This window comes from Gottfriedia sp. NPDC057991 (genome assembly GCF_042886615.1).
In the GTDB taxonomy this organism is placed as follows: domain Bacteria; phylum Bacillota; class Bacilli; order Bacillales; family Bacillaceae_G; genus Gottfriedia.
In genome coordinates, this window is record NZ_JBHVQN010000012.1 from 1 (window position 1) to 51625 (window position 51625).

Consider the following 51625-nt stretch of genomic DNA (forward strand, 5'->3'; position numbering starts at 1 on the left):
CACACCCGTTCCCATACCGAACACGGCAGTTAAGCTCTTCAGCGTCGATGGTAGTTGGGGGTTTCCCCCTGTGAGAGTAGAACGTCGCTTGGTTTTAAGATTATTCCGCAGTAGCTCAGTGGTAGAGCACTCGGCTGTTAACCGAGTGGTCGTAGGTTCGAACCCTACCTGCGGAGCCATTTTTAACTTAATGCTTCCATAGCTCAGCAGGCAGAGTACTTCCATGGTAAGGAAGAGGTCACCGGTTCGAGCCCGGTTGGAAGCTTAGGAAAAGTTGTACTGGCCCGTTGGTCAAGCGGTTAAGACACCGCCCTTTCACGGCGGTAACACGGGTTCGAGTCCCGTACGGGTCACCATTTATATTACGGAGGATTAGCTCAGCTGGGAGAGCACCTGCCTTACAAGCAGGGGGTCGGCGGTTCGAGCCCGTCATCCTCCACCATCTAATTTAATAAATACCGGAGGGGTAGCGAAGTGGCTAAACGCGGCGGACTGTAAATCCGCTCCCTGTGGGTTCGGCGGTTCGAATCCGTCCCCCTCCACCATTTATTGTTGGGCTATAGCCAAGCGGTAAGGCAACGGATTTTGATTCCGTCATGCCCTGGTTCGAATCCAGGTAGCCCAGCCATTTTTTATTTAATCGTAATTTATTACGAGCCATTAGCTCAGTAGGTAGAGCATCTGACTTTTAATCAGAGGGTCGAAGGTTCGAATCCTTCATGGCTCACTCTTTTTTTTTATGTGCGGAAGTAGTTCAGTGGTAGAATACAACCTTGCCAAGGTTGGGGTCGCGGGTTCGAGCCCCGTCTTCCGCTCCATTCGCATATATTTAAATAGTGGGGCCTTAGCTCAGCTGGGAGAGCGCCTGCCTTGCACGCAGGAGGTCAGCGGTTCGATCCCGCTAGGCTCCACCAATATACATAAAGTTAAACCTTAGTCATTTGACTAAGGTTTTTTGTTATATATAATCATATGATATAGCATTTAATAAGCTCAAAATGCATATGTATACAAAAAAATGTCGAGTTGACCCATTTGTTTCAAAAGATTTAAACTATTAATATAATTAATAACTTTAACAGTCAAAAAATTATATTTTTTCAAAAACAAGTAAGCGTTTTCTTTTATGAATTCAGTCGATGGGGGAAATAAAAATGTTAAAAGATATTTCAATTATTGGAGTACCATTAGATTTAGGACAAACTAGACGTGGGGTAGATATGGGGCCAAGTGCAATTAGATATGCACAGTTGCACGAACGTATTGAAAGAATGTCTTATCAAGTAGAAGACTTAGGCGATATTTTAGTAGAACGTACACCAGTTAAAGAAGATGATTCAGAACATAATTTAAAGAACTTAAAATCTGTAAAAGAAACATGTGAAAAGCTTGCTGCTGAAGTTGATGAAGTTATTAAAAGAAACAGAATGCCACTAGTACTTGGCGGTGATCATAGTATTGCAATCGGTACATTAGCAGGTGTATCAAAACATTATAATAATCTTGGATTAATTTGGTTTGATGCACATGGAGATTTAAATACTGCTGAAACATCTCCTTCTGGTAACATTCATGGTATGTCTTTAGCTGTGTCATTAGGTCATGGTCACGACTTATTAACGAAAATAGGTGGTTACTTCCCTAAAGTAAAACCAGAGAACGTAATCATTATTGGCGCACGTGATCTTGATGAAGGCGAAAGAGCAATTATTAAAGAATTAGGAATTAAAGTTTATACAATGCATGAAATTGACAAATTAGGAATGACAAAAGTAATGGAAGAAAGCATTGACCACTTGAAAGGGTGTGACGGTGTACACTTATCATTAGATCTTGATGGCCTAGATCCAATTCACGTTCCTGGTGTTGGTACACCTGTTCCTGGAGGAATCACTTATAGAGAAGGTCACTTAGCGATGGAAATGTTATCTGATGCTGATATTATTACTTCAATTGAATTCGTAGAAGTTAATCCAATATTAGATGAAAGAAATCGAACAGCAATCGTAGCCGTTGCATTAATAGGCTCATTATTAGGTGAGAAGTTACTATAATTATTTCAACAACAAAAAGCTAGCATTCGCTAGCTTTTTTTGTTTTTATCAAAAAAAGGTGGGGAACTGTCCTTCAAAAAGAATTAATTGTTGGTTATTCTTCTACGAAATTAGAGAACCAATATATATAATTCATAACTCACAAATTTTGTGTATTGCAAAAATATGGTATAATACTCAAGATACAGTTTTATTCTATAGAATTTGGAGGGTAAAAGATGCCTTCTTTACATATAAATTTTTTACAGTACTTACAGAATGGATTAGACATACTAATAGTTTGGTTTGTTATTTATAGATTAATTATCATTATTCAAGGGACGAAGGCAGTCCAACTCTTAAAGGGTGTAACAATCATTATTGTCGTAAAAGTATTAAGCAGCCTATTTGGCTTGCATACTTTACAATTTTTAATGGATCAAGCATTAACATGGGGATTCTTGGCGGTTATTATTATCTTCCAACCAGAATTAAGGAGAGCACTAGAACAGCTTGGACGTGGTCGTTTCTTCTCTAGGACGACAGGTAGTGGGATTAATGACCGAAATGATATTGTTGAGAACATTGCGAAAGCCACTGAATACATGGCTAAACGAAGAATAGGTGCACTTATATCATTTGAGAGACAAACAGGTATGGGTGACTATATAGAGTCCGGTATTCGAATGAATGCTAATTTATCATCAGAGTTATTGATTAATATCTTTATACCAAATACACCTCTACATGACGGAGCGGTAATTATACAAGGTGAAAAGATTACAGCGGCAGCCTGTTACTTACCTTTATCTGAAAGTGCATTTATATCAAAGGAATTAGGAACGAGACATCGAGCTGCAGTTGGGATTAGTGAAGTTACTGACAGTATTACGATTGTAGTTTCCGAGGAAACAGGTGCAGTTTCAGTAGCAAGGAACGGAAATCTCTACAGAGAATTATCAAAAGACGAGCTTATAAATTTATTGAATACTGAACTAAAATCACCAGAAGAGTCCACTACATCTAAATGGAATTGGAAGGTGAAACGTAATGGATAATTTTATGGATAATCGTTGGATATTAAGAGGAATCGCCTTATTAGTAACATTATTACTTTTTATGTCTGTCAATCTAGTCCCACAATCAAGTACATCGGGCTTAGGAGACATACCGTTTGTTAATAATAAAGAATTAGTACGAAATGTACCAGTAACGCCTATTTATGATCAGCACAATCTAATTGTAACTGGAATTCCAAAGAATGTTTCAGTGCAATTAGATGGACCTAATAGCATTGTAAAAACAGCTGAAATGAAGAAGGATTTTGAAGTATATTTGGATTTAACTTCTTATGCTTTAGGTACATATGAGGTTCCTTTAAAAATTAGAAATATTTCAGATAAAATAAAAGCAACTATTAAACCAAGAACAGTTAGAGTAACAATTAATGAAAAAATTGAAAAGAAAGTTTCAGTTAAAGTTGATTATCTAAATGAAAAAAAGATTAAACATGGCTATAAGGCAGAAAATGCAATTGTTAAACCAGGTTTAGTTACAATAGTAGGATCAAGATATGAAGTGTCACAAGTGGCATATGCAAGTGTTGGTGTAGATGTTACTGATGCGAATCAGACATTTAGTCAGGTGTTACCTGTTAAATTATACAATAAAAAAGGTGTTCAACTTCCGTTCATTACAAGTCCAAGAAGAGTTGAAGTAACTGTCCCTATTGTTTCTGAAAGTGCTAGCTACCCGATCAAGTTAGTGCAAACAGGAACACTTAAGGATGGTTTAAAACTAAGTAGTCTTGCTAGTGATGTTAATGCAGTAAGAATTTATGCGTCTAAAGACTGGTTGGACAAGTTTAATGGACCAATAGAAGTGCCAGTAGACATATCTTCATTTGATCAAAGTGGTACATATGAAGTTAATGTACCTACTCCAAATGGAGCATTTAGAGTTGACTCAAGCACAATTAATGTAGACGTTAATTTTGATCAAGAAATGGAAAAGAAATTTAGCAATATCCCTATTAATTTAGTGGGTGAAAATAATCAATTTGAATATAAGTTTACTAAGCCTCCTTTAGGAAAAGTAGTAGTTACTGCTAAGGGATTTAAGGAAGACTTGGATGCGATTAATCCAAGCGATTTAAATATTACAGCAAAAGTTAATGGACTAGAACCAGGAACTAGAGATGTAGCGCTTACTATTACCGGCCCAAAAGGAGCTATATATAGTTTAGAGTTTGATACAATAACGATTGAAATTACTGATAAAAAATCTGCTCAAACTGATGAAAATGAGAATTCAGGCGATGTAGGACAGTCATCGAATTAGAAGGAGAGTTAAAATGGGTAAATATTTTGGTACTGATGGTGTACGAGGAGTTGCAAATAAAGAGTTAACTCCAGAATTAGCATATAAAATTGGACGCTGTGGCGGTTATGTATTAACAAAAAATAATGTCAAACCTAAAATTATTGTTGGGCGTGACACACGTGTATCAGGACATATGCTTGAAGGAGCACTAGTTGCAGGTTTATTATCAATTGGTGCTGAAGTTATGAGATTAGGGGTTATTTCTACTCCAGGTGTTGCCTATTTAACAAAGGCACTTGGTGCACAAGCTGGTGTTATGATTTCAGCTTCGCATAATCCTGTTGCAGATAATGGGATTAAGTTTTTTGGTCCAGACGGTTTTAAATTGTTGGATGAGCAAGAAGATGAAATTGAAGAACTAATGGATGCAGAAGTTGACCGTTTACCAAGACCAACTGGAAATGATTTATGTCAAGTTAGTGATTACTTTGAAGGTGGTCAAAAATACCTACATTTCCTTAAAAACACAATTGATGAAGATTTCTCAGGCCTATTAGTTGCTCTAGATTGTGCACACGGTGCTACTTCTTCATTAGCGCCATATTTATTCGCAGATTTAGAAGCAGATATTGTTACAATGGGAACGAATCCTAATGGATTTAATATAAATGATGGCGTAGGTTCTACACATCCTGAAGCTTTAGCATCTCTTGTAAAGGAAAAAGGTGCTGACATCGGTTTATCATTTGATGGAGATGGAGATCGTCTAATTGCAATCGATGAAAATGGTGAAATCGTTGATGGTGACCAAATAATGTATATTTGTGCAAAATATTTAAATGAAAAAGGTCGTCTAAAACAAAACACAATCGTATCAACTGTTATGAGTAACTTAGGCTTCTACAAAGCAGTAGAAACGAATGGCATGAAAAGTGCAGTTACAGGTGTTGGAGACCGTTATGTAATGGAAGAGATGAGAAAGAATGGCTTCAATCTTGGCGGTGAGCAATCTGGACACATCATCTTTTTAGATCATATTACGACTGGTGATGGTATGTTAAGTGCGATTCAGCTCGTAAGTATTGTTAAAGAAACAGGTAAAACTTTATCACAATTAGCTGGAGAAATGAAAAAGTATCCACAATTATTAATTAATGTTCGTGTTACAGATAAAAATGAAGCACTTAATAATGAGCGCATTAAAGCAATCATTTCAGAAGTAGAAGAAGAAATGAACGGCAATGGTCGTATTTTAGTTCGTCCTTCTGGTACTGAACCACTTATTCGTGTAATGGCTGAGGCTCCTTCTGAGGCAGAATGTAAACAATATGTAGAACGTATTGTTGCTGTTGTAAAAGAGGAAGTTGGAGAATAATATAAATTTAAAAAATATGCATTGATGAGCACTTTTGTGTAAGTCTATGCATATTTTTATTATATACAGCTATTCTATAATTTTTTTCAACATATTTTTGTTGACCACTTTTAATACAGTATAGTATAGTTGTTTTATTGTTTTCCTAACGGGGAAGGAGTATAGAAATAATAAAGTATTAAAAAAGCGCCAGAACTACACTAGACGAGAATGTGTAGTTGACGAGGTGGAGTTTTATCGAAGTTTCGGCGGATGACTCCCGGTTGCTGTATCACAACCGAAATTATTTATGTAAAACACATAGGTGACTGTGTGCACAAACGTAAATAATCTGATACACCGTTTAAAACAAAAAAATGAACTCGCTAATGAGCGGAATATGAAAGGTAGGTGGATATTGCTTGTAAGTCCTCTACCATTATTAAACATGACGAGGGAATAGAAAATTAAATAGTTAAACGGTTAGGAAAACAGTGTTCCATTCCTATACATTTTTGTATGTCTTGTTTTAGGACTTACTAAGCAATAGTTATTATGTGTGGAATCGTTGGATATATTGGAAATGATAATGCGAAAGAAATTTTATTAAAAGGTTTAGAGAAATTAGAGTATCGTGGTTACGATTCTGCTGGGATTTCTCTTTTAACTGACAATGGTGTAGAAGTTTATAAAGAAAAAGGTAGAATTGCAGTTTTACGTAAATCAATCCCTACAAAAACGGACGGAAACGTTGGAATTGGTCACACAAGATGGGCAACACATGGTGCTCCAAGTAAACGTAATGCGCATCCTCACCAAAGCTCTACTGAACGTTTTACACTTGTTCATAACGGCGTTATCGAGAACGATGTACAATTAAAAAACGATTATTTAAATGATATTGAATTTACAAGTGATACAGATACTGAAGTAATTGTTCAGTTAGTTGAACTTCATATTAAAAAAGGTTTATCTGTTCTTGATGCTTTTAGAGAAACACTTAAGCTTCTAAAAGGTTCTTATGCAATTGCATTATTAGATAAACAAAACGATGACGTAATTTATGTAGCAAAAAACAAAAGTCCATTACTAGTTGGTGTTGGTGAAGAATTTAATGTTATTGCATCTGATGCGATGGCAATGTTACAAATTACTGATCGATTTATTGAATTAATGGATAAAGAGGTTATTACAGTTACTAAAGATCACGTTCAATTAATGGATCTTAACGGAAATGTTAAAGAACGTTCTCCATATACTGCAGAAATTGATGCTAGCGATATCGAAAAAGGTACTTACCCTCACTTCATGTTAAAAGAAACAGATGAGCAACCTTTAGTAATCCGTAATATTATCCAAAAGTACCAAGATGAAAATGGCGAGCTTGTAATCAACTCAGAAATTAAAGCAGCTTTAGCAGAAGCTGATAGATTATATATTGTTGCTTGTGGAACTAGTTATCATGCTGGACTTGTTGGAAAACAATTTATTGAAAAAATGGCGGGAGTACCTGTAGAAGTACATGTTGCAAGTGAATTCTCTTACAATATGCCACTGCTTTCAGAAAAACCATTATTCATTTACATTTCACAAAGCGGTGAAACTGCTGATAGTAGAGCATGTCTAGTACAAACAAATAAATTAGGTCATAAAGCAATTACACTTACAAACGTTCCAGGATCAACATTATCACGTGAGGCTGATTTCACTCTTCCTTTACACGCAGGTCCTGAAATCGCTGTTGCATCAACGAAAGCTTACACTGCACAATTAGCAGTACTTGCAGTTGTTGCAAATGCTCTTGCAAAAGAAAAAGGAAAAACGGTTAACTTTAACCTAGTTAAAGAACTTGGAATTGTAGCAAATGCAATGGAATCAATTACAAACCAAAAAGAAGAGTTTGAAAAAATTGCTACAGAATATTTAGCTACAACTCGTAATGCATTCTTCATTGGTCGAAACGTAGATTACTTCGTTTGCTTAGAAGGCGCATTAAAACTAAAAGAAATTTCTTACATCCAAGCAGAAGGATTTGCTGGTGGAGAGTTAAAACACGGAACAATTGCTCTAATCGAAGAAGGGACTCCAATCTTCGCATTAGCAACACAAGAATCAGTAAACTTAAACATTCGTGGAAATGTAAAAGAGGTTGTTGCTCGTGGAGCTAACCCTTGTATCATTTCAATGGAAGGATTAAATATGGAAGGCGATCGCTTCATTTTACCTAAAGTACAAGAAGAATTATCACCAATCCTTTCAGTCGTACCATTACAATTAATCTCTTACTATGCTGCTTTACATCGTGGTTGTGATGTTGATAAACCACGTAATCTAGCAAAATCAGTTACAGTTGAATAATCAAATTAGTAATCTTAAAGTTTATTAAAACCAGATTTGAAAATAAAAACTGAGCAGGGAGTGGAAAATGATGATCAAGTTTAATGATGAAAATATCATTCCTACAAAAGACGATTTTCACGTTAGTGAAGTTGATGAGCGTGTTGTAATAAGAAAACCAATTAAATAACTTTATATATAAAATACTCAGGACTAGTGGTGATGACCATTAGTCCTTTTTTATTTGAACATGACGACACATCCAAGCTTCTCCACTTCTGAAGTTTGATAATAGCAAAAATTTTAAAAAACTAAGAATAAACCTATACCAATCAATCCATCTTAAGGATATGGAAAAATTCACTATTAAATAATGAGCAGGAGTGAAAAATGATGATAAAAATTTACGATGAAAACTTCATTCCAACAAAAGATGATTTTCATGTTAGTGAAGTTGATGAGCGAGTTGTAATAAGAAAACCGGATCTGGTTGAATTTTAATATCAAAAGAGGCTACTCAAAATTTACAGTAGCCTCTTTTTTATTGCTTCCTTAATCGCTTCATCCATCATCTAAAATATGACTTTCAGATGCTAATCATAATTCCGTTACCTGACCAAATGATGATATTTATAAATTTGATTTTCATACATAGTTTTACTTAATGCCAATTATTTACGAATATCCACATGATATTCGTACAAATTAGTAAAGAGGTGATGTATATGAAGTTTAAATCAATTCAAAATAATATTGATTTTCAAAAACGTAGCCTAAAAAAATATAATAAAACGATCACTCTTTTCTATTTAAATTCAGTATGTGATGGGAATAAAATTACTGAACTTCTAATTACACCTTTTTATGAATTTGAATCATTTGTTTTATATAAAAACTACCTTAAAACATTGAATGATTGGGAGATCGTTTCCGAAGAATCAGTCATGATTGAAAAGATTCTAAACGGAAATATTATTATAAATTTAGATGAAATAAACTACTCAATTACGATTAGCGAATTTAGTGCAAGTTCCGTTGGAGTATCAACTGAAGAAAATGTGTTGCAGGGTCCAAAGGACGGTTTAAATGAAAAAATTGATGTATCTTTAAACTTGATTCGCAATCGATATAGAAAGAGCACTTTAAAGGTTGAAAACTACATTGTAGGAAATCTATCAAAAACAAAAGTACTTGTATTATATGATGAGAACTTAATAGATAGTAATGTATACAAACATCTCATAGAAAAAGTTAAAGGCATAAATATTGATGTATTGCAATCTTGCGGTCAACTTCAAAAATTACTAATGAATAATAAGTGGAGTTTATTTCCTCTTTTTCTAACTACAGAGCGGCCAGACCGAGTCGTATTTAATCTATCGACAGGAAAAATAATTTTACTTGTTGAGGGAACGCCATGGGCGCTAATTGGACCTGCGACTTTCTCCGACTTTTTTAAATCGATGGATGATACAGTGGAACTAACTGTTGTGTCGAAGTTTTTTATTTCAATCCGTTATATAGCTTTAATGATTACGGTGTTTTTGCCAGCTATTTATGTCGCAGTTATTTCTTATTCTCCAGAAGTTTTACAAGTCCAATTCGCTTTACTCGTTGCCGGAAGTAGAATGTCAGAAGAGATAGGAAAGCAGATGAAAATCTGTTACCTATCTTTTTTTGATGAACAAAATTAATTTTTCGTTTTCACCATAATTTCACCATACACTATTAGAATTCAATTTATTAAGAAATGAGAGGAGGGAAATAACATGAATAAAAGAGTAAAGAGAATATTTACATGGGTCTCTATAACGGCAGTTTTTGTTTTAGGGGTACAGTTTTTTCTTAGATTACTAGGTGGTTTTCATGAAAAACGTTTTTCTGATTATCAACATTCCATGTTCATGGATAGAGGCGGTCGAGACGAATTTAGATCACATCAGATGATGCATGGTCCACACCATTTTCATGATTTTTCTTGGATTGGTTTAGTATTATTCCTTTTAATCGCATTTGCGGTTGTGGCTTTTATCTTTAAAAAGTTAGTTAAAAGGGGACAAGCTAGACCTGTTAATCAAATTTCATTAGATACAACTAGTTTTAACACACCTGTAAACAGAACAAACGCAGATTTATTGGATAAATGGGAAAAAAATCTATTATCAAAAAAGGAGCATAAATAAAATGGGCATTTTTAAAAGAATGAAATCAATATCGTTGGCTAAAGTGAATGGAGCATTGGATGGTTTAGAAGATCCAATCTCAATGTTGAATCAATATATTAGAGAAATGGAAGAAGATCTGTTGAAAGGTCAAGAAGCACTCTCTCGTCAAATCTATCTCGAGAATAAGCAAAAAGCATTGATTTTGGAGACAGAAGGGCTGGTAAACAAAAGAAGTGGACAAGCTAAGCTAGCAGTTGAAAATGGAGAAGATTCCATTGCAAAACTGGCAATACAGGAAAAACTTGTTCATGAAAAACAATTAAGCCTCTATACAGAGCAGCTAAATACAATTCAAAATCAAACTCAGTCACTTTATGAAAAATTAGATGAACTGAAAGGTAAATATGATGAATATCTGCATAAGAGACTATTACTAGTTTCTAGAGCAAATATTGCAAAATCAATAAAACAAATTCAACAAACATCCGTTTCATTTAATTCAGAAACTATCGCAAATGGAATCTCGCGTGCAGAGGATCGAATACTTATGATGGAGGCAGACGTACAAGCTCAAAATAAATTTGCATATCATAATAACCTATCTAATGGATATACAGATAACGTAATGAGCGAAGAAATAGAAAAAGAGCTACAAAAGCTAAAACAGCACGCTGTTGAAACTGCCTAAGGTCATGATCTAAAAGAAATATCGGGGAGCACCGTATTAATTAACGGGTGCTTCCTTTTATTTTATAATTGATTTGAAAATGGAAAAGATGAAGAAGACAAGGGAAAAATATAGAGATACTTATATAAAACGAGGGAGTATTTTTCATGATGAATATACTAGTAGCTGAAGATGATTTGAAACTTGGTGAGCTAATCAGTTATATGCTTAAGAAAAAAGCAGGTTATAAAGTGGAGTGGGTTACAGAAGGAGAAGAAGCTTACTATTACGCTACGAACACCCATTATGATGTCTTAATATTAGATTGGATGATGCCAGGAGGAACAGGAATAGAAGTGTGTCATAGGTTACGAAAAGAGGGATATTCAGGAGCGATTCTAATCCTTACAGCTAAAGACGCCTTAGAGGATCGCATTGTAGGACTGGATTCAGGAGCTGATGATTATTTAGTTAAACCTTTCGAAATTGATGAGCTACTAGCTCGATTAAGAGCACTTTCTAGGCGTAATTATGCTCCTATATTAGAGGAAGAAATTCTTATTAGTGATATGATTCTAAATCGTACAAGCCAATCAATCAGAGGTGGAGATACTGAAATACAATTAAGCCCACGAGAATTTCAATTAGTTGATTTTTTAATACAGAATAAAGGTCAAGTATTACCTCGTGAAATTATTTTGGAGCGTGTATGGGGATTTGATTCAGATGTTGCAATGAAAACGATTGATGCCACTGTTAAACTTCTTCGAAAGAAACTAGATTTGCTTGGTAAACAAGATTTGCTACAAAGCATTAGAGGGGTAGGATATAAATTTGATCACTAATCTTATATCTTATTTACGTGATTTTCGAAATCGCGGAGGAAGGGATGTTTTTAAGCGTACGCAAAATCGCTTAACAGTTCTATATAGCGGACTTGTCATGCTTTTTCTAATTATATTCATCTTCATAGTCTTTGCAGTGTTATATGTAGTCATAATGAATGATCAAAGACGTACAGTGGAATCATTGGCTAGCCAAGAAGCAAAAATTATCGAAAATTATATGACTCAAAATCAACAAGGAAACCTAAGCGACGATAACCAAGAAGTAGTTTTAGCAGGTGTGGACCAATTTTTTTATTATGTAGTTAATCCAAATGGCGAATTAATAATGGGACAGGAAGATATCCCGCAAATAAGGACTAGGCTGTTTGGGCAAATAAAAAGTTGGATTCCTAAAGGGAATGAAACCCGAAAGGTAAAAATTAAAATAGAGCATGAAGAGTTTGAAAAGGACATGAGAAAATTCCATGATCATGAAATACATGTTCCTTCAGATCGAAAAGAGATTAGTTTGATGGTTTCAGGTAAACCACTATTTTATAAAGGTGATTTCATCGGTACAATCTATGTTGGAAAAGATATTTCGGATGTTTATCATTTATTCAAATTTGTGGCCATCATACTAGTTGGCTTAACAATCGTATTTTCTGGAGTTGCACTATATATCAGTTTTTTTATGTCAAAAAAAGCGATGATCCCTATCTTTAAATCATTTAATCGACAGCGCGAATTTGTTGCAGATGCTTCTCATGAATTAAGGACACCATTAAGCGTTTTGTTATCGTCGATTGATGCAATGGAAATGACGATCGATACAGAGAAAGATGATTTTTCTCGAAAGCTTTTATTTAATATGAAAGACGAAGTAAAAAGGATGACAAACTTAGTAAGCGGATTATTAACTTTAGCTCGTTCAGATTCGGATCAAGTTGAGATTAAATTAGAAAAGTTCGAGTTTCGCGCCATTGCAGAAAAGGCGATTGTCTCTTTACAACCGTTAGCAGCATCGAAACAAATCAATTTAAACTTAACTGCTCCAGAGAATGTAATTGCTAGGGGAGACTCTGAAAAATTATCACAGCTCTTATATATATTAATAGATAATGGGATTAAGTATACACCTATTGGGGGAGAGGTCCGGTTAGTTCTTTCGGATAAAGAAAATGAACTATGCATACAAGTAATAGATACTGGTATTGGGATTAAACCGGAAGACCATGCTCGAATATTTGACCGTTTTTATCGATCTGATAAATCAAGATCTAGACAAATTGGAAGCCATGGTTTAGGCTTGGCAATTGCAAAATGGATCGTGGAAATTCATAATGGAACTATTCAAGTAAATAGTGAAGTTGGAAAAGGAAGTACGTTTACTATTCGGATTCCATCTTCTAATATGAATAGTAAAAAGGCATAAGCCGGATTTTATCAAACTAAATTGCAAGAGCAGAATAACCGATACAAAGAAGTAAAAAAATATAAAAGGTTAAATTTGAATGGAGTCGTTTCAAATTGTTTAATACGAAACAATTGCTGAAATTGGAAATCCATTTTTTCTAAAAGAGAGGAATGTTGACGTTGAAAATTGCTTTCATTGCACACGATCAAAAGAAAAAAGAATTAGTAAATTTTGCAATGGCATATGAGTCTATTTTATCTAAACATGAATTATATTCAACAGGAACAACTGGAACAAAAATAATGGAAAATACAAATTTAAAAATACATCGATTTAACTCTGGACCACTTGGGGGAGATCAAGAAATCGGTGCTTTAATAGCTAAGAATTTGATGGATATTGTTATCTTCTTTCGCGATCCACTTACAGCGCAACCGCATGAACCAGATATTTTGGCATTAATACGTTTATGCGATGTATACTCAATTCCTTTAGCAACGAACATGGGTACTGCAGAAATTTTAATACATGGTCTAGAACGAGGTGACTTAAAGTGGAGAAACATCGTACATGATAAACAAATTCGTGAAAGATAAGCAAAAATCTTAAAAAAGATGAAGGAATCGAATAATTAACTTTGATGAAGGAAAAAGTAATTCTAGTTCAGTTGAAAAGGAGGTTTATGATGGATAATCAAGGATTTGGACATACACATGATACAGGTGAAACAGTAAAGATCTCGGGCTATTATACTGATAAAGACGGGGAACATATTGAATTACAAGCAGGACAAAAGTTCCCTAACTGCCCTTCATCAGGAAAGCCAACTAAATGGAGACACGGAAGTTAAAACTAGATACTAAAGTAAAAAAGATTGTAATAAAATACATAGTTCAATCTTTTTTTAGAGTGTTGAAATATAAAACTTCAATAGAGAAAACGGACATTAAATGAACATTTATTAATGATGAAATGAATTTTTTGGATGATTTATCTATTAATGGTTTTAAATTTTATTATGTATGAGCAATTTTATGATTCAAATAACACCAGTAATTGTTTTTTTCAGAAGTAAAAAATATTATGAGCTAATTTTTTTGATTAGTTTATTAATTAATTCGATATTAATTGACCTACAAACTGATCAATAAACAACTGTTAGGTTTTTCTAAGTAAGGCTATTTGATTTGGATTTATTGCATACTTTTTTTTGATGAATAAGTTGATTGGAACGGAGGGGTGCTCGACTCCTATGGGATAAGCGGGAAGGCTGAGACCCCGCAGGCTTGCCGAGGAGGCTCAGGTCTCGCCCCATGGAAAGCGAGCATCCTGTAGTGGAAATCAACATCACTCTACTCCTTTTACGAAAATTTGGTCATTTAATTGACAAGGTTGTTTTTCAACAGCGTGAAAAAAGATTGTACATAGTACAATCTTTTTTACTGTATAGATACGCTAAACATTAGACCAAGATACATTGTAATCACAAAGCAAAGACTAAATGCAATTGGTAGCATGATTGTTGTTTTTTTAATAAAGCTGATGACTAATAACACTAGGAAAATGATCGACATACTCATTAACATTGTACCTTCTACCGTAAAAGTAAAAGCTATTCTAATAGGTAAGGTAATATCAATCCCCATAATCCATTCAATCCATTTAGACGGACCCTCATTTTGTAAAGTCAAACTAATATTATGTGGCGGTGATTTAGTACCCATTACAGCCGTAAAAAAGAACACAAGTGTAATGGTAATATACTCTGCCTTTAACCAGCTACGAATGCCATTTGAAGAATCTTCAACGGATTTTCTCATTAGTACGCCATTAAAAAGAGCAAAAAACAATACAGGAATGATACTAATGTGCTTCAATATTAACATTTGTCCATATGGCAGTAACCAAGCATTCGTATAATCTTTTAAATTAACCACTTCTAGCATTAAAACTACACCACTAATAAAAATAATTAACACGCAGATGATGGCTAAAGGTGTAAACCATTTTAAGAATTTACCATAATTATTTGTATCTTTAGCTAGCCAAGTGACATTAAATAGAATTCCACTCCAAATAGAAACCATTAGAAAATGACTACTTTGAAAAATAAAACCCGTCCAAAAATTCATAGAGGTAATATGACCTGCATAACCGATACTTAAAATCATCATGAATAACCAAAAGAAATTAAAAAACTTTTTCCCATCGCTAAAAATATTAATGACAAGCATAATGGCAAACATACTCGAGTAGATCCATGCATTCCCCACAGCTGTTTTTATGAAAACAGAATAAATGGCTGATTTAAGTTGAACATCATCTAGGAAAAAAGTAATAATTCGTAGAGCAGGAAATAGTGAAAAGAACAATATGCTGACAATAACCAAATAAACAGTACTTTTCGAAATGCTGATCGTTGGTTTTTTATCTGATGGTACAAAATCTAATACAAACTTTCCTGCTAATATCGAATAAAGGATATAGGTTATGAACTCAGTGATTGGAACGATATAACTCATTTTCTATTCCAAAGAACAACTCCACCAACCATTAATGCAATTCCAGATAGCCCGATTGCAATTAATGGAATAAGATATTTAGATCTTTCTTTTTTAGGAGTAGCCTCTTTTTGTTTTTCTTTAGTTGGCGTTTGATCCTTAACTGCCTTGTCAGTTGTTTTAGTTTCAGTTGTCGTTTTAGTTTCAACTTGCTTTAATTGCACTTTGAAAGGAATTTGACCTGTTACCGGATGACCATCTTCACTGACTACTTTCCACTCGATCTTATAATCACCATTTTCTAAACCGATTGGTAGATCAGCAATTAATTTATTATCTTTAATAGAAACATTAGTAACAGCTGAAGCAGTTCCAGCTTTATATAATTTGATTGTACCTAATTGCTCAAGAGCCTCTTCAAATTCAAGTGTAATTTGTTTAATTGGTTCGGTGATCACTTGCCCATTTGATGGATTAGAAGAAACAAGCTTCGTATGCGCACTCGCCATTGTTGGGAATAAAAATAGCAGTAAAATAACGATTGATAAACCTTTTTTCATATAAATCTCCTTCTTTATGTAAATATTTGTGCTTAATTTAATATAAGGTAAAAACTTGTAATTATGAACTATTATTATCTTAGTTAAATTAAACACTTTATTCCATTAGACATTTTAGTATAAAATTGTGAGATATTTGTGAAGTGGTTGTAACTTCTCAGTTTAATTAAGAAAATTAATTTTTTTAAAACAATTCTTTATACTCAGTTTACAGAATCTCTAAAGTAAATTAATAAAATTTCATTAAAATTAAGAAGTTGAATCTAATGAAATTTTAATTTACGGGAGGTTTTTTTTATGTTTAGAAACAAATTTAAGAAAAAGTTAATTCCAGTGGCTGTGCTTTCAACGATGGCATTTGGTTCGTTTATTGGTTCATTTGCAAATCACACAGTACAAGCTAAGGAACCAAACAAGAATGAAATTAGAAATGTGATCTTTTTAATAGGGGATGGAATGGGTGTTTCATACACAACAGCATATCGTTATTTAAAAGATAATCCAAAAACAAAGGAAGTTGAACAAACGGAATTCGATCATTACTTAGTAGGGCAACAAATGACATACCCTGAGGATCCAATGCAAAACATTACTGACTCAGCGGCAGCGGCAACAGCTATGTCAGCGGGAGTTAAAACATATAATGCAGCAATTGGCGTAGATAATGATGGCTCAAGAGTAAAAACAGTTCTTGAGGCTGCAAAAGAAAAAGGTAAAGCGACTGGACTTGTAGCAACTTCAGAAATTACACATGCCACACCAGCGTCTTATGGAGCTCATGATGTAAGTCGTAAAAATATGAATGCAATTGCGGACGATTACTATGATGAACTAATTAAAGGTGGACATAAAATAGATGTCATGCTTGGTGGTGGATTAAGTAACTTTGTAAGAGAAGATCGTGATTTAACAAAGTTATTTAAAAAAGATGGCTACTCTTATGTAACGAATAAAAACCAAATGTTAAAGGATAAAAACGATAAAGTATTAGGCTTATTTGCTTCTGGCGGAATGCCAAAGATGATCGATCGTGATGATTCAATGCCATCATTAAGCGATATGACTAATACAGCAATTGAGAAATTAAACAGAGATAAAGATGGATTCTTTTTAATGGTAGAAGGTAGTCAAATTGATTGGGCTGGACATGATAACGATATCGTTGCAGCAATGAGTGAAATGGAAGATTTTGAAAAAGCTTTTAAAGCTGCAATCGCATTTGCTAAAAAGGACAAGCATACATTAGTCGTTGCAACTGCAGACCACTCAACAGGTGGCTATTCTATTGGTGCAAAAGGTGATTACAATTGGTACGGGGCACCGATTGCTGCAGCTAAACGCACTCCTGATTTCATGGCTGAACAAATTAGTAAAGGTGCGGATGTAGAAAAAACATTAAAATCGAATATTAACTTAGAATTGAAGCCTGAAGAAATTCAATCTGTTATAAAAGTGGCAGATTCAAAAAATATGTTAGAGATCGATAATGCAATCGAAGCAATCTTTGATAATCGTTCAGTAACTGGTTGGACGACAGGTGGTCACACAGGTGAAGACGTAAATGTGTATGCGTATGGCCCTGGTAGCCAACTATTTGCAGGGAAAATTGATAATACTGACCAAGCGAAAAACATCTTTAGAATTTTAAAGAATGGTAAATAAGTAAAAAATCAGATCCCGTTAAATGAACTTTATTTAACGGGATTTAAGGATGAAAGGGGATTTAAATGAAAAAGTTGATTCCATTTATTTTACTTTCTTTAATGCTTTCAGGATGTAGCTTAGATCAGAAGGAGAAAACAACTGTTTCAGCAGAAAACATAAAAAAAGTCTCTACAATAACCAAAAGTAAAGCAAAGTCATTAAACGATATATATGTGCCAAATCCACAGGTTTCAGATGATACAAGACTACGCCTTAAAGGTCAAACACTCAAAGATGAGAAAGGTGAAGTAACTTTAGAGGGGATTGCTTCATTAAATAAGTCTTACTCAATTGGTCCGATCGAAATGAAAATTAAACAGATTAAGTTGATCAAAAACTTACCGACGTATTCTTTAATGGATTATTTCCATTATTATACTGAAAGCTATGAAAGCTTTCGATTCATTAAGGTTGAAGTAGAAATCATTAACCACTTAGATAAACAATTACACTTTGGTCCAGTTGCCCATTTGATGACAAGTAATAATGAAGTAAAGGAATTTAAAGATGACTTCTATATTGAATATTTAGGTGGGGAAATCAATCCTAATAGTTCAAAGAAAGGTGCAATGGGATTTATAGTCGATCATACTGATCCTAGCCTAAAATGGATCGAACTAACAACTAGTGATGTATTAGATGATCAACATAAAGTAATTGCGAAAGCACAAAAAATAAAAGTAGATTTTAATTAGATTGCAGAAAAAAACTCCTTTCTTAAAAAGGAGTTTTTTATTTTATAAGGTTATCTCATCCTCTACTGGTGGAAGAAGAACGTCATTTTTGTCAGGATACATATGTTCAATATGATTTTCTCCCCAAGAGCACAGTAAGTCTAATACCTCTTTTAAAGACCATCCGTAATCAGTTAAGGAATATTCCACTTTCGGAGGAACCTGATTAAATACTTTTCGGTGAACGATATTATCTTCCTGTAATTCCTTTAGCTGCTGAGTTAACATTTTTTGAGTAATGTTCGGCATTAATTTTTTTAATTGAGAAGTTCTTTTTGTACCTTTTGTCAAATGACAAAGAATTACAACCTTCCATTTACCACCGATCACATCTAAGGAAGCCTCAACTGGGATATTGTATTTTTTCATTTTCTCCTCTCCTTCATTCACTTTAATCAAAACCTGCGCAACATATTTTTAATGATTAAAATATCATAACATTCTCTAGGCAAACTGTGTAGTTTCTAGTTCGGCAAAAAAAAATGTAAATTTTTCTCTGTTTTAATCCTTTATTCACTTAAATGTTACTAAAAAGTAACTATGTCACTTCAAAGTACATACTTCTTTTAATCAATCCTATCGCGCATAATGACAATAGTTAATTGATTAACAAACATTTATAAAAAGTAAATGTATAGATGAAGACGTTAATCTTTTACAAATTCATTTCATTTATGTTTTGAATGACGAAGAGACTTTATTCAGGCGCCATGTCTCTTTGTATTCAAACTAATAATAAAAATAACTATAACACAAGGAGGAGTTATATGAGTTCGACTGCTGCTTCGATTAAAATACAAGAGAAAAAAAGTGGCACACCTGCGTTAATGGCTCTAGCCATTAGTGCATTTGGTATCGGAACAACTGAATTTGTTCCCGTTGGTTTATTATCAACTCTAGCTGGTGATTTGAAAATTTCAATTACATTAGCAGGATTATTAATTTCTGGATATGCTATGGGTGTTGCTTTTGGAGCACCAATTTTAACGGCATTAACAAATAAGATTGGTCGAAAATCGTTATTAATGCTTTTAATGATTATTTTTATAGTAGGTAATAGTGTTGCTGCCTTTTCAACTAGTTTTGGCCTATTGTTAGTTGCTCGAATCATTACTTCATTTTCACATGGGGTGTTCTTTTCAATTGGTTCAACAATTGCAGCGGATGTAGTTCCTGAAAACAAACGTGCAAGTGCGATTGCATTTATGTTTACGGGCTTAACTGTTGCAACTGTAACAGGTGTTCCATTAGGCACTTTTATTGGTCAGCATTTTGGTTGGAGATCTACTTTTGGAGCTGTGGCATTATTAGGTGTGATTGCAATCATTGCAATTGCAATATTAGTTCCGAAAACAATTAAACAACCGCCAGCATCAAAATTAAGTGATAACCTGAAAGTTTTAAAAAATAGACCACTACTATTGGCTTTTGCTATTACAGCATTAGGATATGGAGGTACGTTTGTAGCATTCACTTACTTGTCACCAATCCTTGAAAAAATTACCGGCTTTGCTCCAAACTCTATAAGTATTATCTTACTTGTTTATGGAATTGCAGTAGCACTTGGTAATACGATCGGTGGGAAGGCTGCTAATAAAAATCCTTTAAAAGCATTAACGTGGATGTTTGCCTTTCAAGCAATTGTGCTCATCATCCTATCATTTACAGCACCATTTAAACTAGTAGGAATTGTAACGATTTTCTTCTTAGGCTTACTTGCTTTTATGAATGTACCTGGTCTTCAAATTTATGTTGTGAAATTAGCAGAGAAGCATGTCCCATCAGCTGTAGATATTGCATCAGCGCTAAATATAGCAGCATTTAACGTAGGTATTGCAATTGGAGCATTTATTGGCGGTTTAGTTGTAGATACAATCGGCTTGATTCATACACCGTGGATTGGTGGAATCATGGTCTTTGGGGCGGTTCTGCTAAGTATTTGGAGCGCTTCTTTAGAAAAGAAAAAGTAAATTTTTAAAAATATTATAAATAACAGGGGAAATAAAAAATGAATAAATTAGTTAAATTAAATAATGGCTTAGAAATGCCAGTAATCGGGTTAGGAGTTTTCCAAGTAGAAGACGGACAAGTTGTAATTGATTCTGTAAAAGCGGCAATACGAAATGGTTACCGTAGTATCGATACTGCAGCAATCTACCAAAACGAAGAAGGTGTAGGGCAAGGAATTAGAGAAGCCCTTGAAGAAAATGGTCTTAAACGTGAAGACTTATTTATTACATCAAAAGTATGGAATGCTGACCTAGGCTACCAATCAACTATTGATGCTTTCGAATTAAGTTTGAAAAAACTAGGTCTTGATTATTTAGATCTATATTTAATCCACTGGCCAGTAGAAGGTAAGTATGTTGAATCATGGAAAGCACTTGAAACACTATACAAAAACGGTAAAGTAAAAGCAATTGGAATGAGTAACTTCCAAATTCACCACTTGAAAGAAGTAATGGCGAATGCTGAAATAATGCCTATGATCAATCAAGTTGAATTACATCCAATGTTAAGTCAAGTTGAACTAAGAGAATTTTTAAAAGAAAATTCAATTCAAGTAGAAGCATGGGCTCCATTAATGCAAGGACAATTATTTGAAAATGAAACCTTATCACAAATAGCAAACAAACATAATAAATCAATTGCTCAAGTTGTATTACGTTGGCATTTACAAAACGGTATTGTAATCATTCCAAAATCAATCAAAGAACATCGCATTCAAGAAAACGCAAATATTTTCGACTTTGAACTAACAGAAGAAGATATGAACCAAATCAACTCTCTGAACCAAAACCACCGCGTTGGTCCAGACCCTGACAATTTTGATTTTTAATCAAATAACAAAAGTAAACGACTGTCATATCTTTGACAGTCGTTTTTATTTCTAATCAATGAGGTGCGTTTGTACATCTAATCTTACAAAAAAATAATAAATTCTATCTAAATCATAGAGGCATTTTGTATTAAGAGTCGAATATTCGAATATAACAATTTTCATTTACAAAAACTTCCTCACTGTAAGACTTAAGACTTACTAAGTTTAATACTTAAGTTCGTTTCGAATTACATACCGTTTCATTACTATAAACATAGAAGCGAAAAATATTGGAGAACGGTCAAGCTGTAGTAGAGGAGTTGTTTACTTTGAAGAAAGAGAATAAACAGTTTAATACGATGAAAGAACTTACGTTACATATCGTATTAGCTACAATATCGATCTTAATAGTAGTCATTAGTTTACCTACTGTCGTAACGATCTATAAAATATCATTTATTTTTGCAATCATGGGAATTCTGTTACTAGATTTTTATCTGGTTGTATCGAATCATAAAAAGTTTTTAAAGGTTACAAAAATAGCGCTAATTAGTTTACTACTTTGTATATCGGTAGTTGGAATTCTATTTTATGCCAGTCAATTTCTAGTATTCGTAGATAAGTACGGAGTTGAGAGAATATTAACCAATCATATTACAACTGCAAAATTATTATTTTTCTTAATCTGTTTATTTCAACCAATTTTTTTACCTTTACCAGAAGCACTTACTATTCCTGCAGGTAGTGCTGTAATCGGATCGTTTTCAGGAGCGTTAATTGGATTTTTAGGTTCAACTTTAGGAATTGTCATTATGTATTTCTTAGCAAGAATAGGTGGACTTAAATTAGTTTCCAAGTTTGTAAAAGAAAGACAGTTAAAAAAATATCAGGAATATGTCCAAAAAAATGAAACAATTATTTTAACTTTAATGTTTATCATTCCGATTTTACCAGATGAAATTATTTGTGTCGGAGCAGGAATTAGCAAAGTATCTTTCAAAAAGTTTCTATTAATTGCCTCCATTTCAAAATTAATTACATCATCTCTCCTATCATACTCAGTATATTTGGCTAAATTTTTCTCTTTAACAACATCGCAAATCGCTTTAACTAGCTCCATAATAATTGCCTGCATCTTATCTTTATCATTAATAATTAAGAAATCAATTAAACGAACTAATTCAAAAGAAGCTTACGTAACACAAAGTGAATAATAAAAAAGGCAATGTAATGGTTAAACCTTACATTGCCTTTTTACGCATTAAGAAGTATTAAATTGCTTTTGTCGAAATTCAAAATTTCCTGAGAAATAATGTAGAAAACATGACGAATTTACATCAATACTTTAATACCTTGAACAATATTCCATATAAACACAATTAAATTAACAATGAATGCTAATACAAATCCACCAATAAGAGCAAAACCTGCACCGTCACCAAAAGTATTAAAAGTGAAAAGGGAAATAAACGCTAAAATAATAATTGTTAGAAATGGGAGTATATGTGAAAAAAAAGCTCGTTTAGAATGCGATTTTAGATGGTGATCCTTTGCGACAAAATAAACAATTATAGGGAATAAGAAAGGTGCGAAGAATACACTAAAATAACATAATGAGGACAAAATCTTATTTGTTTCCATCTTTTTACCTCGGTTTCTTAAAGAATTTTAATTAATCTTAGTATAGTTTAATTTATATATAAAAATCGATTTATTTATTAATAATTTTTGAAAATATTTAGTTTGAAATAGTTTAGGCTGAGTAATGTGTATCCTTTTTTTGTCTCTTTTTTAAAGAAATGTAAATAAAAAATCCAACTAAGATTGTAGCAGTAATACAGATTGTAATCCATGGCGAGCCAAGCAAGAAATTTCCGTATAAAGTATAAAGAACTGCAATCGGAATATTACCAGCAAAAACGATTGCAATATAGGACAAGTATTTCATATTAGTGGAGGCTGCGATAAAGCATGCGCCATCTGTCGGAGCTAGGGGAGTTGCAACTGTTAAGAATAAGAATCTCTTTCGGTTCAAAATAATCTCTTCAAATAGAGATGGATATTTATTCTCCATGAATTGCTGGATTGAATCACTTAAAATACTTTTACTTAATAAGTAAATAATTGTTTCTGTGATGGCCATTCCGATTAATGATAAGAGAATGGTTTCAAACGGGTGAAAAAACAAGCTTCCTACTACAATTAATACAGAGCTAGGAATGAATAGAAAGATTCTTGCACAAAAAATAGCGACAAATAATAGCATTGGATTGATGGAAGAATTAGTAATAAAATGTTTTATATCTTGCAATGATAAATGAAATAAATGATATCGAATAGCGAGTAGTAGCATTAAAATCCAAAAGCCGATTACAGTTAGTGGAACGACTTTTTTCATGATTTATGCTCTCCTTTTAAGTTAGAAAATCTTCTGTTATAGTATTCTATTCCTCAAGTACAAGAAAACTGATTCATTTTTAAAAATTAATAATAAAGGTCATAAACATGTCAAAAAATGAATAAAAATAATTATGCACTTAATATCTCAAATTAAAGAGAATTGAGGTGGAGATATGCTTGATGAAGGCCTATTAGTTATTAGACTAGTTTTAGGTATTATTTTATTAGGTCACGGGGTGCAGAAAGTATTTGGGTGGTTTGGTGGTTATGGCATTAAAGGAACTGGACAATGGTTAGAGTCGATTGGAATCAAACCTGGTGCATTTTTTGCTTTTATAACAGGAGTGGCAGAAATCGTAGGTGGATTCTTTGTAGCGGCTGGTGTATATACAGAAATAGGTGCATGGTTGATAATAGTAGTGATGGCAGTAGCAGTAATAAAGGTTCATATAAAGAACGGATTCTGGAATACTTCGAACGGATTTGAGTTTAATCTATTAATTATTGCGGCTGCAGTAGGGTTATTGCTCACTGGTCCAGGTTCAATGGTTTTATTTTAAGAGGTTGATAGATTTTCACATTTAATAAGACTGGAGGGAGTCTCATCTATTGGGGCTTCTTTTTTGTTTCTCAAAAAAGCTTATCTGTGTATAGAGAGATAACATCTTTTTTATGAAAAATCTCCCTCATTCATGATACGATAGTATTAATAATGACATTATTTGGAGGGATCAAGATGGCAGATGCTATTTTTGAACAACTTAGGTTTACAAGGGTTTATACTTTGAAAGTTCTTAGTTCTGTTTCAAAAGAAGTTGTAGATGTAGTACCAGCAGGATTCAATAATAATATTCTTTGGAATGCCGGTCATATAGTAGGTGCATATGAGCAATTACTTTATGCTAACACTGGTGATGCTGGCCAACTTTCAAAGGAATTCATTGATTTTTTCAAGGGTGGGACTAAACCAAGTGACTGGCAAGAGGAGCCACCATCATATGAGGAAATTATTACATTATTGGAACAACAAGTTGAACAAGTTATTTCTACATATGAAGGACGTTTAGATGAAATCATTCCAAAAGAGATTAAGCTAGGTAGTTTTGAAATTAAGACTGTTCGAGACATGATTAGCTTTAACATTTTCCATGAAGGGCTACATGCCGGATTAATAAATGGTTTAAAAAAATCACTTGGCCAATAGAGTTATTTTTTTACTTTTGCCCACACACTAAATCTAGGAGTTTATGCTCTTAGATTTTTTTGTTATAATCATGTTTAACAATTTGTTAGTTTGAAAGTTTGAAAATTGTGTTAATTCAAAATAAAATTTGGCTTTTTCTAATTGATTTTTGTTTTTAGTAACATTGATCATACTATTAAATAGCAACGATTATGACGAAAACAGCCTAAAAAACGAGGTTATATAAATGAAGAAAGAAAGTAATTTAATTATTTACGATCTAATTTTGTATTTAGTATTTCCGCTTGTTTTATATAAAGTATTACAACACTATTTTAGTGACTATTGGGCGATGCTCTTACCGACGGTTCCTGGGATCTTATATACTTTATTTCGTTTTTGGTATACTAAACAGTTTAATGTTACTGGTATTTTTATTATCTCAACATTAACTGTTAGTACTGCCGTTGATTTAATGGCATTAGGTTCTGCAAAAAACTTAATTTTGTACAATGTGTATTATCACTTTGGGGTTGTAGTGGTATTTTTAATTTTAATGGCTATGAGAAAGCCATTACCATATTATTTTATGATTGATATCGCTGCAATACAGGGGCAAGATCGTGAAGAAAGTAAAAAATTATATAAACATCCTTCACTATTTAAAGTGTTTCAGTACTTGTTTGTCGCATGGATTATTAAAGATATACTATTTGCTATTGCACAATGGTGGATGGTTGATACGTATGGATTAAAAGCATATTACTCACGTACAATTATCTTTACAGTTGGTGGATATGTTTTTGGCATAATTATGGCGATTGGCTATGCAATGGTTACGATGAGAGCTCAAAAATTAAAAGGAGACGACTCAGAGCAACCTTCCGATGAAATTATTATTTAGTAAAAGTCCTTAAATAGAAAGAACCCCACAAAGTATAAAAAATCCTTGTGGGGTTTTTTAATTTCTGGTTTCAAATTATCCTTTTAATGAATTGCCTACTCCTTGTAATTCCTGCTCTTCTCTAGATGAAGCATTTAAGAAATCAATTTTTTGTATTCTTTCATTTTCTGGTTCGACATGAATTAATATTTTAGGATCTACTAAAACCTTTTTTATTTCATCTTCTATTTTGTCACATAGTAAATGGGCTTCTTCAATGCTTAAGTATGATGGTAATACTAAATGAAAATCTATATGCTCCTCTGCACCCGAACGTCTCGTGCGTAAGTCATGGTATTCGATAAATTGGGATTTAAAAGAATTTAATACATTTTCGATTTGTTTTAATTCATCTGTAGAAAGTCCAGTGTCTAGTAGGGGGGTAAACGACTTACGTCCAAGTTCGATTGATTCCTTCATTATATAAATTGCGATTCCAATTCCAATCAATGCATCTAGAAATTCCCAACCAGTAAGACTAACTAAAATTAAACTTACTGCAACTCCGAGTGATGAATAAACGTCTGTTAATAAATGCAAAGCGTTTGATTGCATTGCAACAGAATGAGTTTCATTTCCTACTTTTTGAACGATTTTTCCTACTCTCCAATTGATTAACGCTCCAATTAACATGACCACTACACCGATTATTGGCATTTTAATTGGGGTAGGATGAAGTAGCTTTTCAACAGATTCAATGATAATCCAAATACCAGCTACAAATATTAAGATTGTTTCGACTGTACCTGAAATATTTTCAAACTTACCATGACCATAAGGATGTTCCTTATCGGGCGGTCTGTTTGAAATCCTTACAGAGAAAAATGCAATGACTGAAGCAACTAAGTCCAATAAAGAATGAATTGCTTCAGAGATAATTGCTACGGAACCAGTAAAAATCCCGACAATTAATTTTAATAAAACGATGAATGTGTTGCTACATATTGAAAGTACTGCTATTTTGCTTGAACGCAATCTATTCACCCCTGTCCAATTTTTTCTACTTAAGTTAAGAGTTTTGTAATAAGGCAACAAAAAAGAAAAACCACTAACAGTTTGTTAGTGGTTTGTTTTTTTTAGATTTAATTTATATTTATTTAAATGATTTTTCATTTTTGAATCACCTTTTCTCTCGCATAAAACATATTCTATATTATAGATATTATTTTGAAAAGGAAAAGCTGTGTGTATGAAGTGAATATAAATCGACAATATTATTCAAAAATGGTTTGACATCTATTTTTAGACTGTGTTATACATAGACTAATATAAAAAAAAACAGTCTATTCGTAGAGGTTGCATTGTATATGAGTATCATTTTAGAGAACTGTGGGTTCTATGACGAAATGAGAAAGGATCCTATGCCGAAGAAATAAATTGCCACACATTTTATTTCTGGGACTACATTTAATAAATGTAGTACTGTCACATGTGTTTGTGAAGAGCTATTGAAGAGATGTGATTGGCTAAGTCCTTTTTTAAAAGCGATAGGCACATGAACATATCCTTCATGTGTCTTTTTTAATACACTAATACATTGAAGGAAGCTTCTTAGAATGATCTTACATTTGATTTGAAGGGAGAATACGAATGTATTTACATGGTAATAGTCGAATTAATAATGAAGGACATTTAGAAATCGGAGGTTGTGATACTGTAGATTTAGTAAAAAATTACGGTACACCTCTATACATTTATGACGAAGCATTAATTGAATCAAAATGTAGGGAATTCCACGAAGCTTTAAGAGAAACGGGAATGAAATATCAGGTTGCTTACGCGAGTAAAGCGTTCCTATGTGTTGAACAAGCCCGCTTAATCGAAAGAGAAGGTCTATGTCTAGACGTTGTTTCTGGTGGAGAGTTATATACAGCTTTGCAAGCAGGTTATCCAGCTGAGAAAATTCATTTTCACGGAAACAACAAAACAATTGAAGAAATTGAAGAAGCTTTAAATGCAAAAATCGGTTGTTTTGTAGTCGATAATTTCTTTGAACTAGAAGTCTTACAGGCCTTAGCTGAACAACGTAATGAAGAAGTATCAATCTTATTACGTGTTACGCCAGGCGTTGAAGCACATACACATGAATATGTAATGACGGGCCAAGAAGACTCTAAATTCGGATTCGATATTATGTCTGGTCAAGCTAATGAAGCAGTTGAAGTTTCATTAAATTCAAATAACCTAAAATTATTAGGAGTACATTCACATATAGGATCTCAAATTTTCGAACCAGACGGATTTGTTCATGCAATCAATGTATTAATGAGTTTTTTAAATGGACTTAAAAACGATTTAGGCTTTACAGCTGAAATATTAAATGTAGGTGGAGGCTTCGGTATTCGCTATACTTCAGAAGATGAGCCTTTAGCTGTTGCTATTCATATAGAAAAAATTACTACTATTATTAAACAGCAATGTGAAGAGCTAGACTACAAATTACCAGAATTATGGTTAGAACCTGGACGTAGTATTGTAGGTGAAGCTGGAACAACACTTTATACGATTGGCTCAACAAAAACTCTTCCTTCAATTCGTAAATATGTATCTGTTGATGGGGGAATGACTGATAATATTCGTCCTGCATTATACGGATCAAAATACGAAGCGATGCTTGCAAATCGAGCAAATGATGAGAATAAAGAAGTTGTATCGATTGCTGGTAAATGCTGTGAAAGTGGCGATATGCTAATTTGGGATTGTAACTTACCTGTTGTACAAAACAATGATCTATTAGCCGTATCTTGCACTGGTGCTTATGGCTATTCAATGGCTAATAATTATAACCGTATCCGTCGCCCAGCAGTAGTCTTTGTTAAAGGTGGTGTTTCAAGAGAAGTAGTTCGTCGCGAAACATATGAAGATTTAGTTCGAAATGACAGAGTTTACATCGAAAACTCTCGTAGATAGATAATTAACGTTTTTGTGTTATTTGTATCAATACTGACACTTCTATATAATATAGAAGTGTTTTATTTCGTTTCCTTTAATAAAAGATGATAATTTATCGACATATAAAGACATATTTATCATTTATATTACAATATTGTAACAATTGCGACTCTCTTCGGGAATCTATGGTATAAATATTTACGTAGATTAGCGAGAGGAGAAACGCTGAAATGTTAAGAAAAAAACTAGCAGTGCTGGCGATGGCAAGTACAATAGTATTATCATTAGCGCCAAATGCTTCAGTATTAGCTGATAGCAAAGTTGAAAAAAAGCAAGCTGAAGTAGATAAGTTCCAATCACAATTTAAAGAATTAAGCAACGAGATAGAGAAAATAGATCAACAAATTAAAACAACTAAGCAAAACATAGAAGGAAAAAAAGCAGAAATTTCTGAAACAGAAGAAATTATTAAAGATAAAAAAGCAAGAATTACATATTTACAAGACAGAATTCAAAAACGTAACGATTTATTAGAGGATCGTTTAGTTGCAATGCAAAAGCAACCAAAAGTTAATCTAGTAACAGACGTTTTATTTAATTCGGACTCAATCGTAGATTTCTTTAATCGAGTAAACTCAATTTCAACACTTTTTGATGCTGATGAAAATATCATTAAAGAACAAAAGTCTGAACAAGCAGAAGTAGTAAAAGAAAAACTACTTGTCGATGAGAAGAAAGAATCTTTAGTAACAGCTAAAGAAGATTTAGTTGCTCAACAAAGTGAACTTTCAAAATCACAAGCTGAAAAACAAAAATCATTAAATACTGCTGAAGCTAACTTAAAGTTAGCAGTTAAAGAATTAGAGAATGCAAAAGAAGATGAGAGAGTTCAACGTCTTGAGCAACAATCTCTTGAACTAGCTGCTTTATCTAGCGATGATGATGAAGATGACAGCGTTAGCAGCACTCCAGCCGCTAAATCTAGTTCAAATTCAGATTCGAAATCGAATTCAAATTCTAGTTCAAATTCAGATTCAAATTCAGATTCAAAACCTAAATCAGATTCAAATAATGATGGTCCAGCAGCAACTGGAAACTCACTTGTAGATTATGCTTTACAATTCCAAGGTGTACCTTATGTATTTGGTGGAACGTCTCCAAGCGGTTTCGATTGCAGTGGTTTCATCTGGTATGTATATTCACATAATGGATATGGCATCTCACGTGGTAATGTAAAAACATATTGGAGTAATGCAACAAAAATCAGCTCTCCACAACCTGGTGACCTAGTATTCTTACAAAATACTTATATTAATGGTCCTTCACATATGGGTATTTACATTGGTGGAAATAAAATGGTTCATGCTGGAAGTAAAGGTATCAGCGTAATCAGCTTAAGTAATAGCTGGGTTCGTTCTCACTTCTTAGGCTATGGAAAATTCTAATAGTTTATTAACCTCGTATTATAATTAGTATAGTACGAGGTTTTTTATATTGTCTTACGAGAAAATCAAAAAGGTATAAGCTTTTAGCTTATACCTTTTTGATTTGAAACCTGTTCTTTTAGTAAATCACGTATTTCAATTAGTAGAGCTTCTTCTTTAGTAGGAACAACTGGTTTTGCTTCTTCTGCTTCTTTCTTTCTAAATGAAAGTCTATTAATTAATCGAACAAAGAAAAATACTGAGATTGAAATGATAAGGAAGTCGACTACTGTTTGGATGAATGAGCCATATTTAATTTGAGTATCATTGTATGTGTACATTAATTTCTTGAAATCTACACCACCAGAGATCAATCCGATTAGAGGCATCATAATATCTCCAACTAAAGAAGATACGATTTTACCAAACGCACCACCAATAATTACCCCGACTGCTAAATCAAGTACATTTCCTTTTAAAGCAAACTTCTTAAATTCTTCTAACATTTTTTAATTTCCTCCTGTGTAATGATCGTATAAGTTTACATACAAATCTTAATTCTTTCAAGTTAGCAATTGGTCTTTTTAAGCAAAAATATTTATATCGGCTATTAGATATGGTAAATATAATTAATGACAATTTTTAGGAGGAGTAAAGGTATGGGCACAGAATTGGCTACATTTGCTGGTGGATGTTTTTGGTGTATGGTAAAACCGTTTGATCAACAGGACGGAATTAAAAAAGTTGTGTCTGGCTATACAGGTGGGGAAAAAGAAAACCCAACATATGAAGAAGTATGCACGCATTTAACAGGTCATTATGAAGCTGTTCAAATTACATTTGATCCGGAAGTCTATCCGTATGAAAAATTATTGGATTTATTTTGGCAGCAAATTGACCCAACAGATGTAGGTGGGCAATTTAATGATCGAGGTAGTTCATACAAAACTGCAATTTTTTATCATAATGAAAATCAAAAAGAGCAAGCTTTAGCTTCAAAAGATAAACTAGAGAAAAGTGGCGTTTTCAAGAAATCAATTGTGACAGAAATTTTATCTGCAAAACCATTTTATGAAGCAGAAGAATATCATCAACATTATTATAAAAAGCACCCGATTCGTTACCAGCTTTACTTTAAAGGATCTGGTCGTCAAAAATTTTTAAAGGAATACTGGAAAACGGGCCAAGAGGAGTTAAAGAAAAAACTAACACCAATTCAGTATGCTGTTACTCAAGAAGATGCAACTGAACCACCATTTAGAAATGAGTTCTGGAATCATAAAGAAAAAGGAATTTATGTTGATATCGTATCAGGTCTTCCTTTATTTAGTTCATTAGACAAATTTGATTCAGGCTGTGGATGGCCAAGTTTTACAAAGCCGATTTTAAAAGGTGAAATTGAAGAGAAGAAGGATTATAGCCATGGGATGTTGCGTATTGAAGTCAGAAGTTCTGAAGCTGACTCGCATCTAGGACATGTTTTTGATGATGGACCTGGACCCGAGGGCCTTCGCTACTGCATAAACTCTGCTGCATTACGATTTATTCCATATGAAAAAATGGATGAAGAGGGATTTGGTAATTATAAGAGTATCTTTCTTAAATAGACTCTAAGTTTATTTAACTAAATTGAAATAATTTAAATTTAAACCGAGATGGCTTTCGTCTCGGTTTTTTATTTATCTATTTAGTAAGGGGGAGGTTGTTTATCTAACTCATTAGTTTTAAAATATTGTCCTAAATATTTCCGAAAAAGTTTTCTGAAAATATTTACAATTTCCAAATAAGTGTGTTAATATAAAAGTGTCACAAAGTTGTCACAAATTAGGTATTGCAATTCACAAAAAAGAAGTAACGGGAGGTTAATCATTATGAAGCGCACTGATTCTGAAATCGTTGAAACATATACTCAATATTCTGGTATTGCCTTTTTTATCGGTCTTATTCTTTTTTTACTATATTTCACTGGAAGCGGTTTCTTGCATACGGGCATAAGCTTAACGGTGAGCATAGTATTGATGGGCTCTTGTTCAACCTTATTTCTATTAGGTACTTTTTTGGGATTGATGTTCTCAGTTTCTTCAAAAGAACAAGTTTAAAAGTTTAAAAAAAGAGTGGGTGTTCAGCTGACAAAAAGTCAATCTGAACGCCCTTTTGTTTTGTATAACATATTTGATCGGATACGTGTATAAAGTAATTTGTAACTTGAAATTCTTCCGATACGATTTAAATATGGAAGTTATGATGCACTAGGAGGTGTAGCTTAAGGATGAATTTTTTTAAAAAGTTAAAAGGTATGGATCGTAATGTGTGGGTTCGAGTGATTGGAGAAACGATTACGAGTAGTGCGATGATGATGCTTATGCCATTTTTTGCTCTATACCTAGAAGGAAAAGTTGATTCAATGCTAAAGGTAGGATTTATTATGTCAATTTCACCTATAGCATCTTTATTTGGTTCGATGGCTGGTGGTAGACTCGCCGATTTATATGGTCGAAAACGTATGATGGTTTTTTCGACGCTTGGAACATCACTTATCTTAGTATCCTTTGCTTTAGCAGAAGGCTATACAGCATTTTTAATTTTATCGATTTTACTAGGTATTAGTAACTCGTTTTTTAGCCCAGCAGCTTCTGCAATGGTAGCTGATGTAACTGAACCAGAAGAGAGAACTGAAGCATATGGTTTATTAAGGGTTGGAAGTAATGTAGGAACTGTGATCGGTCCTTTATTAGGAAGTTCAGTTGTTTATTTTTCTAAAGACAGTTTATTTTATATTGCAGCAATCACTTTAGGACTTTATAGTATTGCCCAATTAATTCTATTAAAAGAAACACTTCCTGCAGAAAAGAATAATGAAGGAAGGAATGATGTAACGAAAATACCGTTTAAAAAGGTTATGAAAATCATTGGATCTGATAAATTATTACTTTTTTATGTAGCAACAGGTGTGATTATTTCAATGGGTTTCTCTCAAATTGAGGGAATGCTGCCACTTTATTTTAAACAAACCTTTCAATCACAATTTGGTAAGTGGAATCCTTATCCATTTTTAATGTCACTTAATGGAATGTTAGTTGTTCTTTTGCAATTTCCAATTTCAAGTTATTTATCGAATCGTTCAATTGGAAAAACGATGTTTTATGGAACCATCTTATTTGGCCTAGGTATTTTATCGATCGGCCTTGCACCTCCATTTTTCCTCTCAGTTGGGTTAGGTAAGTGGATGATTCTATTTTTGCTGGCGGTTATCTTCATATATTACACCTTTGGAGAAATGGTGATGTCGCCAGTTCAAATGACATTTGTGGCGAATATTGCACCTGAAGAATTAAGAGCGACCTATATGGCAGTTGGTAGTATGAAATGGACGATTGGTGGATTTCTTGGACCTTTATTAGGTGGATATTTATTTGATTTAAAACTTGGGATTTGGCTTTTTATAATTCTTGGAACAGGAGTTGTACTATCAGGAATAATGTATCGCTCACTTGATGAAAAAGTAGCGATTAGAGATAATCAACAGGGTATAGCGCAATAGTTCTCATGACACTTGCTTTCTTTGATGCTTCGTCAACTAATGTGATGGTTATTACTCTTGTCCACACACTAAGTATAGTTCAAGTAGAGCTATGCTTTTTTTAGTTGTCAAGAAATCACAAAACAGCTATCATTGCATATGTTGTAAAGAAAATAGGTTTCTACCCATAAAAGCTTATACACATTTGTATAAAGTGGTACAATAGGGAGAGCAAAAAATAGTAGGGGGAACATCATGAAGATTAAGTTAGGATTATTATATGGCGGTAAATCTGCTGAACACAAAGTATCATTACAAACAGCTTTTGCCGTTATTTCTGCTTTAGATCACACAAAATTTGATGTGTATCCAATTTATATAACAGAACAAGGCGAATGGTTACAAGGGAAACAAATTGAGGGGAAAGTAGAAAGTGTTGCAGCTTTAAAATTCTCAAATGAAGATCAACATGTAAATGAAATCGCTCCTGTCGCGTTAACTTCATCAATTATTCCTGCATCTTCAAATCAAGATTCAACTGGCCCAGTTGACGTTATTTTCCCATTATTACATGGACCGAATGGTGAAGATGGAACAGTTCAGGGTTTACTTGAACTATTAAATATTCCTTATGTAGGAAATGGTGTATTAGCTTCAGCGGCTGGTATGGATAAAGTGATTATGAAAAACTTGTTTGCTCAAGCTGGAATTCCTCAAGCTAAATATGTACATTTCTTAAAAACAGAGTGGAAAGCAAATGCAGAGTCTTGCTATGAAGTAGTCGAGAAAGAATTAGGCTATCCTGTATTTGTTAAACCTGCAAACTTAGGTTCAAGTGTTGGTATTACGAAGGCTAAGAATCGTGAAGCATTAATGGCTTCATTTGAAGAAGCATTCCAATTTGACCGTAAAATAATTATTGAAGAAAACATTGTTGGACGTGAAATTGAAATTGCTGTATTAGGTAATGATCAAGTTGAATGTTCTGTTGTTGGGGAAATCAAACCATCAGTAGAATTTTATGATTATACTGCAAAATATGAGAGTGGCGATACTGGTCTAATTATCCCAGCTCCTGTAGAAACTGAAACATATGAAAAAATTAAGCATTATGCAGAAGTTGCGTTTAAAGCAATCGATGGCTCAGGCTTAACTCGTGCTGATTTCTTCGTAACAGAAGATGGTGGCGTATTAATGAATGAAGTTAATACAATGCCTGGATTTACTCCGTTCAGTATGTATCCTCAATTATGGCAGGCTACTGGATTAACATATCCAAAATTAATTGAAAAATTAATAGACCTAGCGATCGAACGTTACGAACAAAAACAACAAATTAAATATAATATTTAACAATTGAAAACACTATTCATGGTTGAATAGTGTTTTCATGTGAATAGAAGAAAAATGCTATAGAAGAGGAGTTGGTGACAATGTCAATCGTACGTACTTTATCTCAAATCGTTAATATGATCCCTGGTAGCCAATTAAAAGGTGAAGATTTAACAATCAACGGAGTTTCAACAGACTCTCGTGTAGATTTAAATGGAAAATTATTTATACCGCTGATCGGTGAAAAATTCGATGCACATCAATTTTTACCTCAAGCAATTGAAAATGGTGCTAGCGCAGTACTTTGTTCTAGAAAGTTTTCAGATGTACCAACAGACGACGCGTCTGTCATCTTAGTTGATGATACATTAGAAGCTTTACAAAAGCTGTCTAAATCATATTTAAGTGAGTGGAATGGTAAAATAGTTGGTATAACAGGTAGTAATGGGAAAACATCGACAAAAGATATTTTAACTAGCATTCTTTCAGCAAAATATAAAGTACATAAAACACAAGGGAACTATAATAATCATATTGGACTTCCGTTAACAGTATTAGCGATGGCAGAAGATACAGAGGTTGCTGTCTTAGAAATGGGTATGAGTAATTTTGGAGAAATTGAATTTTTATCTAATTTAGCTGAGCCTGACGCAGCAATAATTACGAACATTGGTGAGTCTCATATGCAAGAACTAGGCTCAAGAGCTGGTATCGCAAAGGCGAAACTTGAAATTGCTAGCGGATTATCAAAAAACGGATTACTTGTCATTAATGGCGATGAACCATTGTTAATTGAAGGAACAAAAGACAAAAACTTAATCTATACAATCGAAACTTTTGGTTTTAGCGAAAGTAATGATGTATATCCAACATTTATTGAAATGAATGAATCTGGTAGTGAATTTGAAATAAATAAAGCTAAGGATGTCCGTTTTAAATTGGGTGTACTAGGCAAACATAATATTAGTAATACCTTAGCAGCTATTGCAGTTGCGAGAAAGTTTTCATTAACATGGGATGAAATTAGTTCTGGTATGCAGAATTTAGAAATGACAAAAATGCGTATGGAACTATTAAAGAATGAAAATGGAATAACAATTATTAATGATGCCTATAATGCAAGTGTTACATCTATGAAAGCGGCTCTTTTATTTGCTTCAGAACTAAAGGGTTATAATCGAAAATTTGTTGTATTTGGCGACATGCTAGAATTAGGTGATCAAGAAATTGCTTTTCATGAAGAAATTGGTGAAGAAGTTGTAAATCTTCATTTTGATTTTCTTTATACGTTTGGACCATTAAGTAAATTTGCAGCAACGTCAGCTTTTGAACAAATGGACTCTTCAAGAGTAAAAAGCTTTGAAGATAAAAATAAGTTAACTGAAGATTTATTACAACAGGTAGGACCAAATGACCTAGTATTAGTTAAAGCTTCTAGGGGAATGAAATTAGAAGAAGTTGTAAATGCATTAGTAAATCAGGGGTAAGCATATAATCAGGAAGGGGAAGGTAGGAGAAATAGGAATAAAAGTTTTCCTTATTCACTTAGTTTTGCTCTTAGCTTATTGTGTGTAAAAATATACGAAGTGAAAACTTTATACAAGTTATTTAACAAATGAAAACTGTTCGTAATATAAGGGATGAAGATGGCTATAAATATGATCTTATGGCGAATTTAACTATAATTTAAGGGTAAAATATAGTTTGGAAACCAAATTGTTAGAATATAACTTCATTTGCTTTTTAGATAGAATGTCCGTATAATGGGTAGATATTGTTTCCTTTTCATGAAACTTCGGACTATTGTTTTCCACTAAAAACGAACCTTCCATATGAAACAGTCACGAAACATATAATTTTTTAAATTTTTATAGATCAATTGAGATACAAAGGAGATTAACTAAATTGACAACATTTCAAGAATTAGGATTAAGTAGTAAAATCCTGTTTGCGATTGAAAAATTAGGCTTCGAGGAAGCTACACCAATTCAAGCGCAGACTATTCCATTAGCAAAACAAGGCCATGATGTAATTGGTCAAGCGCAAACTGGTACTGGTAAAACAGCCGCTTTTGGTATTCCATTACTAGAAAAAATTGATGTAGATAGTAACAATGTCCAAGGACTTGTTATCGCTCCTACACGAGAACTAGCTATTCAAGTTGGCGAAGAATTACACAAAATCGGTATGAATAAAGGTGTAAAAATCCTTCCGATATACGGTGGACAAGATATTAATCGTCAAATGCGTTCTTTAAAAAAATTCCCACATATTATTGTAGGAACTCCTGGTCGTATTCAAGACCATATTAACCGTCGTACAATTCGCCTAAACAATGTAAATACAGTTGTATTAGATGAAGCGGATGAAATGTTAAACATGGGATTCATTGAAGACATTGAAGCGATCTTAAAAGAAGTTCCAGAAAACAAACAAACACTTCTTTTCTCTGCAACTATGCCTGACCCAATTCGTCGCATTGCAGAAACTTTCATGACAAATCCACAAATCGTAAAAGTACAAGCAAAAGAAGTTACAATGCCTAACATTGAACAACATTTTATTGAAGTTCAAGAAAAGAAAAAATTTGACGTTCTTACACGTTTATTAGATATTCAAACACCAGAATTAGCTATTATTTTTGGTCGTACAAAACGTCGTGTTGATGAATTATCAGAAGCATTAAACTTACGTGGATATGCTGCAGAAGGTATTCATGGTGATTTATCACAAGCGAAACGTGAGCAAGTACTTCGTAAATTTAAAGCTGGTTCAATTGATGTTTTAGTTGCAACTGATGTAGCAGCTCGTGGATTAGATATTTCTGGAGTTACACATGTATACAACTTTGATATTCCACAAGATCCTGAAAGCTATGTTCATCGTATTGGACGTACTGGTCGTGCTGGAAAATCAGGTATAGCGATGTTATTTATTACTCCTCGTGAGTTTAATCAATTAAAAAATATCGAACGTACAACTAAGCGTCGTATGGAACGTATGACTGCACCTACATTAGACGAAGCAATTGAAAGTCAACAACGTATCATTGCAGAAAAATTAACTTCGACTATGGAAAGTGATAATTTAGCGTTCTACAAACGTATTGCAGAAGAATTACTTGAAGAGCATGATTCTGTAAGTGTTGTAGCTGCAGCTTTAAAAATGTTAACAAAAGAGCCAAATGAAACACCAATTCGTTTAACTGACGAGCCACCAATGGTCAAACGTGACCGTGGCGGACGCGGAGGAAACGGTGGAAACGGTGGCGGCGGTGGATACCGTCGTGGCGAAAATAGACGTGGCGGTGGAGATGGACGTCGTAGCGATAATCGTCGTGGAGATGGACGTCGTGGAGACCGTGATAACCGCGGCGGAGGAAACTTCCGTGGCAAACGTAACGAAGGTTCTCGTGATAACAACCGTGGTGGACAACGCAAACCACAAGACAGCAGTAAATAAGTAACTAGTTAAGGTACATGGTTAAATCCATGTACCTTTTTTGTTTATAATATTATTTTCTCGTAATGTGTGAATTTGGACAGATTCCATACACTAACTAAAAACATATGAGAGTTGGAATGATAATGTTAGTAAGACTTGGATATGTCGCAATGAGTATGAATTTACAAAACGCCTCGCCATCAAAGACAATGACGGTTGCTCAGTTTTTAAAACAAAAGGATAAAGATGCGGCTATTCGTAAGCTAGAGCAAATTGCTAATACTAATATAAATAACTGTCTAAGACTACTAAAGCACAACAAAGCACATGATATATCTTTTTTTCGCCTGAGTAGTAAATTAATCCCTTTAGCAAATCATGAAGAAGTAGCAGATTGGAATTATATAAAGCCATTAAAGGAAAGTTTACTTGAGTTAGGTAAATTTGCAATTGCGAATGAAATGAGGATCGATTTTCATCCGGATCATTTCGTTATCTTGAACTCAACTGATGAAGAGTTATTAAAAACATCAGTAAAAACCTTGAAAATGCATTATCAGCTATTAAAAGCGATGAAGATTAATACAGAACAACGATGTGTATTACATATTGGCGGAGGGTATGATGATAAGGAAAAATCACTGGAACAATTAATAGAGAATTTCAGCCTTGTTCCTGCGCAAATTCAAAAAATGCTAATGTTTGAAAATGATGATACTACCTTTACGTTTGATGAAACATTATTTGCCTGTGAAAAATTAGGAGTACCGCTTGTATTTGACTATCATCATCATCTAGTTAATCACACAAATGAAGATTGGGTTAAAAATTGGAGTTATGCAGTCGATACATGGAAAGCTTCGAGTTTGCCCATGAAAATGCATATATCAAGTCCAAGAGATGAGAAAGACATACGTGCTCATGCTGATTTTGTGGACCCTAACATGTTTATTACATTTTTAAATGAAATTTATGGCTCGGTTAGGCAAATTGATTGTATGATTGAAGCAAAACAAAAAGATAATGCATTATTTCAATTAATGGATGATATGAAAATTCATCCGTCTATTGAAATTATTAATGATTCAAGTTTTTATTTTAAACCGTAGTACTCGAAAGTTAGGGTGAGGAAATATGATCATAGGTATTGGATTAGATTTAGTAGAAATTGAACGAATGAAAGAAATTACTAGCTCGCAGCCCCGGTTTGCGAAAAGGATTTTAACTGAAGTAGAATATGAAATATACGAAAACTTATCAGAACGAAGAAAACTTGAATTTTTATCAGGAAGATTCGCCGCAAAAGAAGCTTGTTCAAAAGCTTTTGGTACAGGAATTGGGAAAGAATTAGGATTTCATGATATTGAAATCTTAAATGACGAAAAAGGTAAGCCTGTTTTAACCGTTGATTTGCCGTTTATACCGTTTTTATCAATTACGCATACTGAACATTATGCTGCTGCTCAAGTGGTCTTACAGCAAATATAATACCCTTTTAAACAGTCACTCATTTGAGTGACTTTTCTTTTTTGTACTCGACGTAGTAGTTAAACTTTAAGGGTTAATTAAAAAATGTAACTACACCATTGTCTTCACCAACAGGCTCGCCAATCAGGGAGTTTTCTTTAAATTTTTTAAATTAGCTTGTCATGCTAGTCTGCATATTTTAGAGCTTGACCTCATATAGTTTCATGAGGATATAAGAAGCAAGGTTGCAACGTGCATGAATAAATCTAGATTTTACTTCTAAGCTACTCGCGCACATTTATTCATAAGCCTTTGCATAAAATTCTCTTTTTTACAATTTAAGAGGAATAAAGGAGCTGGGGAGATGAAGAAAAAGCTTGTAGCGATGCTTTTGACAATCATGTTAGTACTATCATTGGCTGCATGTGGCAAGAAATCGAAAGATGATGTTGTAGGTTCTCTTAGCAATCAGATGGAAAAAATGAATGGCTATAAGGCCGATGCAACATTAACAATTAATAACGGTAATGATCCTCAAAAGTATGAAGTAGTTATTTGGCATAAAAAGCCTTCTTACTACCGTGTACAACTAAAAAATGCTAAGAGTGATCAAAACCAAATTATTTTAAGAAACAAAGAGGGTGTGTTTGTTTTAACACCAGCATTAAATAAAAGCTATCGCTTCCAAAGTGATTGGCCATCAAACAGCAGTCAGCCATATTTACCGGAATCATTGGTTAATGACTTAGTACAAGATAAGAATGCAACGTTTAAAACAACTAAGCAAGGATATGTATTTGAAACAAAAACAAATTACACAAATAGACAATTGCTCCCAACACAAGAAATTACTTTTAATAAAAAGGGACTGACACCTGAATCAGTAAAACTATTAGATACAGATAAAAATGTTGTGTTGGATGTTAAATTCGATAAAGTACAATACAATGCGAAATTTGATAATGATGCTTTTGATGTGAAGAAAAATATGACAAGCGCTCGTTTAAGTGTACCTACTTCTACAAATCCAAACAATGATCCTGATTTATTAGTTACACTTTACCCTAATTATTTAATGAAGGGTGTAGTGTTAGATGATCAACAAGAAGTAAAAACAGAAAATGGTGTTCAGGTTATACTTTCATATAAAGGCGATAAAAAATCGTTTACTTTAATAGAGCAAAAAGCACGTATTTCAGAGTCTGGAACAACGATGGAAATCACTGGTGAACCAGTCGATTTAGGTAAAACAGTAGGAGCATTATCAGATAAGATGATCACATGGTCATACGGTGGAACAGATTTTACGATTGTTTCTAAAAACTTAACTCAAGGTGAGTTAATTCAAGTTGCCCAATCAGTCGGAGATACAGGCACAAAATAATATTTTTTTTCAAACTTAAAAGGGCGTGATGATGCTTTATCACGCCTTTTTAAATTTTAAATAAACTATAATTGAGTAGTATATTGGTTGACATTTATAGTAAAATAAGCAAATAATTTTACACATATAAAAAAAGAGTAATGGGTAAATCGATAAGGAAGTGTAGATCATGACAGAAACATCATTTTATCGCGACACATGGGTAGAAGTAGATTTAGATGCTATTGAAGAAAACATCAAAAATATTGTATCGCTTTACCCTAATCATCAAGAAATATATGTAGCTTTAAAAGCGAATGCATATGGACATGGTTATGTTGAAGTAGCGAAACAAGCATTAAAGTCTGGCGCAACAAGATTATTAGTTGCTTTTATTGATGAAGGGATTTTTCTGCGTAACGCAGGAATAGAGGCGCCGATTTTAGTGTTAGGAGCAACTAGACCTGAGGATATTAACGTTGCAATAAAGAATAAATTAACTTTAACAGCATATAATGTTGATTGGTTAGAAGGTATTTCTAAAAATCTAAAAAGCACAGATCGTACAATGATTCATATTAAATTTGATACTGGGATGGGTAGATTAGGCCTGAAAACAAAATCTGAATGGGAGCAAGCTGCATCGATCTTACGGAAAAATCCATCAATTATACTGGAAGGTTTGTTTACACATTTTGCTACTGCTGATGAGCTAAATAGATCCTATTTTAATGAACAAGTAGACAAATTTTATGAATGTATAGAATGGGTTAAAGGCAGTGGATTCTCTCCTGAGCTAATTCATTGTGCAAATAGTGCAGCGGCCGCTTTAGAAACTAACTTATTTAATACTGTACGTGTTGGTATTATCATGTATGGTTTAACTCCATCTTTAGAAATAAAACCAATGCTACCATTTACATTAAAGCCAGCATTATCGCTTTATACGAAAATCTCACATATTAAGCAATTACCAGCAAATAGTGGTGTAAGTTATGGTGCAACATATTTCACTTCTGATTCAGAGTGGATTGCGACGTTACCAGTTGGGTATGCAGATGGCTGGCTTAGAGATATGCAAGGATTTTCTGTGTTGGTTGAAGGTGAAAGGGCAGAAATCGTTGGTAGAGTTTGTATGGATCAGTGTATGATCAAACTTTCTAAACATTATCCTGTTGGTACAAAAGTGACTTTAATAGGAGAAAGTAAGGATGGAGCTGTAACGGCTGAGGAAGTCGCTAAACATATGAATACAATCAATTATGAAGTAACTTGCCTTATAAATCATAGGGTACCAAGAGTATATAAAAAGAATGGAAATATTAAGTCCATAAGTAATTATCTAGTATCAGATTAATTGTAATTTGATGTATTAAAGTATGAAACACTGTATTTTGGTTAAGATAAGCGAAGATATGTGTCTTTCCAATCACTGAAAATAATGGTATGATGTAGTATAGGGAGATATATGGGTAATAGTTGATTCTGGAGGTGCTGAAACTTGTCCGAACTAAATGCGACAACAGAAATAACAGTACGTTTACCAAAACACGTAGTAAGCGAACTAGATGGATTAGTAAAGCAAGAAAACGGTAATCGAAATGAGTATATTTATCAAGCGACTAAGATGTTTTTAAAAGATCGTAAAAGACGCCAAAGTCGCGAACAAATGCGACGTGGATACATGGAAATGGCTAAAATCAACTTATTAATATCTTCTGAGTCATTCTATGCTGAGTCTGAAGCGGATTCTAAAGTGGAGCGCTTAGTTAGCGGGGGGTAATCACTTGATAGTAAAACGTGGCGACGTATATTTTGCAGACCTTTCCCCTGTAGTTGGCTCAGAACAAGGTGGAGTTCGTCCGGTTCTCATAATACAAAATGATATCGGTAATCGTTTTAGTCCTACCGTTATAGTCGCTGCGATTACAGCACAAATCCAAAAAGCAAAGCTTCCAACACATGTTGAAATCGATGCTAAAAAATATGGATTTGAACGTGATTCGGTTATACTACTAGAACAAATTCGAACGATTGACAAACAACGATTAACCGATAAGATAACACATCTTGATGATGAGATGATGGATCAGGTTGACGAAGCGTTGCAAATCAGTTTAGGACTTGTTGATTTTTAAAGTTGCTTTTATAGCAGCTTTACCTACATAGATTATAATAAATGTTTTGTAACCCTTTCGTCTTGAAAGGGTTATTTTAGGTCTTATAAAATTCCCAAAAATTGGAGGCGTTATTTTTGTCACAACAATTGATTAATAAAATTGCATCTGATTTATCGATTACTTCAAAACAAGTAGCTACCGTAATTGAATTGAAGGAAGAAGGAAATACGATTCCCTTTATTGCCAGGTATCGAAAAGAAAAAACGGGTTCTCTTGATGAGGTGCAAATTCATTCCATTTTAGAAAAATATGAGTATGCTGTGAATCTTCAAACGAGAAAAGATGAAGTAATCCGTTTAATTGAGGAAAAAGGGAAACTGACTGATGACTTACGTAAAAGTATTACATTAGCTACAAAACTACAAGAAGTTGAAGACTTATACCGACCATATAAAGAAAAAAGAAGAACTCGCGCTACCGTTGCAAAAGATAAAGGGTTAGAACCTTTTGCAGAATGGTTATTTTCAATGCCAAATGAAGGTTCACTTGCGGATGAAGCGTTAAAATACATAAATGTTGAACTGGAAGTTAATACAGTTGATGAAGTGATCCAAGGTGGAAAAGATATTATTGCGGAATGGATTGCAGATGATGCTACTTATCGAAAGTGGATTCGTGAAGTTACCTTCAAAAAGGGAACGATTGACAGTACTGTAAAAAACTCCGAAAAGGACGAGAAAAAAGTATACGAAATGTATTACGAATACTCTGAACCAATTTCAAAGATTGTTCCACATAGAATATTAGCAATGAATCGTGCAGAAAAAGAAGAAATTTTAAAGGTAGCAATTCAATCTCCTTTTGATGAGATTATTTTATATTTAGAAAAAAGGGTTATTACAAAGGACACTTTTGTACGACCAATCCTAATGGAAGTCGTTGAGGACGCATATAAAAGACTGATTCAGCCTTCAATTGAAAGAGAGATTCGTAAAGAATTATCCGAAAAAGCTGATTCACACGCGATTAATATTTTCTCAGAAAACTTGCGTTCATTATTACTGCAACCACCGTTAAAAGGGAAAATCGTGCTAGGAGTAGATCCTGCATTCCGTACAGGTTGTAAATTAGCAGTAGTAGATGAGACGGGGAAAGTCCTAAAAATAGATGTGATTTACCCACATCCTTTCAGAGGTGAAAGGGAAGAGGTTCAAAGAAATAAAAGAGAACAAGCAGTTGCAAAAATTAAAGATATTCTTATCAAATATAAAATAGAAATGATCGCAATTGGAAATGGTACAGCTTCTAGAGAAACAGAGCTGTTTATATCTGGAATTTTAAAAGAAATGAAAAATAATACTTACTATGTAATCGTAAATGAAGCTGGCGCAAGTGTTTATTCAGCATCTGAGTTAGCAAGGGAAGAGTTCCCAAATTTCCAAGTTGAGGAACGAAGCGCAGTATCAATTGCAAGACGACTACAAGATCCGTTAGCAGAACTAGTAAAAATTGATCCTAAATCTGTTGGGGTAGGATTGTATCAACACGATGTATCTCAAAAGAGCTTAAATGAATCATTATCATTTGTCGTTGAAACATCTGTTAACCAAGTTGGTGTAAATGTAAATACAGCATCAGTTTCACTACTTCAATACGTATCGGGCTTGTCCAAAACAGTAGCGAAAAATATTGTTAATTACCGTGACGAAAAAGGGAAAATTACAAACCGAAAAGAGCTTAAAACAATACCGAGATTAGGCTCTAAAACATTTGAGCAATGTATTGGATTTTTACGTGTACTTGAAGGAGATGAGCCTTTAGACCGTACAAGTATTCACCCGGAGAGCTACGTACAAGTAAAAAAATTATTAAAGCAATTAAAATTCTCTACGAGTCAAATTGGTTCAAATGAATTGAAAGAAAAGTTAAAGACGATTAATTTAAAAGAAGTATCAGAGCAACTAGATATTGGTGAAATTACGCTAAAGGATATTTTAGCATCATTAATGCAACCTGAAAGAGATCTACGAGATGAATTAGCAGCACCAATCCTTCGCCAGGATGTTCTTCAAATTGATGACCTAAAAATAGGAATGGAACTTGAAGGAACAGTAAGAAATGTAGTCGACTTTGGTGCGTTTGTTGATATTGGGCTAAAGAACGATGGCCTTGTTCATATTTCTAGAATGAGTAGCAAATTTATTAAGCATCCTCTTGATGTTGTATCGGTTGGTCAAGTAGTAAAGGTATGGATTGCTGAAGTAGACCAAAAGAAACAAAGAGTAGGTTTATCTATGCTACCAATTGAATCGAAAGAAATCGTCAAAGCTTAATTTTTTGATAATAAAACCAACATTGATTTAATAATTTAATTTGATAACGGTTTTTTTCATAAAATGCTTTTTGAATTTGTGATTTAAGCCAACTAGGCATTACCATGATGAAAACCTCCAACTTAAAAATCTTCGCCCATCTTTTTTTGAGGATGGGCGATGAAATAAATGAGTGAGGGGTAACCTTCCGATACGTTGTATAAAAAGGATAACTGTATTGTTCATTTTGGATAGGAAAAATTACGCCGTTGTAGAGAGATTTACTAAGAGCAGCCCATTTAGCATAAATCGTACTAATAAGATCTTTTGAAATTCTCATTTGTAAGTTTAATGTATGCGCATACCCAAGAATTTGTGAGTTGTTCTGTTATAATAAAGTAGAAAAAAGGATGGCGATTCATAAATGGATAATGAGGAGATACAAAAACTGGTTGAAGAACTATCAATCACTTATTTCGAGCGACCATTTCGCCACCAAGCATCTTTCAATACTAGATTAAGGACAACTGGTGGTAGGTATTTATTAAAAACAAGTAATATCGAATTAAATAAATTTTATTTAGAAGAACATGGAATTGAAGAGCTTAGGGGAATCATACTACACGAGCTGTGTCATTATCATCTTCATATTATGAAGAAAGGATATAAGCACGAGGATAGAGATTTTAAAGAACTATTAAAAAAGGTAGGAGCTCCTAGGTATTGCAAACCACTAAATTCAATAAAAAGAAGAACGCATTCCTATAAGTATAAATATAGATGTTCAGGGTGTGGGCATGCTTTCTTAAGAAAAAGGAAAGTGGACATAAGCCGCTATGTATGTGGATTATGCAAAAGTCCATTAAAACTATTATAAATAGTGTTGACATCTAATATGCATTTAGTTTATATTAATATTTGTCATCACGTTACAAAACTTGATGAAAAGATTAGTATTTTTCCGCAGTAGCTCAGTGGTAGAGCACTCGGCTGTTAACCGAGTGGTCGTAGGTTCGAATCCTACCTGCGGAGCCATTATTTTAGAGAAGTACCCAAGTGGCTCAAGGGGCGCCCCTGCTAAGGGTGTAGATCGTTTACGCGGTGCGAGGGTTCGAATCCCTTCTTCTCTGCCATATATACGGCCCGTTGGTCAAGCGGTTAAGACACCGCCCTTTCACGGCGGTAACACGGGTTCGAGTCCCGTACGGGTCACCATTTTATCCTGGAGGATTAGCTCAGCTGGGAGAGCACCTGCCTTACAAGCAGGGGGTCGGCGGTTCGAGCCCGTCATCCTCCACCATTAACTTCATATGGTCCCGTGGTGTAGCGGTTAACATGCCTGCCTGTCACGCAGGAGATCGCCGGTTCGATCCCGGTCGGGACCGCCATTAATTACTACAAATTGTAGTATTTTTTTCTTTATTTGGAGAAAAATAGTAAGAGTGGATATTTGGAGTTTGATTGTTTCTATTTTGAATGGTAGATTCAAAGGATAGGGCAATACAACTTATAAAAATCCTGCGGTGGAACTTCATGTAGCAAATTCGTACTTTAGGTAAAGATGAATTTCGAAATTGTCGGATTGTTTTTTATCTTGAGAGGCTGATTCAAGAGGTAGAGGCAATACAACATAAAAAAAATCCTGCGGTGTAGGTTCATGATGTTAATTCGCATTCTACTATAAGAAGTGTAGTGAAATGTCGGATTGTTTTTTATCTTGAGAGGTTGATTCGAGAGGTTGAAACAATACAACATAAAAAAAATCCTGCGGTGGAACTTCATGCAGCAAATTCGCAGAAGTGGACCATGCAGCTTATTCATTGGGCTATAGCCAAGCGGTAAGGCAACGGATTTTGATTCCGTCATGCCCTGGTTCGAATCCAGGTAGCCCAGCCATTTTAGTTTTTTATAAGTATGTTTAAGGTAAGGGGATTTGCTATTATCTTAGACGCGATCGTGTAAACAGTAAGTTGGTTTAAAAATATATGGTTTTTAGTTATAATTGTAATATCTTTATATTATGAAAGTGTAATTGCTCTCTAGGGCAAGAACGTGTTTTAGAAACAGGCTATATTTTATAAACTTTGTTATTACGAGCCATTAGCTCAGTAGGTAGAGCATCTGACTTTTAATCAGAGGGTCGAAGGTTCGAATCCTTCATGGCTCACTTTTGTTTATACGCGGTCGTGGCGGAATGGCAGACGCGCTAGGTTGAGGGCCTAGTGGAGGTTTCTCCGTGGAGGTTCAAGTCCTCTCGGCCGCATCTTAATATGACTTATCAAGGTATCGTACAATTGTAGGATGCCTTTTTTGTATTGTTTGGCATTCTTAGAAGAGAATCAATAGGGTGTAATTTTGAAATCTCTTTTTTTAACTCTACTGATCTGTAGGGTTTTTATTTTTATTAGTCTATATTTGTAAATAAAAAACCCACTTTTGATATTTTCAAAAGTGGGTAATACACTAATAGTTAGCAGGATTTACCTGGATAGCTTTAAAGTTTTGATTATTATCCGAGTAATGCCACCATTCTTTAGAATAGCCTACAAAACCTGCTTGTCTCATTGCTTGATCCATAAATTGATAATTCTTTTCTTGTGCACTGCTCCGTTTATAACTTCGCGATGCACGTGAAGAAAAATCATCGAATTTAGATTGCATTTGTATCTCTTTTCCATCTAATGTACATAAAGTAATATCTAACGTTGCGCCAAGTTGGTGTCCACGGATATTTTTGGGATTAGGTTTAGCCACATAATTCGAATTAGGATATGCGTTCCAAAGTGTTTGTTGTGCAGATAAAGGACGATAAGCATCCCATACTTTAATTGTATATCCTTGTTCTTTAAGTAGTGCGTTTGCTTTAGCTAATTTTTTTGCTGTGCTTGTTCTAAGTATTGCTTGACTAAAATTATAAATACGTTTGCCAGTAAAGTTATTAGTTGTGTTATATTTCAAATCAACAATAATACTTTTATCTAATGATTTAACGTTAGTGAACTCCGCCGTTACATATTTTCCACTTATATATGCTGTTGTTTTTTTAAATTTAATTTTATACCATCCATTGGATTGTTTATTAATAACCGTTAAAAATTGGCCTTTTTTAACAGCACCGATCAACTTATATGATGTACTAGGTCCACTACGGACATTTAGTTTACTTGCAGTTACAGTATAAATTGTATTTGCTGCATAAGTAGAGGTAGGAGTTGTAAAGAAACTTATCGATAGAAATAAAAGAGTTAAAAAAACTACAAATATCTTCTTAATAATATTCATATTTCACCTTCTTTAATTTTTTAATAATCTGTTAACAATAACCATTATTCTACAGAAAAGCTCCTATCACCTTTCATTTTGAAATTATAAAGATAAAATAAAAAAACATTACAGTTAAAAGTAATGTTTTTTTATTTACAATATTGGAGATAAGAGGCGCGAGATCGCTTCTTTTAACTTGATTATGACTGATCGCTCTTGATATTTTTCAATAGTAAGCTCACTACTATGATTACTATCAAGTAAAAAAAGATTTTGTAGCTCAGAAGCTTTTTCTTTTGAATAGGTAATCGCGTTTATTTCAAAATTTAATTTAAAACTACGTGTATCAATATTAGTAGTTCCTACCGAAGCTACTTCATGATCAACAACGATTGTTTTAGCATGTAAAAAACCATTCTCGTAAAGTAATATTTTTGCGCCATACGATAAAAGTTCTCCAGCGTACGATAGAGATGCCCAATACACGAATGGATGATCAGGTTTACTTGGAATCATTATCCTTACATCGATACCGGATAAAATTGCGATTTTGCACGCGTCCATAATGCTTGCATCTGGGATAAAATACGGTGTTTGGATATAAACACTTTTCTTGGCAGACATAATTAACTTAACGTACATGTTTTTTAAGTGCTCTGTTTCTGAATTTGGTCCACTTGCAACTATTTGGATAGGGGTGCTTCCGATATTTTTTTCATTATTAAATGAGAATTCTTCTATATTATGTATAGGCTGATTAGTAGCTTGTTGCCAATCTAAAATAAATCTACCTTGAATTTGGTTTACTGATTCTCCCTTTATACGAAAATGAGTGTCTCTCCAATATCCAAATTTCTGATCAATACCAAGATATTCATTTCCAATATTGAACCCTCCAATATAAGCAATTCTTCCATCAATAATACACAGTTTTCTGTGATTCCTATTATTTAATCGGAAATTGATGAGTCTTAAGAATGAAGGGAAGAAAGCTTTTACCTCTCCACCATGTTTAACAAGTTCTTTGAAAAAAGAAGGAGTAATTCTTTTAGAACCTATGTCATCATACAGGACTCGTACTTTTACACCTTCTTCTGCTTTTTTTGAAAGTTCATCTCTAAGTTTTTTTCCTAACGAATCACGCTGGATGATATAGTACTGAATATTAATCTCTTTTTGGGCAAGTTGTATGTCTTTGAATAGAGAATTAAATTTTTCGTGTCCATCTCGAAACGTTTGAATCTCATTATCTGTCGTTAATAAAGCGTTAGCCGACTTTAAATTCATCATAATTAAATGTGAATGTTTTGATAGTAGCTCATCTTGACGAAAGCTTTGATCATTATGAATTTTATTAGCTTGCTCGGTAACCGCCAATTGGAGATAACTTCTCTCTTTATTAGATAGATGATAGAAGTTCTTTTGTTTTAACTGTCTGCCTAAAAATAAATATAGTAGAAACCCTACTATAGGGATAAAAAGCAAAATCATTAGCCAAGCCCATGTAGCGGCAACATCTCTTTTTTCGATAAATACGAGTACTCCTGCTAGAAGTATATTGACGATAAGGAGGATTGTAAGAAAATTAATATCCATTTTTTCACACTTTCTATTAGTTAGATTACCTTATTAATTTTAATACCTTTATTTTTTATTTATATAGTATAAAGTATACGAATACACTTCATGTTCATTCTAAAATAAAGGAATAGTATGATTTACTCCAATCCAATTTCACAATACGTTATTAAAAAGTCGGAAACAATGAACTTGACGTGTATAGTAATAGGAAAGAATAATTACTTCTATAAGGATTTGTCTTTAAATAGTACTATAGTAATTCAAATTATGCTGAGTAGTTTTATGTCAAAAATGATAAATATGGACTGACTAAAGCTTCATTCATAACTAAAAAATGTCGAGAAAGATTGATTAGTTCAATTAAAATTGAGTGTGTAGATAAAAAGTAAAACTAATCGTGATTTTTTTGTTTAAAAAGTGTTGACATTGATTGTCCAATACTTTAATATAGTTTAAGTCACGTCAGACAAGTTAACGAAGTCAACGAGAGCTTATCGTAGTAAGCTTTTAAAGTTTAAAAAAACTTTTAAAAAAGTGTTGACATAAACAGTTGGATGTTATAAACTGTAAAAGTCGCTAACGAAGACGACACACTTTGCAATATGCGCCCGTAGCTCAATTGGATAGAGCGTTTGACTACGGATCAAAAGGTTATGGGTTCGAGTCCTTTCGGGCGCGCCATATTACGGGAAGTGGCTCAGCTTGGTAGAGCACCTGGTTTGGGACCAGGGGGTCGCAGGTTCAAATCCTGTCTTCCCGACCATTTCGCGGGTGTAGTTTAATGGTAAAATAGAAGCCTTCCAAGCTTCGGTCGTGGGTTCGATTCCCATCACCCGCTCCATTATGAACTTTGAAAACTAAACAAAACATGAAGTAAACGTCAATTATTAGTTTTTTGAGCAATACAAGATTTAAACTTAACTTTTATGGAGAGTTTG

At 33.7% G+C, this 51625-nt stretch carries 46 protein-coding genes, 20 tRNA genes, 1 rRNA gene and 1 riboswitch; of the genes, 57 read left to right on the forward strand and 10 right to left on the reverse strand.

Annotated features, from left to right (window positions below; all coding sequences use genetic code 11):
• The 22 genes from rrf to ACFVR2_RS24395 form a co-directional block, all read left to right on the forward strand.
• Positions 1–93: ribosomal RNA gene (rrf, locus tag ACFVR2_RS24290) — 5S ribosomal RNA — on the forward strand; the annotation flags it as partial.
• A gap of 11 nt (positions 94–104) precedes the next feature.
• Positions 105–179: transfer RNA gene (locus ACFVR2_RS24295), tRNA-Asn, on the forward strand.
• Positions 180–192: 13 nt separating this feature from the next.
• Positions 193–265: transfer RNA gene (locus ACFVR2_RS24300), tRNA-Thr, on the forward strand.
• A gap of 16 nt (positions 266–281) precedes the next feature.
• Positions 282–356, forward strand: a tRNA-Glu gene (locus ACFVR2_RS24305).
• Between the two features lie 10 nt (positions 357–366).
• Positions 367–442 (forward strand) — tRNA-Val (locus ACFVR2_RS24310).
• 18 nt (positions 443–460) lie between these two features.
• Positions 461–545 (forward strand) — tRNA-Tyr (locus ACFVR2_RS24315).
• A gap of 8 nt (positions 546–553) precedes the next feature.
• Positions 554–628 (forward strand) — tRNA-Gln (locus ACFVR2_RS24320).
• Between the two features lie 26 nt (positions 629–654).
• Positions 655–727, forward strand: a tRNA-Lys gene (locus ACFVR2_RS24325).
• Positions 728–743: 16 nt separating this feature from the next.
• Positions 744–818, forward strand: a tRNA-Gly gene (locus ACFVR2_RS24330).
• A 20-nt stretch (positions 819–838) separates the two neighbouring features.
• Positions 839–914, forward strand: a tRNA-Ala gene (locus tag ACFVR2_RS24335).
• Between the two features lie 240 nt (positions 915–1154).
• Positions 1155–2054, forward strand: a complete 900-nt coding sequence (rocF, locus tag ACFVR2_RS24340) for an arginase (RefSeq protein WP_387367927.1) — start codon at positions 1155–1157, stop codon at positions 2052–2054.
• A gap of 218 nt (positions 2055–2272) precedes the next feature.
• Positions 2273–3091: a diadenylate cyclase CdaA gene (gene cdaA, locus ACFVR2_RS24345; RefSeq protein ID WP_097978505.1), complete on the forward strand. Its 819-nt coding sequence runs from the start codon at positions 2273–2275 to the stop codon at positions 3089–3091.
• Positions 3084–4373 carry a CdaR family protein gene (locus ACFVR2_RS24350; protein ID WP_387367931.1) on the forward strand — a complete coding sequence of 430 codons (1290 nt, stop codon included), beginning with the start codon at positions 3084–3086 and terminating at the stop codon, positions 4371–4373. Before cdaA ends, ACFVR2_RS24350 begins: the two co-directional genes overlap by 8 nt.
• Positions 4374–4386: 13 nt before the next feature.
• Entirely contained in the window at positions 4387–5730 is a 1344-nt protein-coding gene (glmM, locus tag ACFVR2_RS24355; RefSeq protein ID WP_387367934.1) for a phosphoglucosamine mutase, read from the forward strand.
• 534 nt (positions 5731–6264) lie between these two features.
• Positions 6265–8067 carry a glutamine--fructose-6-phosphate transaminase (isomerizing) gene (gene glmS / locus ACFVR2_RS24360; protein WP_387367937.1) on the forward strand — a complete coding sequence of 601 codons (1803 nt, stop codon included), beginning with the start codon at positions 6265–6267 and terminating at the stop codon, positions 8065–8067.
• 704 nt (positions 8068–8771) lie between these two features.
• The gene (locus ACFVR2_RS24365) at positions 8772–9740 is read left to right on the forward strand and encodes a spore germination protein (RefSeq protein WP_387367940.1); all 969 of its coding nucleotides are present in this window, start codon (positions 8772–8774) and stop codon (positions 9738–9740) included.
• A 75-nt stretch (positions 9741–9815) separates the two neighbouring features.
• Entirely contained in the window at positions 9816–10229 is a 414-nt protein-coding gene (locus ACFVR2_RS24370) for a hypothetical protein (protein WP_387367943.1), read from the forward strand.
• A gap of 1 nt (position 10230) precedes the next feature.
• Positions 10231–10899 carry a PspA/IM30 family protein gene (locus tag ACFVR2_RS24375; RefSeq protein ID WP_387367946.1) on the forward strand — a complete coding sequence of 223 codons (669 nt, stop codon included), beginning with the start codon at positions 10231–10233 and terminating at the stop codon, positions 10897–10899.
• A 149-nt stretch (positions 10900–11048) separates the two neighbouring features.
• Entirely contained in the window at positions 11049–11723 is a 675-nt protein-coding gene (locus tag ACFVR2_RS24380; RefSeq protein WP_387368040.1) for a response regulator transcription factor, read from the forward strand.
• Complete coding sequence (locus ACFVR2_RS24385; protein WP_387367949.1) at positions 11713–13140, forward strand: sensor histidine kinase; 1428 nt, start codon at positions 11713–11715, stop codon at positions 13138–13140. Before ACFVR2_RS24380 ends, ACFVR2_RS24385 begins: the two co-directional genes overlap by 11 nt.
• Positions 13141–13301: 161 nt before the next feature.
• On the forward strand, positions 13302–13718 hold the full coding sequence (gene mgsA, locus ACFVR2_RS24390) for a methylglyoxal synthase (RefSeq protein WP_097978524.1): 417 nt from the start codon (positions 13302–13304) through the stop codon (positions 13716–13718).
• Positions 13719–13807: 89 nt separating this feature from the next.
• Positions 13808–13972, forward strand: coding sequence for a hypothetical protein (locus ACFVR2_RS24395; RefSeq protein ID WP_387367952.1), 165 nt, complete (start codon positions 13808–13810; stop codon positions 13970–13972).
• A gap of 589 nt (positions 13973–14561) precedes the next feature.
• Here the strand turns inward: ACFVR2_RS24395 and ACFVR2_RS24400 are convergent.
• Both ACFVR2_RS24400 and ACFVR2_RS24405 read right to left on the reverse strand, forming a co-directional pair.
• A complete protein-coding gene (locus tag ACFVR2_RS24400; protein WP_387367955.1) occupies positions 14562–15644 on the reverse strand; it encodes a copper resistance D family protein in 1083 nt (360 codons plus the stop codon).
• Positions 15641–16183 (reverse strand): copper resistance CopC family protein, encoded by a 543-nt coding sequence (locus ACFVR2_RS24405; protein ID WP_387367958.1) that lies wholly within the window; start codon positions 16181–16183, stop codon positions 15641–15643. Before ACFVR2_RS24405 ends, ACFVR2_RS24400 begins: the two co-directional genes overlap by 4 nt.
• A 297-nt stretch (positions 16184–16480) precedes the next feature.
• Here ACFVR2_RS24405 and ACFVR2_RS24410 point away from each other — a divergent pair, with 297 nt between their 5' ends.
• Both ACFVR2_RS24410 and ACFVR2_RS24415 read left to right on the forward strand, forming a co-directional pair.
• Positions 16481–17845 carry an alkaline phosphatase gene (locus tag ACFVR2_RS24410; RefSeq protein ID WP_387367961.1) on the forward strand — a complete coding sequence of 455 codons (1365 nt, stop codon included), beginning with the start codon at positions 16481–16483 and terminating at the stop codon, positions 17843–17845.
• Positions 17846–17910: 65 nt separating this feature from the next.
• The gene (locus ACFVR2_RS24415) at positions 17911–18582 is read left to right on the forward strand and encodes an META domain-containing protein (protein ID WP_387367964.1); all 672 of its coding nucleotides are present in this window, start codon (positions 17911–17913) and stop codon (positions 18580–18582) included.
• A 42-nt stretch (positions 18583–18624) separates the two neighbouring features.
• On the opposite strand, the gene ACFVR2_RS24420 is transcribed toward ACFVR2_RS24415, so the two are convergent.
• Positions 18625–18990 (reverse strand): winged helix-turn-helix transcriptional regulator, encoded by a 366-nt coding sequence (locus ACFVR2_RS24420; RefSeq protein ID WP_387367967.1) that lies wholly within the window; start codon positions 18988–18990, stop codon positions 18625–18627.
• A 398-nt stretch (positions 18991–19388) separates the two neighbouring features.
• On the opposite strand from ACFVR2_RS24420, the gene ACFVR2_RS24425 reads away from it, so the two are divergent.
• From ACFVR2_RS24425 to ACFVR2_RS24435, 3 genes are all read left to right on the forward strand, one after another.
• The gene (locus tag ACFVR2_RS24425; RefSeq protein WP_387367970.1) at positions 19389–20591 is read left to right on the forward strand and encodes an MFS transporter; all 1203 of its coding nucleotides are present in this window, start codon (positions 19389–19391) and stop codon (positions 20589–20591) included.
• 38 nt (positions 20592–20629) lie between these two features.
• Positions 20630–21460, forward strand: a complete 831-nt coding sequence (locus ACFVR2_RS24430) for an aldo/keto reductase (RefSeq protein ID WP_387367973.1) — start codon at positions 20630–20632, stop codon at positions 21458–21460.
• Positions 21461–21771: 311 nt separating this feature from the next.
• Positions 21772–22656, forward strand: a complete 885-nt coding sequence (locus ACFVR2_RS24435) for a TVP38/TMEM64 family protein (protein WP_387367975.1) — start codon at positions 21772–21774, stop codon at positions 22654–22656.
• A 118-nt stretch (positions 22657–22774) separates the two neighbouring features.
• On the opposite strand, the gene ACFVR2_RS24440 is transcribed toward ACFVR2_RS24435, so the two are convergent.
• Both ACFVR2_RS24440 and ACFVR2_RS24445 read right to left on the reverse strand, forming a co-directional pair.
• Positions 22775–23083 (reverse strand): magnetosome magnetite crystal formation protein family, encoded by a 309-nt coding sequence (locus ACFVR2_RS24440; protein WP_387367978.1) that lies wholly within the window; start codon positions 23081–23083, stop codon positions 22775–22777.
• A 112-nt stretch (positions 23084–23195) separates the two neighbouring features.
• Entirely contained in the window at positions 23196–23840 is a 645-nt protein-coding gene (locus ACFVR2_RS24445; protein ID WP_387367981.1) for a TVP38/TMEM64 family protein, read from the reverse strand.
• A gap of 175 nt (positions 23841–24015) precedes the next feature.
• Between ACFVR2_RS24445 and ACFVR2_RS24450 the strand changes: the two genes are divergently transcribed.
• From ACFVR2_RS24450 to ACFVR2_RS24460, 3 genes are all read left to right on the forward strand, one after another.
• Positions 24016–24402 (forward strand): DoxX family protein, encoded by a 387-nt coding sequence (locus ACFVR2_RS24450; protein WP_387367984.1) that lies wholly within the window; start codon positions 24016–24018, stop codon positions 24400–24402.
• Positions 24403–24578: 176 nt separating this feature from the next.
• Entirely contained in the window at positions 24579–25046 is a 468-nt protein-coding gene (locus tag ACFVR2_RS24455) for a DinB family protein (protein ID WP_387367987.1), read from the forward strand.
• A gap of 226 nt (positions 25047–25272) precedes the next feature.
• Complete coding sequence (locus ACFVR2_RS24460; RefSeq protein WP_056476087.1) at positions 25273–25929, forward strand: VC0807 family protein; 657 nt, start codon at positions 25273–25275, stop codon at positions 25927–25929.
• 75 nt (positions 25930–26004) lie between these two features.
• Here ACFVR2_RS24460 and ACFVR2_RS24465 read toward each other — a convergent pair whose 3' ends face one another.
• Positions 26005–26943, reverse strand: a complete 939-nt coding sequence (locus ACFVR2_RS24465; RefSeq protein ID WP_387367992.1) for a cation diffusion facilitator family transporter — start codon at positions 26941–26943, stop codon at positions 26005–26007.
• A gap of 307 nt (positions 26944–27250) precedes the next feature.
• A riboswitch (Lysine riboswitch) is annotated at positions 27251–27424 on the forward strand.
• 134 nt (positions 27425–27558) lie between these two features.
• Here ACFVR2_RS24465 and lysA point away from each other — a divergent pair.
• Positions 27559–28878 (forward strand): diaminopimelate decarboxylase, encoded by a 1320-nt coding sequence (gene lysA, locus ACFVR2_RS24470; protein WP_387367995.1) that lies wholly within the window; start codon positions 27559–27561, stop codon positions 28876–28878.
• A gap of 212 nt (positions 28879–29090) precedes the next feature.
• Positions 29091–30305 (forward strand): C40 family peptidase, encoded by a 1215-nt coding sequence (locus tag ACFVR2_RS24475; protein ID WP_387367998.1) that lies wholly within the window; start codon positions 29091–29093, stop codon positions 30303–30305.
• 83 nt (positions 30306–30388) lie between these two features.
• Here ACFVR2_RS24475 and mscL read toward each other — a convergent pair whose 3' ends face one another.
• The gene (mscL, locus tag ACFVR2_RS24480) at positions 30389–30790 is read right to left on the reverse strand and encodes a large conductance mechanosensitive channel protein MscL (protein WP_387368001.1); all 402 of its coding nucleotides are present in this window, start codon (positions 30788–30790) and stop codon (positions 30389–30391) included.
• A gap of 153 nt (positions 30791–30943) precedes the next feature.
• On the opposite strand from mscL, the gene msrA reads away from it, so the two are divergent.
• The 13 genes from msrA (at position 30944) to ACFVR2_RS24545 (ending at position 45863) form a co-directional block, all read left to right on the forward strand.
• Positions 30944–31891 carry a peptide-methionine (S)-S-oxide reductase MsrA gene (gene msrA, locus ACFVR2_RS24485; protein ID WP_387368004.1) on the forward strand — a complete coding sequence of 316 codons (948 nt, stop codon included), beginning with the start codon at positions 30944–30946 and terminating at the stop codon, positions 31889–31891.
• Between the two features lie 264 nt (positions 31892–32155).
• Entirely contained in the window at positions 32156–32383 is a 228-nt protein-coding gene (locus ACFVR2_RS24490; protein WP_387368007.1) for a hypothetical protein, read from the forward strand.
• 170 nt (positions 32384–32553) lie between these two features.
• Positions 32554–33825 (forward strand): MDR family MFS transporter, encoded by a 1272-nt coding sequence (locus tag ACFVR2_RS24495; protein WP_387368010.1) that lies wholly within the window; start codon positions 32554–32556, stop codon positions 33823–33825.
• Between the two features lie 231 nt (positions 33826–34056).
• On the forward strand, positions 34057–35157 hold the full coding sequence (locus tag ACFVR2_RS24500) for a D-alanine--D-alanine ligase (protein ID WP_387368043.1): 1101 nt from the start codon (positions 34057–34059) through the stop codon (positions 35155–35157).
• An 80-nt stretch (positions 35158–35237) separates the two neighbouring features.
• Positions 35238–36623 (forward strand): UDP-N-acetylmuramoyl-tripeptide--D-alanyl-D-alanine ligase, encoded by a 1386-nt coding sequence (locus ACFVR2_RS24505; RefSeq protein ID WP_387368013.1) that lies wholly within the window; start codon positions 35238–35240, stop codon positions 36621–36623.
• A 418-nt stretch (positions 36624–37041) separates the two neighbouring features.
• Positions 37042–38598 (forward strand): degradosome RNA helicase CshA, encoded by a 1557-nt coding sequence (gene cshA, locus ACFVR2_RS24510; protein ID WP_387368017.1) that lies wholly within the window; start codon positions 37042–37044, stop codon positions 38596–38598.
• 125 nt (positions 38599–38723) lie between these two features.
• Positions 38724–39689: a UV DNA damage repair endonuclease UvsE gene (gene uvsE, locus ACFVR2_RS24515; protein WP_387368046.1), complete on the forward strand. Its 966-nt coding sequence runs from the start codon at positions 38724–38726 to the stop codon at positions 39687–39689.
• A gap of 25 nt (positions 39690–39714) precedes the next feature.
• Entirely contained in the window at positions 39715–40068 is a 354-nt protein-coding gene (gene acpS / locus ACFVR2_RS24520; protein ID WP_387368020.1) for a holo-ACP synthase, read from the forward strand.
• A 343-nt stretch (positions 40069–40411) separates the two neighbouring features.
• Positions 40412–41431: a LolA family protein gene (locus ACFVR2_RS24525; protein ID WP_387368023.1), complete on the forward strand. Its 1020-nt coding sequence runs from the start codon at positions 40412–40414 to the stop codon at positions 41429–41431.
• 169 nt (positions 41432–41600) lie between these two features.
• The gene (alr, locus tag ACFVR2_RS24530; protein WP_387368026.1) at positions 41601–42767 is read left to right on the forward strand and encodes an alanine racemase; all 1167 of its coding nucleotides are present in this window, start codon (positions 41601–41603) and stop codon (positions 42765–42767) included.
• Positions 42768–42911: 144 nt separating this feature from the next.
• Entirely contained in the window at positions 42912–43193 is a 282-nt protein-coding gene (locus ACFVR2_RS24535) for a CopG family ribbon-helix-helix protein (protein ID WP_069033898.1), read from the forward strand.
• 4 nt (positions 43194–43197) lie between these two features.
• The gene (gene ndoA / locus ACFVR2_RS24540; RefSeq protein ID WP_056476047.1) at positions 43198–43548 is read left to right on the forward strand and encodes a type II toxin-antitoxin system endoribonuclease NdoA; all 351 of its coding nucleotides are present in this window, start codon (positions 43198–43200) and stop codon (positions 43546–43548) included.
• Positions 43549–43664: 116 nt separating this feature from the next.
• A complete protein-coding gene (locus ACFVR2_RS24545) occupies positions 43665–45863 on the forward strand; it encodes a Tex family protein (RefSeq protein ID WP_387368029.1) in 2199 nt (732 codons plus the stop codon).
• Here the strand turns inward: ACFVR2_RS24545 and cmpA are convergent.
• A complete protein-coding gene (gene cmpA / locus ACFVR2_RS24550) occupies positions 45853–45963 on the reverse strand; it encodes a cortex morphogenetic protein CmpA (protein WP_088014579.1) in 111 nt (36 codons plus the stop codon). The genes ACFVR2_RS24545 and cmpA overlap by 11 nt on opposite strands.
• A 303-nt stretch (positions 45964–46266) precedes the next feature.
• Here cmpA and ACFVR2_RS24555 point away from each other — a divergent pair, with 303 nt between their 5' ends.
• The 9 genes from ACFVR2_RS24555 to ACFVR2_RS24595 all read left to right on the forward strand — a co-directional run bounded on the left by ACFVR2_RS24555 (position 46267) and on the right by ACFVR2_RS24595 (position 48105).
• The gene (locus ACFVR2_RS24555; RefSeq protein ID WP_387368031.1) at positions 46267–46719 is read left to right on the forward strand and encodes a SprT family protein; all 453 of its coding nucleotides are present in this window, start codon (positions 46267–46269) and stop codon (positions 46717–46719) included.
• A gap of 83 nt (positions 46720–46802) precedes the next feature.
• Positions 46803–46877, forward strand: a tRNA-Asn gene (locus ACFVR2_RS24560).
• Positions 46878–46884: 7 nt separating this feature from the next.
• Positions 46885–46975, forward strand: a tRNA-Ser gene (locus tag ACFVR2_RS24565).
• Positions 46976–46982: 7 nt separating this feature from the next.
• Positions 46983–47057: transfer RNA gene (locus ACFVR2_RS24570), tRNA-Glu, on the forward strand.
• Positions 47058–47066: 9 nt separating this feature from the next.
• Positions 47067–47142, forward strand: a tRNA-Val gene (locus tag ACFVR2_RS24575).
• Between the two features lie 12 nt (positions 47143–47154).
• Positions 47155–47230: transfer RNA gene (locus ACFVR2_RS24580), tRNA-Asp, on the forward strand.
• Between the two features lie 433 nt (positions 47231–47663).
• Positions 47664–47738: transfer RNA gene (locus ACFVR2_RS24585), tRNA-Gln, on the forward strand.
• A 198-nt stretch (positions 47739–47936) separates the two neighbouring features.
• Positions 47937–48009: transfer RNA gene (locus tag ACFVR2_RS24590), tRNA-Lys, on the forward strand.
• 13 nt (positions 48010–48022) lie between these two features.
• A tRNA-Leu gene (locus ACFVR2_RS24595) sits at positions 48023–48105 on the forward strand.
• A 200-nt stretch (positions 48106–48305) separates the two neighbouring features.
• On the opposite strand, the gene ACFVR2_RS24600 is transcribed toward ACFVR2_RS24595, so the two are convergent.
• Positions 48306–49124 (reverse strand): M15 family metallopeptidase, encoded by an 819-nt coding sequence (locus ACFVR2_RS24600; RefSeq protein WP_387368034.1) that lies wholly within the window; start codon positions 49122–49124, stop codon positions 48306–48308.
• 135 nt (positions 49125–49259) lie between these two features.
• Complete coding sequence (gene cls / locus ACFVR2_RS24605) at positions 49260–50702, reverse strand: cardiolipin synthase (RefSeq protein WP_387368037.1); 1443 nt, start codon at positions 50700–50702, stop codon at positions 49260–49262.
• Positions 50703–51291: 589 nt separating this feature from the next.
• Between cls and ACFVR2_RS24610 the strand changes: the two genes are divergently transcribed.
• The 3 genes from ACFVR2_RS24610 to ACFVR2_RS24620 all read left to right on the forward strand — a co-directional run bounded on the left by ACFVR2_RS24610 (position 51292) and on the right by ACFVR2_RS24620 (position 51528).
• Positions 51292–51368, forward strand: a tRNA-Arg gene (locus ACFVR2_RS24610).
• 5 nt (positions 51369–51373) lie between these two features.
• Positions 51374–51450, forward strand: a tRNA-Pro gene (locus ACFVR2_RS24615).
• A 4-nt stretch (positions 51451–51454) separates the two neighbouring features.
• A tRNA-Gly gene (locus tag ACFVR2_RS24620) sits at positions 51455–51528 on the forward strand.
• The last annotated feature ends 97 nt before the right edge of the window (positions 51529–51625 follow it).

Coding starts and splice junctions, on each gene's coding strand:
- rocF (WP_387367927.1), top strand. CDS start 1,155: ATGTTAAAAGATATTTCAATTATTGGAGTACCATTAGATTTAGGACAA.
- cdaA (WP_097978505.1), top strand. CDS start 2,273: ATGCCTTCTTTACATATAAATTTTTTACAGTACTTACAGAATGGATTA.
- ACFVR2_RS24350 (WP_387367931.1), top strand. CDS start 3,084: ATGGATAATTTTATGGATAATCGTTGGATATTAAGAGGAATCGCCTTA.
- glmM (WP_387367934.1), top strand. CDS start 4,387: ATGGGTAAATATTTTGGTACTGATGGTGTACGAGGAGTTGCAAATAAA.
- glmS (WP_387367937.1), top strand. CDS start 6,265: ATGTGTGGAATCGTTGGATATATTGGAAATGATAATGCGAAAGAAATT.
- ACFVR2_RS24365 (WP_387367940.1), top strand. CDS start 8,772: ATGAAGTTTAAATCAATTCAAAATAATATTGATTTTCAAAAACGTAGC.
- ACFVR2_RS24370 (WP_387367943.1), top strand. CDS start 9,816: ATGAATAAAAGAGTAAAGAGAATATTTACATGGGTCTCTATAACGGCA.
- ACFVR2_RS24375 (WP_387367946.1), top strand. CDS start 10,231: ATGGGCATTTTTAAAAGAATGAAATCAATATCGTTGGCTAAAGTGAAT.
- ACFVR2_RS24380 (WP_387368040.1), top strand. CDS start 11,049: ATGAATATACTAGTAGCTGAAGATGATTTGAAACTTGGTGAGCTAATC.
- ACFVR2_RS24395 (WP_387367952.1), top strand. CDS start 13,808: ATGGATAATCAAGGATTTGGACATACACATGATACAGGTGAAACAGTA.
- ACFVR2_RS24400 (WP_387367955.1), bottom strand. CDS start 15,644: ATGAGTTATATCGTTCCAATCACTGAGTTCATAACCTATATCCTTTAT.
- ACFVR2_RS24405 (WP_387367958.1), bottom strand. CDS start 16,183: ATGAAAAAAGGTTTATCAATCGTTATTTTACTGCTATTTTTATTCCCA.
- ACFVR2_RS24410 (WP_387367961.1), top strand. CDS start 16,481: ATGTTTAGAAACAAATTTAAGAAAAAGTTAATTCCAGTGGCTGTGCTT.
- ACFVR2_RS24415 (WP_387367964.1), top strand. CDS start 17,911: ATGAAAAAGTTGATTCCATTTATTTTACTTTCTTTAATGCTTTCAGGA.
- ACFVR2_RS24420 (WP_387367967.1), bottom strand. CDS start 18,990: ATGAAAAAATACAATATCCCAGTTGAGGCTTCCTTAGATGTGATCGGT.
- ACFVR2_RS24425 (WP_387367970.1), top strand. CDS start 19,389: ATGAGTTCGACTGCTGCTTCGATTAAAATACAAGAGAAAAAAAGTGGC.
- ACFVR2_RS24430 (WP_387367973.1), top strand. CDS start 20,630: ATGAATAAATTAGTTAAATTAAATAATGGCTTAGAAATGCCAGTAATC.
- ACFVR2_RS24440 (WP_387367978.1), bottom strand. CDS start 23,083: ATGGAAACAAATAAGATTTTGTCCTCATTATGTTATTTTAGTGTATTC.
- ACFVR2_RS24445 (WP_387367981.1), bottom strand. CDS start 23,840: ATGAAAAAAGTCGTTCCACTAACTGTAATCGGCTTTTGGATTTTAATG.
- ACFVR2_RS24450 (WP_387367984.1), top strand. CDS start 24,016: ATGCTTGATGAAGGCCTATTAGTTATTAGACTAGTTTTAGGTATTATT.
- ACFVR2_RS24455 (WP_387367987.1), top strand. CDS start 24,579: ATGGCAGATGCTATTTTTGAACAACTTAGGTTTACAAGGGTTTATACT.
- ACFVR2_RS24460 (WP_056476087.1), top strand. CDS start 25,273: ATGAAGAAAGAAAGTAATTTAATTATTTACGATCTAATTTTGTATTTA.
- lysA (WP_387367995.1), top strand. CDS start 27,559: ATGTATTTACATGGTAATAGTCGAATTAATAATGAAGGACATTTAGAA.
- ACFVR2_RS24475 (WP_387367998.1), top strand. CDS start 29,091: ATGTTAAGAAAAAAACTAGCAGTGCTGGCGATGGCAAGTACAATAGTA.
- mscL (WP_387368001.1), bottom strand. CDS start 30,790: ATGTTAGAAGAATTTAAGAAGTTTGCTTTAAAAGGAAATGTACTTGAT.
- msrA (WP_387368004.1), top strand. CDS start 30,944: ATGGGCACAGAATTGGCTACATTTGCTGGTGGATGTTTTTGGTGTATG.
- ACFVR2_RS24490 (WP_387368007.1), top strand. CDS start 32,156: ATGAAGCGCACTGATTCTGAAATCGTTGAAACATATACTCAATATTCT.
- ACFVR2_RS24495 (WP_387368010.1), top strand. CDS start 32,554: ATGAATTTTTTTAAAAAGTTAAAAGGTATGGATCGTAATGTGTGGGTT.
- ACFVR2_RS24505 (WP_387368013.1), top strand. CDS start 35,238: ATGTCAATCGTACGTACTTTATCTCAAATCGTTAATATGATCCCTGGT.
- uvsE (WP_387368046.1), top strand. CDS start 38,724: ATGTTAGTAAGACTTGGATATGTCGCAATGAGTATGAATTTACAAAAC.
- acpS (WP_387368020.1), top strand. CDS start 39,715: ATGATCATAGGTATTGGATTAGATTTAGTAGAAATTGAACGAATGAAA.
- ACFVR2_RS24525 (WP_387368023.1), top strand. CDS start 40,412: ATGAAGAAAAAGCTTGTAGCGATGCTTTTGACAATCATGTTAGTACTA.
- alr (WP_387368026.1), top strand. CDS start 41,601: ATGACAGAAACATCATTTTATCGCGACACATGGGTAGAAGTAGATTTA.
- cmpA (WP_088014579.1), bottom strand. CDS start 45,963: ATGCCTAGTTGGCTTAAATCACAAATTCAAAAAGCATTTTATGAAAAA.
- ACFVR2_RS24555 (WP_387368031.1), top strand. CDS start 46,267: ATGGATAATGAGGAGATACAAAAACTGGTTGAAGAACTATCAATCACT.
- ACFVR2_RS24600 (WP_387368034.1), bottom strand. CDS start 49,124: ATGAATATTATTAAGAAGATATTTGTAGTTTTTTTAACTCTTTTATTT.
- cls (WP_387368037.1), bottom strand. CDS start 50,702: ATGGATATTAATTTTCTTACAATCCTCCTTATCGTCAATATACTTCTA.